Genomic DNA, 57671 nt, shown 5'->3' with positions numbered 1-57671 from the left:
CTGTGTAGGGCAGCCCACCCTTTGCACGAAGGCCATGGCCTGTTCATCGGTAAGACGCATCGGCGAAGCCAAGGTCAGGCGGCTGTCGGTGCGCCAGGTGTAACCGCCCGGCACCGGCATCAAGCCGCGCCGGGCCAGCAGTTCGGCGGCTTCACGGCTGACCGCCACCAGGCCTTTCATGCGCGCTTCGACGGCTCGATCCAGGGTGTCATAGACCGGCTTGCGCTTGTCCTGCAGGTTCAATTGCGCCTGCAAGGCCATGCCCAGGCGCTCGGCGGCGTTCTCACCGCTGGCGGTCGGCGGGATCACACCGTCGATCAGTCCCAGGTGCGTCACACGTTCCGGCAACGCGCCAGCCAGCACCAGGGAGACGATGGCGCCAAGGGAGTGGCCAAGCAATGCAAAACGTTTCCAGCCCAGTTGTTCGGCGACTTGCAGCACGTCGTAGACGTAATCCCACAAAGCGTAGCCGGCTCCCGCGGGACGGTGCGCCGAATGCCCATGCCCCGCCATGTCGAGTGCAACGATGCGCAAGCCCCGCAGTTTCGGCGCCAGTCGCGCAAAGCTGTTGGCGTTGTCCAGCCAGCCATGCAGGGCGATCACCGGCACACCGTCTTCGGGCCCGAACAGATGCGCCGCCAATTCGATATGCGGCAGGCTCAGGCGCACTTCTTCGACCGCCGTGCTCATGCGCAACTGCGCTCGCGGGCTTGCCAGCGGGAGAGCAGCTGCTTGATCAAGGTCGCGGTGTCCTGGGGGCGCTCAAGCGGGAACATGTGGCCGCCGGGCATGGTGAGCATTTCGCCCAGGGGCAGGCGCCCCACGCCACTGGCGTGGTGACGCATCACCACGCGGCTCTGGCGACCGCGCACCACCGCCAACGGGATGTTCAACAGGCGCACCTGGCCGGGACTGGTGTGAGGCACGCCACGGTAGATGCTGATCTCGGTGGCCGGGTCGAAGCGCAGGCGCAGGCGGTCGCCCACTGGGTGCAGGCCGTGCTGCAGGTAGGCGTCGAAGCAGTCCGGGTCAAAGCCTCGGAACAGGGTCTTGCCGGCGAAATAGCTGCGCGCGGCGTCCAGGTCGCTGAATTCTTCACGCCGGCCGAGTGTGCGCCCGGCCGGGGTCAGTCGATCGATAAAGCCCAAGCGCTTGGCCGCGCGGATTACCCAGCGGTCGGCGCGGGTCAGCACCGGAGAATCCAGCATGACCACACCCCGATACAACTGCGGGCACCGCATGGCCGCGTGCAGATGCAACACGCCACCCAGGGAATGGCCCACGCCCCACACCGGTTGCGGTTGCTGCTTCAGATGATGGATCAGTTCGTCCACCAGGTTCTGCCAGTTATCGTCCACCGGAAACCTGGGGTCGTGGCCGTGCTGCGGCAGGTGCGCCACCGCGTATTCCGGGGCCAGCGCAGCAAACAATTTGCCGTAGGTGGCCGAAGGGAAGCCATTGGCGTGGGCGAAAAACACAGGCTGCGACATACCGGATCCATCGACGAAAACAGAGGTTGATTGTCACCATGCGCGGCGGGTACGGCAATGACTGTAACTGCCAGGAAGGGTGACACTCACGCCATGTCTATCGCGGCATGGTCTCGATACGACTTTCTGTGGTGAGTGGCGAGGGAGCTTGCGTGGCGGCCTTCGGGCCGACCAGGCTTTTGGGGTTGAGCGGGTACATATCCGTTATATGGGTAACGGCGGCTATTGGTTCCGCCCTTACGGCGGCTCACTTTTGAAGAGCGCAAAAGTAAGCAAAACGCTCTTGCCCCACCACTCGGCACCTCGCTTAGGCTCGGTGTGCCCGAACGCAGACTTGAATCCGTGGGCCGCCGCCACGCGCCATCCATGGCGCGGGGCGGCTAACCCGGCGTCCTGCCGGGTTACCCACGGATTCAAACCTGCGTTCGGCCAGCGTGGTTGATGGGGCGCCTAAGATCAAAAGCCAGAGCCAGAGCCAGAGCAGTCTGGAGTCTTCCTGATGTATGGAGATCAAACTGTGGGAGCGGGCTTGCTCGCGAAGGCGGTAGATCAGTTACAGGTGCACTCGCTGACACACCGCATTCGCGAGCAAGCCCGCTCCCACAGTGTTGACCGAGTTCGACATGAAATACCGGTCGGCTCTAAGGCCGCCGCGCTTTTTTGATCTTGATCTGGGCGCCCGTCAACCACGCTGGCCGGAATTCGACAGTGATTTGGGGGTAAACCGGCAGGACGCCGGTTAGCCGCCCGCGCCATGGATGGCGCGTGGCGGCGGCCCCCAAAATCAATGCCGGATTACGGGCATGCCGAGCCTAGGCGAGGCACCGAGTGGTGGGGCGAAGCGTTTTGGTTACTTTTTGCGCTCTTCAAAAGTGACCGCCGTAAGGGCGGAACCCTAGCCGCCGTTACCGCAGCAACGGATATGTACTCGGTCAAGCCCCAAAAAACACTGGGCCAGAACGCCTGCCTACCGCCCCGGCGGATTCTCGCCCAGGGGCACCACCGCCATGGTCAGACGCGAGACGCAACTGGCCTTGCCATCATCGTTGGTCAAGCGAATATCCCACACCTGGGTGGTACGCCCGATATGCACCGCCTTGGCCACCGCCGTCACCCGCCCGCTGCGCACACCGCGCAGGTGATTGGCATTCACCTCCAGCCCCACGCAATAGAACTTGCTCGCATCAATGCACAAGTACGCGGCCATGGAACCGACGCTCTCGGCCAATACCACCGACGCGCCGCCGTGCAGCAGGCCGTAGGGCTGGTGGGTACGGTGATCAACCACCATGCTGGCGGTAAGGGAGTCGTCGTCGAAGCTCTCGAAGCGGATATCCAGCAGTTCACCGATGGTGTTTTTCTGGCTGGCATTGAGTTGTTCGATATTCGGTTGGGTGCGCCACAGGCTCATGGGAATTGTCCTTTATTGGTTTTATTACAGCCCTAATCCTGCCACAGATATAACACACGCAAAAAAACAATAAAGCCTATGGATTCTTCACGCTGACCAGGCTCATCAGCCCCGCCAGCGGGAAATCCCCCTCCAGCTCCGCCAGGCTGGCGGTGTACATCGGCTGCGGCTGACGCTGATGGCCATGCAGCAGGAAGCTGATCAGGCTGCCCACCAAGGGCTGGTGGCTGACCAGCAGCACGTTGTCATCGCTATCGAGCTTTTCCAGCACTTGCAATGGATTGCCCTCCGGCGTCAGCCACGGCTCCGTACGAATGTCCGCGTCGAAACCCAGGGCCTCGCGCACCAGGTGCGCGGTCTGCTGTGCCCGCACATAAGGGCTGGCGATGATCGCACCGAGGGGCTGGCCGATCAGGTGCGCAGCGCTGCGCAATACTTCGGCGCGGCCGTGCTCGGTAAGGTTGCGTTCGGCATCCGTTGACGCCTGCCCTTCGGCCTCGCCATGACGCAATATCCACACCTTCACAGCTTTGGCTCCTCATCACGCACCGGATGCGGCGCCGGCGGCACGCTGTGGGCGGCTTCGCCCTCGGGTGCGCGCGGGGTCGGCCAATCGGCGAACGGCCAGGGCTTTTGTTCGCTGTGGAAGCTGCCGAAACGGCCGATCTGGGCGAGGAACTGGCTGAGGCTGTCGCCAAAGTTCATCAGGCCCAGGTTCGGTGCGCCATAGACAAGGCGGTAAATCAGTTGCACCACCACCAGCGCGCCGAGCAGGAACTGTGCCACTTGCCACACCAGGGCAAACACCAGCATCCACAGGATACGCAGGGCAATGGATTCGTATTTGGGGGTTGCTTTCGGATCGTTCATGACCGCTTCCTCAGTTGAAACCACTGGTGGAAATAAAATCGACATCGGTTTTCGGCTCGGCGCGCATCAGCAGTTCGATGACCTGGTCCAAGGTGCGCCCTTCAAACAAGATCGCGTGCAGCCCGGCGACCAGCGGCATGTACACGCCGGCTTCCTGGGCCTTGGCCTTGAGCACCTTGAGGGTATTGACCCCTTCGGCCACTTCGCCCAGGCGCGTGACCGCGTCTTCCAGGCTCAAACCCTGGCCGAGGGCGAAACCCACCTGGTAGTTGCGGCTTTTCGGCGAGGAGCAGGTGACAATCAGGTCGCCCACGCCCGCCAGCCCCAGGAAGGTCATGGGGTTGGCGCCCTGGTTCACTGCAAAGCGGGTCATCTCGGCCAGGGCGCGGGTGATCAGCATGCTCTTGGTGTTTTCGCCCATGCCCAGCGCCACGGCCATGCCGGCAATGATCGCATAGACGTTTTTCAGCGCGCCGCCCAACTCCACGCCATAGCGGTCGCTGCTGGCGTAGACCCGGAAGGTGCGGCCATGCAGCACGGCCTGGACGCGTTCGCACAGGGCTTCGTCTTCACTGGCCACCACGGTGGCGGTCAGCGCGTGCTCGGCCACTTCCCGCGCCAGGTTCGGCCCGGACAGCACACCAATGCGTGCCTGGGGAGCGATCTCTTCGAGGATTTCGCTCATCAGCTTGAAGGTCTGCGCCTCGATACCCTTGGTCAGGCTGACCAGCAACTTGCCCGCCAGGCGATCGGCATGAGGGGCCAGCACCGAGCGCAAGGCGCTGGACGGCAGCGCGACGAAGCACAGGTCGCAGGCCGTGAGGGTTTCCAGCAGGTCCGTGACCGGCTCGACCGCTGGATGGATCTTGATGCCTTTGAGGTAACGCGGGTTTTCCCGGTGCACCCGGATGGCCTCGGCCTGTTCGGGATCACGCATCCACTGGCGCACAGCGTGACCGTTCTCGGCTAGCAGGTTAGCCACGGCGGTACCAAAACTTCCGCCTCCCAGGACCGCGATAGGGCGCTGTTCAGTCATATGCAATCCGTTAATCCATACCAGTGGCGATGGCGGCATTATACGGGCCGACCCGCCGGCGGCCAGCCCCCGTATCAATTCGTGCGTTTGTCGGAAAATGCCACATTTACGTGAAGTAATTGCAAGCCCGACGACTGGCAAAAGGCCCCACCTCAGTTAACATGGGCGGCTATCCGCAATTATCAAGGCCGAGCCGTGTATTTGGGCCCTCCTCCCCGTTCATCTCTGTGGCTGATGCTGTTGGGCATGCCGCTGTGCAGCAGCCCGGCGCTGGCCGATGACTTGTTCCTCGACAGCCAGCCCCTGCCCCAAGTGCTGACCGCCACGCGCCTCAAGCAATCGGCGGCCGCCGTGCCCGGCAGCATGACCGTGATCGACAGCGAGCTGATCAAGGCCAGCGGCGCGCGGGACATCAGTGAGTTGCTGCGCCTGGTGCCGGGCATGATGGTCGGCTACACCACCGGCAACCAGGCGGCGGTGAACTACCACGGCACCAGTGCCAGCGATGCGCGGCGCATGCAGGTATTGATCGATGGCCGCTCGGTGTACCGCGCGGGCCTGGCCACCGTGGACTGGAGCGACATTCCGGTGGCCATGGAAGATATCGAGCGCATCGAAGTGTTCCGTGGCCCCAACACCGTCAGTTACGGCGCCAATGCCCTGATGGCGGTGGTCAACATCCTCACGCGCTCGCCGGCCAACAGTCACGGCACACGACTCAAGGTGGTGCGCGGCGCACGCGGCATCAACGACTTCTATGCCAGCCAGGGCGCCGGCTGGGACAGCGGCGACTTGCGCCTGTCACTTTCCGGGCAGCAGGACGACGGTTTCGACAGCGATGCCACCGGTGCCGACCGCCGTGACGGCCGCCGCCTCAACCGCTTCAGCCTGGCGATCAGCCAGACGCTGAACACGCAACAGAGCATCGATGTGCAACTGGATGCCAAGGAAGGCACCAATCAACGTCCTTATACCTACAGCCCGGTCTTTGCCGGTATTACCGAAGGCGGCAACAATTCCGACGTCTCAGCCAAGGACTACGCCGGCTCCCTGCGCTGGAACTTTGACTTCAACCCTGACCACAGCCTGTATATCCAAGGCTCGGCGCAGCAGTGGGACCGCCGGCAAATATGGAAAGCCTGTGACGCCAAGGTCTCGTTCAGCCCCGAGCTGACCCAACTGTGGCAGATGAACCCCAACTACGCCGAATTACTGGCCCGGCACATGGACACTTACAGCCAAGGCAGCGCGCCACCGGGCAGCGCCGCCGAGCAAGCCTTGGCCAACCAGGTGCTCGACCAGTGGCGCAACGGCGCCAGCCAAAGCGTGTGCGGCGACATCGACCAGAGCACCCGTGAAAGCCGCTACGACCTGGAAGTCCAAGACACCCTCAGCCTGTCCGACAGCCTGCGCCTGGTCAGCGGCATGAACTACCGCTACGACCGCGCCGACTCCGACACCTACTTCAACGGCACGCTGGACGACACCACCTGGCGCCTGTTCGGCCAACTGGAGTGGCGCGCCAGCGAGCATTGGTTGCTGCAGGGTGGCGCCATGTATGAAGACACGTATCTGAGCGGCAACTCGCTGACGCCGCGGGTAGCGGTCAACTACCTGATCAACCCGCGCCACGGCCTGCGCGCGGTGTACTCCGAAGCGATCCGTTCGCCGGATATGTTCGAGAACAACGTCAACTGGAGCTATCGCGTCACCAACCTCAGCTCCCCTGCCTATGGACAGACTACCGGGCAATACTTCGTAAAGACCCGCGGCCCGGGAAACCTCAATAAAGAGATGATGAAATCGCGGGAACTGGGGTACAACGGCTTCTTCGCCGACATCGGGCTGAACATGGACGTGAAACTGTTCTATGACGAGATCACCGACATGATCAGCTCGCCGCTGCGCAATAACCAGTACATCGCCAGCAATGCCAACAGTGCACGGTTCACCGGCGCCGAGTCCCAGTTCGACTGGCGCGTGAGCAACGCAGACCGCCTGCGCCTGACCTATGCCTACGTCGACGCCAGCAGCAGCAACCCGCTGGACAAGGCGCAGACCGCACGTAACAGCGGCTCGGCCGGCTGGTTGCGTGAATGGGGCCAGGGCTGGTCCAGCGCATTGTTCTACTATGGCGATGACGCACTCAACGAGTATCGCTTCGAACGGGTCGACCTGCGGGTGGCCAAGCGCGTTGCCCTGGGCAACGCCAACGTGGAGCTGGCGGGCATGCTGCAACAACGCCTCGATAACCAACCCACCACCTTGGCCGACAACAATTACGACCATCGCCAGGTACTCTATTTCAGCGCAGAGTTAGAGTTCTGACATGGGCGACTTGTCACGGATGACTTGCTTTCCCCTCAATACGCTCTGGCGACGCGCGGTGCTGCTCGTCTGCCTGCTAGCGGCCGCGCCGGCCTGGAGCGCCGATATCCTGCTGACCGCCGCCGAAGACAGCACCGGGGTCCAGGACTTCACCCAGGCCCTGGCCCGGCAACGCCCCGAAGACACGGTCACCTTCACCGTCCTCAATGACTTGCCGGCACCCGGCCGACTGCCAGCCACTACACGCCTGATCCTGCTCGACCTGCCCAGCCTCGACTGGCGCTTGCAGGACGCCCAGGGCCCGCCGACCCTGGTGCTGCGCATCAGCCGCCTGCAAGCCCATCAGCGCCTGGGCGCAACGCAACACCCGCGCATCAGCCTGTTGTGGAGCGACCCACCGCTGGCGCGCCAATTGCGCTTGATCGCCAGCATCCTGCCCCAGGCACAGCGCATCGGCGTGCTGTACGGCGCCGACAGTGAATTCCTGCTGCCCGAACTGCGCCAGCACGCCGCGCCCCTGGGTCTGCAGATCATGCCCCAGCGTTGGGACAACATTAACGACAGCCGGCCGCTGCAGACCCTGTTCAGAAAAAGTGATGTGCTGCTCGGCCTCGACGACCCGCAGTTGTATAACCCGAAAACCGCGAAGAACCTGCTGCTGAGCAGCTACGCCCAGCAATTGCCGCTGGTGGGCCCGAATGCAGGGTTTGTGCGGGCCGGCAGCCTGGCCAGCAGCTACAGCGACCAGGCCGACTGGCTGGCCGTGCTCGACCGCCTGCTCGACCACCCGCCCGCCAACTGGCCGCGTTCGCTGTATCCGGAACACTTCAAAATCGTGGGCAACCCCCAAGTCGCGCGCTCACTGGGGCTCGAACAGGTGGACGAAACCAGCGTCGCCACGCGACTGGCCGAAGGAGAAAAACGCCCATGACTTTGCGTCGTCGTTGGGACATCAACACCCGCACCCAGCTCATCACCTTGGGCCCGGCGCTGTTGCTGACGTTGCTGTTGATCAGCTTCTTTACCTTCGTGCGTATCCAGGACCTGCGCCAGGAGCTGGATCACACCGGCCAGCTGATCGCCAACCAACTGGCGCCCGCGACCGAATACGGGGTGATATCCGGCAACAATGAGGTGCTTGAGAGCCTGTTGCGCGCCACGCTGGCGACACCCCATGTGCGCTTCCTGGAGATTCAGGACAGCAGCGAGAATATTCTGGTGTATGTCGAGCAGCCTTCGGAGAAACACGACCGCTCGCTGTCGGTGAAAGTGTTCCAGGCGCCGATCCGCCTGCAACACATCCAGTTGGGCAATGACTTTTTCCAGGACAACCTCAACGAATCCAAGGCGCCGCGGGCAGACTACCTGGGCCGGGTGATCGTGGGCATGTCCAACGATGCCTTCAGCCAGCGCCAGCAGGAGATCCTGTTCAAGGCCGGCATCCTGGCGCTGTTCGCCCTGTTGTTTACCTTCCTGCTCGCCCGGCGCCTGGCCGCCAGCCTGTCGCAGCCGATCAGCGCCATGGGCCATGCGGTGAAAGCCATCCAGCAAGGCGACTACAAGACGCCGCTGCCGATCGTGGATGACTCGGAACTGGGCGATCTGTCGCGGCACATCAACAACCTCGCCGCAGGCCTCAACCAGGCCAGCCGTGAACAGCAGCAGGCCATGGCCCAATTGATCCAGACCCGCGAAGAGGCCGAGCGCGCCAACAACGCCAAGTCGGATTTCCTGGCCATGATGAGCCACGAGCTGCGCACGCCCATGAACGGCGTGCTGGGCATGTTGCAGTTGCTGGAAACCACCGAAATGACCGAGGAGCAGGCCGAGTATGCGGCGCTGGCCTCCGAGTCCACCGAGCATTTGCTCAAGGTCATCAACGATATCCTCGACTTCTCGCGGATCGAACGCGCCGCCCTGGAGCTGGAGCATATTGCGTTCAACCTGGCGGACCTGATCAACAGCTGCGCCCAGGCCTTCCAGCACAGCGCCCAGCAGCGCGGGTTGGCGCTGACGCTGTCGATCCCGCAAGGAATGGACGCCCTGCGCGTGCAGGGTGACCCGACGCGTATCCGCCAGATCCTGGTGAACCTGATCGGCAACGCGTTGAAGTTCACCGAGCACGGCAGTGTCAACGTCGAACCGCAGTGGCAGACCCTCGACCATGAACTGCTGTGGTTCACCTGCACCGTGCGCGACAGCGGCATCGGGATATCCGCCGAGCGCCTGGAATTGATGTTCGATGCGTTCCAGCAGGCGGACAGTTCCATTTCAAGACGTTACGGCGGCACCGGCCTGGGCCTGCCCATCGCCCGCACTCTCGCCGAGCGCATGGGCGGCACCCTGCGTGCCCAGAGCGAAGAGGGCCGCGGCTCGGTGTTCACCCTGGAAATTCCCCTGGCCATTGACCAGCACAGCGTACCGAGCATCGCCAGCGACGCCGACGGCAAAGCCGGCGCGGGCAATGGCCGCCATGTATTGCTGGTGGAAGACAACCCGGTCAACCGCACCGTGGTCGAAGCCATGCTGCGCAGCCTGGGCTTTGAAGTGAGCCTGGCCACCGACGGTGCCGAGGCGATCCGCAGCGCCGAAAGCCTGATTTTCACGGCGATCCTGATGGATTGCCGGCTGCCGCTGATCGATGGCTACGAGGCCACCCGGCGGATTCGCCAGTTGCCGGGTTGCGCCGATCTGCCGATCATCGCCCTGACCGCCAATGCCTTGCAGGGCGACCGTGAAGCCTGCCTTGAAGCAGGAATGAACGATTACCTGGCCAAGCCGTTCAAACGCACGGATTTGCAGCAAATCCTGCAGCGTTGGGTGCAATAGCGCCGCGCCATCAGCCAACTCTGACTGGCGTGAAAGGCGAAAGTGCGGCAGTCTTAGGCACCCGAACGAGCCCATAAACGGGCCCGGTTTAACATTTCAGTGAACAAGTGTACATTGAGTACCTTGCCGCTGTGACTTTCACTACAACGCAATAGTCTATGTGTAGGCTGCCGACATGAGGCATGAACGCTTCATTCGGTTCGGGAAGATTTGCCCTACCCTGCCGCATGGGATTATTGAGGAGCTCGCATGACCAAACAAAACGCCTTTACTCGGGAAGAACTGCTGCGCTGCAGTCGCGGTGAGCTGTTCGGCCCAGGTAACGCGCAACTGCCCGCCCCGAACATGCTGATGGTGGATCGCATCACCCATATCAGCGAAGAAGGTGGCAAGTACGGCAAAGGTGAATTGGTCGCCGAGCTGGATATCACCCCGGACCTCTGGTTCTTCGCCTGCCATTTCGAAGGTGACCCGGTGATGCCAGGCTGCCTGGGCCTCGACGCCATGTGGCAACTGGTCGGCTTCTACCTGGGCTGGCAAGGCCTGCCGGGTCGCGGTCGCGCCCTGGGTTCGGGTGAAGTGAAGTTCTTTGGCCAGGTCCTGCCGACCGCCAAGAAAGTCACCTACAACATTCAAATCAAGCGCGTCCTCAAGGGCAAGCTGAACCTGGCCATCGCCGACGGTTCGGTGACTGTCGACGGTCGCGAGATCTATACTGCCGAAGGCCTTCGGGTTGGCGTATTCACTTCCACTGACAACTTTTAAGGGTTATCCGCATGCGCCGCGTCGTTATCACTGGTCTGGGTATCGTTTCTTGCCTGGGCAATGACAAAGAGACCGTCACCGCTAACCTGCGTGCAAGTCGCCCTGGCATCCGCTTCAACCCGGAATATGCCGAAATGGGTCTGCGTAGCCAGGTTTCCGGCTCCATCGACCTGCCCCTCGAAGAGCTGATCGATCGCAAGATCTATCGCTTCGTCGGCCACGCTGCCGCCTACGCCTACCTGGCGATGAAAGACGCGATCGCCGACTCCGGCCTGAGCGACGACCAGGTATCGAACGTACGCACCGGCCTGATCGCCGGCTCCGGCGGCGCATCGACCCTCAACCAGATGGAAGCGCTGGACATCCTGCGCGAAAAAGGCGTGAAGCGCGTCGGCCCGTACCGCGTTACGCGGACCATGGGCAGCACCGTTTCGGCCTGCCTGGCGACACCGTTCGCGATCAAGGGTGTGAACTACTCGATCTCGTCCGCGTGCGCCACCAGCGCCCACTGCATCGGGACTGCCGTTGAGCAGATCCAGCTGGGCAAGCAGGACATCGTGTTCGCCGGCGGCGGTGAAGAAGAGCATTGGAGCCAATCGTTCCTGTTCGACGCCATGGGCGCGCTGTCTACCCAATACAACGAAACCCCGGAAAAGGCTTCCCGTGCCTACGACGCCAAGCGTGACGGTTTCGTCATCGCCGGCGGTGGCGGCATGGTGGTGGTCGAGGAGCTGGAGCACGCTCTGGCCCGTGGCGCCAAGATCTACGCGGAAATCGTCGGCTACGGCGCGACGTCCGACGGCTACGACATGGTTGCCCCAAGCGGTGAAGGCGCCATCCGTTGCATGCAGATGGCCATGTCCACCGTGGATACCCCGATCGACTACCTGAACACCCACGGCACTTCGACTCCGGTCGGTGACGCCAAGGAAATGGAAGGCGTACGCGCGGTATTCGGCGACAAGGCCCCGGCCATCAGCTCCACCAAGAGCCTGTCCGGTCACTCCCTGGGCGCCGCCGGCGTTCACGAAGCGATCTACTGCCTGCTGATGATGGAAGGTAACTTCATGGCCGGCTCGGCCAACATCGACGAGATTGATCCGGTCGTGGCCGATATGCCGATCCTGACCAAAACCGTTGAAAACGCCAAGATCGACACCGTGATGAGCAACAGCTTCGGCTTCGGTGGCACCAACGCCACGCTCGTGCTGAAACGCTGGCAGGGCAAGTAAGGCCTGTAGCTTGATCCCATAAAAAGCCCCGACTGGTTCGGGGCTTTTTTGTGGGTGATTGACCCAGACCGAGTCGTCTTCATCGCAGGCAAGCCAGCTCCCACAGGGGAATGCATTTCAAATGTGGGAGCTGGCTTGCCTGCGATGAAAGCGACTCGGCTTCCAGCTCCATACCTAAATCGTGGCCTTCAGCGCTTGGGCAGGACAGCCAGAAAGTTATCCCGCGCCACTTTGCGCGCAACGTCCTCAGGCAAGGCATCGAGGAATGGGTCAAAGCGGCGCATTTCCTTGCCCAGCTTGTTGAAACGCCCTACTACATCCGAGCCCAACATGAACCGGTCGGGAAAGCGCTCCACCAGCTTGACCCACTCAGGCCGGGGCTGACCTGTGTCATCGAGCAGATACGGCGTGAGCATGCTCCAGGACAGGTCGATGTACAGGTTCGGATAAGCCTGCAGCATGCGGTTCAAGGTCGGCAGCAAAAAGTCCATCTGCACCTGGTGGCGATGAATCTCCTTGCTGGTGCCGGCATGGGCCCAGATGAAGCGCGTGTGCGGATGGTTGCGCAGTGGCTCCTCCACTTCAGCCAGGTACAGCGGGTTACGCTCGCGCTTGGAGGTGATGTTGGAATGCAGCATCACCGGCAAATCGTTCTCCGCCGCCAGGTGATAGATACGGGTCATGGCCTCGTTATTGGCGCGCGGGGTGTCGCCCGCCGTGAGAGCCGTGAGGTCATCATGGCGGGTGAAGACTTCACCAATGCCCTGCCACAGGCCCGGGTTGAGGTCGAGCATGCGCTGGATATGCGCATCCGAGTTCTTGTCGTTGGGGTTGAAGCCCGACAGAAACGGATGAAAGTGCGAGCGCTGCTCAGGAGTCAGATTGCTGACCGCCGCCGCGACGATCACGTCGGTGGCGCTGTACCAGTAGGCATCGGCGTCGTCACCGGCGTAGTAGCGAGGGCGCTTGGGTTCGTCTTCGTGCCATTTCTTCGCGACGGGAATGCCGGAAATCATCGCATGTTCGATGCGGTTGTCGGCCATCGCCTTGAGCAGCTTGTCCATGCCGGCCGTTTCCTGGAAGAAATCGACGTAGTGCAGGTGAGCATCACTGTAGGCATAGTCGCGAGCGTGCACGGCAAGGCTGCTGGCGGCGAGCAACAGGGCAAAGGTCAGGCGAGTCCAGGGCACGGTAAAACCTCGATAAGAGCTGATACGGGTAGACCTTGCGCGGCATGCCAGGGTTCATCCACGCGGAACATCGGAAGGCGCCTTCAGCCAATAGCGGCAACCTCCTGCCGAGCGGGTTATGCTCGGCCTCATCCAACCTGCTCAGACTGGGATGCACCATGCCCCCCTTCACCGTGATCCGTCCTCGCCCCGAAGATGTCGAAGGCCAACCTATCCTGCGCCCGCTGCCCTCGCGGGCGTGCCGCAGCGTGGGGCCTTTTGTGTTCTTCGACCATATGCTGCCCACCCGCTATGCAGCGGGCGATGGCATGAACATCCGCCAGCATCCGCATATCGGGCTGAGCACCCTCACCTATCTGTTCGACGGCGCCTTGCAGCACAAGGACAGCCTGGGCTCGGACCAGGTGGTGCAGGCCGGTGACGTCAGTTGGATGACCGCCGGCAGCGCGATCGCCCACGTCGAACGGACGCCCGAAGCCCTCAAGGCCAGTGGTTTCTGCCTGCATGGCCTGCAGGTATGGCTGGCGTCACCCAGGCACCACGAGACAGGGCCGGGGCATTACAGCCATCACCCGGCCGCGAGCCTGCCGGTGAGTGACAATCTGGGCGTACGGATTCGCATGATCGCGGGCAGTGGGTTCTGCCTCAGATCGCCGGTGCCGGTGCTGTCGCTCACGTTGTATGCCGAAGTGCAGATGCAGACGGCCACCACATTGCTGATCCCGGATGAGCATGAGGAACGCGCGGTGTATGTGCTGGAAGGTGAGGCGCAATTGGAGGGCCAGGCGTTGGAAGTCCACAGCCTGGTGGTGTTGCCGGCCGGGCAGGAGCTGACGCTGTTCGCCGAGAGTGATTGCCATCTGGTGATGGTCGGCGGCGCGCCGCTGGATGGGCCGCGGCGGATCAATTGGAATTTTGTGGCGAGTGATCCTGCGGTGATCGAGCAGGCCCGGCAGCGTTGGGCGGCGGGGGATTGGCCGACGGTGCCGGGCGAGTCTGAAAGAATTGAGCTGCCGGTGAGATAGCTTTCGCGAGCAAGCCCGCTCCCACAGTTCGGACCGCATTTTCCCTGTAGGAATGAGGTACAAATGTGGGAGCGGGCTTGCTCGCGAAGAGGCCGGAACAGGCGCTGAAGAATCAGCCCTTGAACACTTCATCCAACAAGTTATGCATCGACCGGAAGGCCCGTTCAGCCGTCTTGGCGTCATACATCATCTTGCCCGGCACATTCGCCTGCGGATCGGTAAACGAATGCACCGCGCCGCCATAGCTCAGCAATTGCCAATCCACACCGGCTGCGTTCATTTCATCTTCGAACGCCGGCAGCTGTTCCTTGGGCACCAACGGGTCGGACGCGCCATGCAGCACCAGCACTGAACCCTTGATGTTTTTGGCATCCGCCGGGTTCGGCGTGTCCAGGGTGCCATGGAACGAAATAGCAGCCTTGACTGGCGCACCGGTACGCGCCAGTTCCAGGGAGCAGCATCCCCCGAAGCAGAAACCAAAGGTTGCCAGCTTCGACGTATCGACAGCCGCTTCGGCCTGGCCTTGCAGTTGTTCGAAGGCCGCCTGCATACGCTTGTTCAGCAACGCGCGGTCGTTTTTCAACGGCATCATCGCGGCACCGGCTTCATCGCCGTTCGACGGACGCACGCTTTGCCCGTACAAATCAGCAATCAGCACCACGTAGCCTTTGCCAGCCACGCTCTTGGCGATGTCTTCAGCACCCGCACTCACCCCCATCCAGTTCGGCGCCATCAACAGGCCTGGCAACGGGCCTTTATGGCTGGCATCGAACGCCAGACGGCTTTCATAGGACTGGCCATCAATCTGATAGACCACGGAACGCACAGTGACTTGGCTCATCATTTACTCCAGTTGAGATGGGTTAACGATGCTTTCTATAGGAGCGAGCTTGCTCGCGAAAAAACATCAACGATGACGCGGGTATCCTGGATAAACGCGGTGATCTTGAGTTTTTCGCGAGCAAGCTCGCTCCTACAGGGAAGCGGTACAGCTTTAACGAAAAAACCCGCCGAAGCGGGTTTTTTCTACAACGGTGTTAAACCGACAGTTCAACCAACAGCTTGTTCAGTCGGCGCACGTAAGCGGCCGGGTCCTTGAGGCTGTCGCCGGCAGCAAGTGCCGCCTGGTCGAAGAGGATGTGGGACAAGTCGCCAAAGCGCTCTTCGCTCTGCTCGCCATCGAGTTTCTCGATCAACGGGTGAGCCGGGTTGAATTCGAAGATCGGCTTGGAATCCGGCACCTTCTGACCGCTGGCTTCGAGGATCTGGCGCATCTGCATGCCCAGGTCCTGTTCGCCGATGGCCAGGATCGCCGGGGAATCGGTCAGGCGGTGGGAAACCCGCACTTCGCTGACCGCATCACCCAGGGACGCCTTGATTCGCTCAACCAGGCCTTCTTTGGACTTGGCGACTTCTTCGGCTTCTTTCTTCTCTTCCTCGGAGTCCAGGTTACCCAGGTCGAGGTCACCACGAGCCACGTCGACAAAGGACTTGCCATCGAACTCGGTGAGGTAGCTCATCAGCCACTCATCGATACGGTCGGTCAACAGCAGCACTTCGATGCCTTTCTTGCGGAAGACTTCCAGGTGCGGGCTGTTCTTGACCTGGGCATAGGTTTCGCCGGTCAGGTAGTAGATCTTGTCCTGGCCTTCCTTGGCGCGGGCCAGGTATTCGGCCAGCGACACAACCTGCTCGCCGTCGTCGCCTTGGGTCGAGGCAAAACGCAGCAGGCCGGCGATTTTTTCCTTGTTGGCAAAATCTTCCGCCGGGCCTTCCTTCATGACCTGGCCGAAGTTTTTCCAGAAGCTCTTGTATTGCTCAGGCTCGTTCTTCGCCAACTTTTCCAGCATGTCGAGCACGCGCTTGGTCAGCGCCGACTTCATGGAGTCGATGATCGGGTCTTTCTGCAGGATCTCCCGCGACACGTTCAGCGACAGGTCGTTGGAGTCGACCACGCCCTTGATAAAGCGCAGGTACAACGGCAGGAAGGATTCCGCCTGGTCCATCACGAACACACGCTGCACGTAAAGCTTGAGGCCTTTGGGCGCTTCACGCTGGTACAGGTCGAACGGCGCACGGGCCGGTACGTAGAGCAGCGAGCTGTATTCCAGCTTGCCTTCCACCTTGTTGTGGCTCCAGCTCAGCGGGTTCTCGTAATCGTGACCGATGTGCTTGTAGAACTCCTGGTATTCCTCGTCCTTGATCTCGGTACGCGGACGGGTCCACAGGGCGCTGGCGCGGTTGACCACTTCCCATTCCTGGGCAGGGGCCTCTTCGCCTTCGGCGGCCGCTTGTTCTTTGGGCAGCTCGATCGGCAAGGCGATGTGGTCGGAGTACTTCTTGATGATGTTGCGCAGACGCCAGCCATCGGCGAATTCGTCTTCAGCATCTTTGAGGTGCAGCACGATGCGGGTACCGCGTTCAGCCTTGTCGACCGTAGCGATTTCGAACTCGCCCTCGCCCTTGGAGGCCCAGTGCACGCCCTCACTGGCGTCGAGGCCGGCACGACGGGTGAACACTTCGACCTGGTCGGCAACGATAAAGGCCGAATAGAAGCCCACGCCGAACTGACCGATAAGGTGCGAATCCTTCTTCTGATCGCCGGTGAGGTTCTTCATGAAATCAGCGGTGCCGGATTTGGCGATCGTACCCAAATGGGTAATCGCGTCTTCGCGGCTCATGCCGATGCCGTTGTCTTCGATCGTGACGGTCTTGGCGTCTTTATCGAAGCTCACACGGATTTTCAGTTCGGCGCCACCTTCCAGCCACTCAGGCTTGGACAGAGCTTCAAAACGTAATTTGTCGACAGCGTCAGAGGCGTTCGAGATCAATTCGCGAAGGAAAATTTCCTTGTTGGAATACAGCGAATGGATCATGAGGTGCAGCAGTTGCTTCACCTCGGTCTGGAAGCCCAGGGTTTCCTTTTGAGTTTCCACACTCATGGTCATCAAACTCCAATTGGATGGCAGTGGCCGCGCCCTTGAGGGTTGGCGGCGGGTTGTCATCAAAGTTGGGGGCTAAGACCAGGATTTCAAGGGCGGCTCGCTTCCTCGATTTTGAAATGCGCGCGAGCGGTGGCGATGGGCTCGATCGCCGTGCTTTGCCAGGCGGTAATCGCCACGTTTGCCACCCGTCGGCCCTGGCGCCATACCTGGCATTTGGCGTAAGTATCGCGAAACTGGCCTGCGCGCAGGTAATCCAGGGAGAAATCGATGATTTTCGGAATCCCCGGCGCACCGGTAAACACCAGCAAGTGCAACGCCGCTGACAGCTCCATGAAGCCTGCGATAACCCCGCCGTGCAGCGCCGGCAATATGGGGTTACCAATATTGTCCTTGCTGGCCGGCAGCCGAAACAGCAATTCGTCGCCAAGCCTTGTGCATTCGATGCCGATCAGCTTGGCGTAAGGGATCAGGCTGAGCAGCGCCTCGTAATCGCCGCGCTCATGGGCCTGTTCCAATTGCGTCTTGAAGCGGTGTGTCATACCTGCTCTCCCTTGAGCGTGCTGCCCAGCCCTTGTGTGCCCTTGAGGTGCTTGCCCATGCGCATGAACGTGCCCACCACCTGGGCAATGGGTTGTTGCGGATCAGCCTGGTAGGCGAAACCGCGGGTGAAAATCACATCGGCGGTCACCCGGTAGCACTGGGCAAAACCATACACGGGCTGGTGTGGCGCGGCGGGATGCATATAGTCGATGCGCAGGTCGAGGGTCGGGCACACCTCGAACTCCGGCAAGACACACAACGTCGCCATGCCGCAGGCGGTGTCCATCAGCGAGGTCAGCGCGCCGCCGTGAATCACGCCGGAGCCGGGATCGCCCACCAGATGCGGTGCATAGGGCATGACCAGCGTCATGCCCGCTTCAGTCGCCTCGTAAGCGCTGATACCCAGGACCTGACAATGGCGCAAGGCCGATACAAAGCGCGTCGCACGCTCTAACAGAGGATTTTCGGTCATTCGATCCAGACTCTTATTGTGTGTTGATTCGAGGAGTAGAGACGCGCAGCTGAAAGTTCCTTGGCGCGGCTGGTTTATATATCTGAACGCCAGAAGGAACTAATACTGAACGGCCATGCTCGAAAGGCCAGTAGATATCTTCAATAAGGAGAAACACCCATGCGCAAGACTTTAGCTATTTCCATGATGTTGGCCGCTGCCCTCGGTCTCGCTGCCTGCGATAAGAAATCCGAAGACAAAGCCCAAGACGCTGCCTCGCATTCCGAGCAAGCTCAGAAAGATATGGCGAAGGCTCAGGATAAAGTGAACGACGCTGCGAAAGAAAACGCCGATGCTGCCAAAGCTCAGGCTGAATCGAACGAAGCCGCCGCAAAAGAAGCAGCACCTGCTACCCCTGCCACCGGTTCTTGAGACCGCGGCTTGAAATAGCTTAGCTGCAAAAAGAAAGCCCGCTTACATAGCGGGCTTTACTTTGTCTGGGTTTTTTATTTGTAAGGTTAATCAGGCCGCGTCTTTAACAGCTTCGGCCGGCGGTGTATCCGTCTGGGTATACACCATCACTTGCAGAACGTCGGAATGAAACTCCCGGCGATACAGCACCAACACCACCCCACTGCTCATCAACATGAACAACCAGGGGCTGACAAACCACGCCAGCATGGTCATGCCGAAGTAATAAGCGCGCAGGCCAAAGTTGAACTGGTTGGCGGCCATGGAAATCACCCGCGCCGCGCGCAGGGCAAACGCGTTGCGCTCCTGCTCCGACACGTGCCGCTCACCGACCATCGGTGCCGAGCCGACCAGCACCGCTGCGAAGTTGTACTGACGCATGCACCAGCTGAACGTGAAGAACGCATAGACGAATACCAGCGCCAGGCACAGCAGCTTGATTTCCGACATGCCCTGGGAGGCCTGCTGCACCATGGGGATGTCCGCCAACAGCGACACCGCGCGCTCCGAAGCGCCGAGCACGGTGAGAATGCCGGCCAGGATGATCAGGGTACTGGACGCGAAGAATGACGCATTGCGCTCCAGATTGCCGATCACGCTGGCATCGGCGATGCGGTTGTCGCGCAGCAGCATGCGGCGCATCCAGTCCTGACGGTACAGATGCAACACGCTGGCCAGGCAGGCCGTATCGCGGGCTTTCCAAATGGCGTAGCGGGTGTAGCCGCCCCAGCACAGGACGAACCAGAGCGCGGCGAGCAGGTGGATCTGATTGGCTTCGATGAACGACATGCGGGTCCTCATGCAGGTGAATAGGTGCAAACGCGGTACAAAAGGTGGGAGCTGGCTTGCCTGCGAAGACGGTGGGTCAGCACCTGATGAGCTGACTGATCCACCGCTATCGCAGGCAAGCCAGCTCCCACATTGACCGTGTTCCAACTTTAGAGCTTGTAAGCCATACACGCATAAAAAATGCCCCGTATCGATTGATACGAGGCATTTCCGTGTCGCCCTAAAGCGATGTCACGCGATCGCTTCGCTACGCTTGCCCAGCATGCGATCAACCACCACCGCCACGACCAGGGTCATCACCGACGGCACCAACCACGCCAGCCCTTGCTCGCTCAACGGCAAATTCGCCAACTGCGATGGCATCCAGCCCGCCAACCCCGCGCCCTTGAGCGCGTCGATGCAACCAAAGATGAACGCCACCAACATCACCGGCCCCACAATGCGGCCCTGCTCATGCCAGAAGTCTTTGCAGAAGCTCAGCGCCACCAGCACGATGCAGGGCGGGTAGATCGCGGTCAGTACCGGGATCGAGAACGCAATCAATTTGGTCAGGCCCAGGTTCGACACGAACAGCGAGAACAACGCCAGGATCACCACCAGGGTCTTGTAGGACAGCGGCAGGACTCGGCTGAAATACTCGGCGCAGGCGCAGGTCAGGCCCACGGCGGTGACCAGGCAGGCCAGGGAGATCAGCACGGCCAGGAAGCCGCTGCCCAGGGAGCCGAAGGTATGTTGCACATAGGCGTGCAATACCGCGGCGCCATTGGCGGCACCGGCGGCGACTTCATGGCTGCCCGAGCCCAGGCGGAACAGGCTGATGTACACCAGGGCCAGGCCCACGCCGGCGATCAGGCCGGCAATGATGGCGTAGCGGGTGATCAGCTTCGGCGACTCGACACCACGGGAACGAATGGCGTTGACGATCACGATGCCGAACACCAGGGCGCCCAGGGTATCCATGGTCAGGTAGCCATTGATGAAGCCCTGGGAAAACGGCGCAGCCACGTATTGCGGGGTGGCGACCCCCACGTCGCCGACCGGCAAGGCAAACGCGGCGATGCCGAGGATGGCCAGGGCGATGATCTTCAGCGGCGCAAGGAAGCGACCAACCGTGTCCAGCAGTCGACCCGGGTACAGGGAAACAAAAAACACCACCAGGAAGTACACCGAGCTGTAGAGAAACAGCGCCAGCGGGCTCTCGCCAGTCAGCGGCGCCAGGCCCACTTCAAAAGATACGGTTGCGGTACGCGGGGTGGCGAACAGCGGCCCTACCGCCAGGTACGCCGCCGCTGCCAGCAGGCCACCGGCGATCTTGCCGATCGGGCTGCTCAACGCGTCCATGCCGCCGCCGACCTTGGCCAGGGCAATCACAGTGACCACCGGCAAACCCACCGCAGTGATCAGGAAGCCCAGCGCCGCCATCCAGACGTGCGGCCCGGACTGCAAACCAACGATAGGCGGAAAGATGATGTTGCCAGCGCCCACGAACAGGGCAAACGTCATGAAGCCAAGCGCCAGGATATCCTGGCTTTTCAACACTTTCATTTGAGGAAATACCACACTACTGAATCGGAATTTAGAGGGGGATTCCCTGTGGATGAGGGAAATACTGCCGGCCCTTATGGGAGCCGACGGGTCCAGCGCGCGGCTTCCTTTTGGGAGGCGGACGCATAAAGAGGCGGCTAGGTTACCGAATCAGGCTGACAAACGCACTGTTGCGGGGCGGACTGTCCGATAAGCGACACTTTCATGTCGCGTTTTCATACTTAATTTGGCACTACTGACCTCCGTGGGAGCTGGCTTGCCTGCGAATGCATCGGCACGGTTTTCCTGATACACCGAGGCGTCTGCATCGCAGGCAAGCCAGCTCCCACAGGAGACCGAGTTCAGTTCAAAAAATGTAAGTATCCAGAACGCACAAAGGCCACCCGAAGGTGGCCTTTGTGTGGATGAAGCGTCAGCTAAGCGCGAGGCTTACTTGACAGCCCAGCCAGTCAGCTCGGACAAAGCCTTGCCGATGTCTGCCAGCGAACGCACGGTTTTAACGCCTGCGTCTTCCAGGGCAGCAAACTTCTCGTCTGCAGTACCCTTGCCACCGGAGATGATTGCGCCCGCATGGCCCATGCGCTTGCCCGCAGGGGCAGTCACACCAGCGATGTAGGAAACAACCGGCTTGGTCACGTGTGCCTTGATGTAGGCAGCCGCTTCTTCTTCAGCCGAACCGCCGATCTCACCGATCATCACGATCGCTTCGGTCTTCGGGTCTTCCTGGAACAGCTTCAGGATGTCGATGAAGTTGGAGCCCGGGATCGGGTCACCGCCGATGCCGACGCAAGTCGACTGACCGAAACCGGCGTCAGTGGTCTGCTTCACAGCTTCGTAGGTCAGGGTGCCGGAACGGGAAACGATACCGACTTTGCCTGGCAAGTGAATGTGACCTGGCATGATGCCGATCTTGCATTCGCCTGGGGTGATCACGCCTGGGCAGTTAGGGCCGATCAGGACTACGCCCAGCTCGTCGCACTTCACTTTAGCGTCCAGCATGTCCAGGGTAGGAATGCCTTCGGTGATGCAGACGATCAGCTTGATGCCGCCGAATGCCGCTTCCAGGATGGAGTCCTTGCAGAAAGGTGCAGGAACGTAGATCACGCTGGCGGTGGCGCCAGTTTTTTCTACAGCATCTTTCACGGTGTTGAACACGGGCAGGCCCAGGTGCTCGGTGCCGCCTTTACCAGGCGTAACGCCACCCACCATTTTGGTGCCGTATTCGATGGCTTGCTGGGTGTGGAAACTACCTTGCGAACCGGTAATACCCTGGCAGATAACTTTGGTGTCTTTATTGATCAGGACGCTCATTATTTGCCCTCCGCAGCTTTGACAACTTGTTGAGCAGCGTCGGTCAGGCTGGTAGCCGCGATGATGTTCAAACCGCTTTCTGCCAGTACTTTAGCGCCCAGTTCAGCGTTGTTGCCTTCAAGGCGAACAACAACCGGGATTTTAACGCCGACTTCTTTCACTGCACCGATGATGCCTTCGGCAATCATGTCGCAACGAACGATGCCGCCGAAGATGTTGACCAGTACTGCCGCTACGTTGGAGTCGGACAGGATGATCTTGAACGCTTCGGTAACGCGTTCCTTGGTAGCACCGCCGCCCACGTCGAGGAAGTTGGCTGGCTTGCCGCCATGCAGGTTGACGATGTCCATGGTACCCATGGCCAGGCCGGCACCGTTGACCATGCAACCGATGTTGCCTTCCAGGGCCACGTAGTTCAGTTCGAACTTGGCGGCGTGCGCTTCGCGCGGATCGTCTTGCGACGGATCGTGGAAAGTCTTCAGCTTAGGCTGACGGTACATGGCGTTGGCGTCGATGTTGATCTTGGCGTCCAGGCAGTGCAGATCGCCGTCAGCCTTGATCACCAGCGGGTTCACTTCCAGCAGGGCCAGATCGTGATCCTGGAACAGTTTGGCCAGACCGACGAAGATCTTGGCAAACTGGGCAACTTGCTTGCCTTCCAGGCCCAGCTGGAAAGCCAGCTCGCGACCCTGGAATGGCTGAGCGCCAACCAATGGATCGATAGTGGCCTTCAGAATTTTTTCTGGGGTTTCTTCGGCGATCTTTTCAATGTCCACGCCACCTTCGGTGGAAGCCATGAACACGATGCGACGGCTCGAACGGTCAACGACAGCGCCCAGGTACAGCTCTTTAGCGATATCAGTGCACGATTCAACCAGGATCTTGGTGACTGGCTGGCCATTGGCATCAGTCTGGTAAGTCACCAGACGCTTGCCCAGCCACTGCTGTGCGAAGGCCTTGGCGTCTTCTTTGCTGCGAACCAGCTTGACGCCGCCCGCTTTACCGCGACCACCGGCGTGGACCTGGGCTTTGACGACCCACTCGGTGCCGCCGATCTTGTCGCAGGCTTCTGCTGCTGCTTCCGGGGTGTCTACTGCGTAGCCCTTGGAAACTGGCAGGCCGTATTCAGCGAACAGCTGCTTACCCTGATACTCGTGAAGATTCATGCTTTTTACCGTCTTCGTTAGGTACTGCGCATTCGGCGCTGCGCTCATTATGAGTGCCGCGCCACCTGTGACTGCTGCTTGCGCAACTTGCGGGGCTTATGGCCCGTAAAGCTGCGCAAGGCTGCGTCCAGCGGATATTCCGCGGTGAGTCTTGCGCGCAAGGCTCACGACGGGCAACTCCGCCGTGGTTTCTTATTATCTCGCTTAGCGCTTCTTGCGGTTGGCGATGTGGATGGCGCCGCCATTCACGGCCAACGCTGCTTCGTGCAACGCTTCGGACAGGGTCGGATGGGAGAAGACCATCATGCCCAAGTCCTCGGCACTGGTGCCGAATTCCATACCGATCGCGCCTTGCTGTACCAGTTCCGCAGCGCTTGGACCAATCACGTGGACGCCCAATACGCGGTCAGTCTTGGCATCAGCGATGACTTTGACAAAACCACCGGTGTCGTTGGCTGCCATGGCACGGCCAGAAGCGGCAAACGGGAAGGTGCCGACGTTAACTTCAACGCCTTCAGCTTTCAACTGCTGTTCGTTCTTGCCGACCCATGCAATTTCCGGGTGGGTATAGATGACCGATGGGATCAGGTCGTAGTTCATCTGGGTTTTGTGGCCCTTGATGCGCTCGACAACCATGATGCCTTCTTCGGACGCCTTGTGCGCCAGCATCATGCCGCGAACCACGTCGCCGATGGCGTACACGCCCGGTACGGTGGTAGCGCATTGATCATCAACGTGGATGAAACCACGCTCGTCGATGTTCACGCCACTGTCAGCGGCCAGCAGGTCGGTGGTCACCGGACGGCGACCCACGGCTACGATCAGCTTGTCGAACGTGATGGTCTGCTCGCCGTCTTTGTCGGTGTAGGTCACGACCACTTCTTCGCCGTTGACCTTGGAACCGGTAACGCGGGCACCCAGCTTGATGTCCAGACCTTGTTTGGTCAGGGTCTTGTAGGCTTCCTTGGACACTGCGGTGTCGGCAGCCAGCAGGAACGTGTCCAGGGCTTCCAGCACGGTGACTTCGGAACCCAGGCGGGACCATACCGAACCCAGTTCCAGGCCGATCACGCCGGCGCCGATCACGCCCAGACGCTTAGGCACTGCCTGGAATTCCAGGGCGCCGGTCGAATCGACGATCACGTTCTGATCAACCGGAGCAGGCGGAATGTCGATTGGGCGCGAGCCTGGGGCCAGGATCACGTTTTCGGCTTCGATGACTTCTACCGAACCGTCCGGCTTGGTGATTTCAACTTTCTTGCCGGCCAGCAGCTTGCCGTGGCCTTGCAGGGAAGTGACGCCGTTGGCCTTGAACAAGGTCGCAACGCCGGAGGTCAGGCCTTTGACAATATTAGCCTTACGGCCAACCATCGCAGGTACGTCCATGGTCACGCCGGCATGGTTGATGCCGTGAATCGCGAAACCGTCCTGGGCTTCGTGGAATTTCCAGGAGCTGTCCAGCAGCGCCTTGGAAGGAATGCAGCCAACGTTCAGGCAAGTACCGCCCAGCGCCAGTTTGCCTTCCTTGTCGGTGTATTTTTCGATGCAAGCAGTCGAGAGGCCCAGTTGTGCGGCCTTGATAGCGGCAACGTAGCCGCCAGGGCCTGCACCAATCACTACAACGTCAAATTTCTGTGTCATGAAAATAGATCCTCTATTCAGCGACAAGCTTCAAGCGTCAAGCTGCGAGCCAAGCTGATTTTCCTTACAGCTTGCAGCTCGCAGCATGAAGCTGCTTTATCAGATGTCCAGCAGCAGACGAGCCGGGTCTTCCAGCAGATTCTTGATGGTCACCAGGAAAGTCACGGCTTCTTTACCGTCGATCAGGCGGTGATCGTAAGACAGCGCCAGGTACATCATCGGGCGGATCACGACTTGGCCGTTAATGGCCATCGGACGCTGGATGATGTTGTGCATGCCCAGGATTGCGGCTTGTGGCGGGTTGACGATCGGGGTCGACATCATCGACCCGAAGGTACCACCGTTGGTGATGGTGAAGGTACCACCGGTCATCTCATCGATGGTCAGTTTGCCGTCACGGGCTTTCTTGCCGAAGCCGGCGATGCCGCCTTCGATTTCAGCCAGGCTCATCAGTTCGGCATTACGCAGTACCGGAACCACCAGGCCACGGTCGCTGGACACGGCAACGCCGATATCAGCGTAGCCATGGTAAACGATGTCGGTGCCATCGATGGAAGCGTTGACGGCCGGGTAGCGCTTCAGCGCTTCGGTAGCCGCCTTCACGAAGAAGGACATGAAGCCCAGGCGCACGCCGTTGTGGGACTTCTCGAACAGGTCCTTGTACTTCGAGCGCAGGGCCATGACTTCGGTCATGTCGACTTCGTTGAAGGTGGTCAGCATCGCCATGTTCGACTGTGCTTCAACCAGACGCTTGGCCACGGTGGCACGTACGCGGGTCATCGGCACGCGCTTCTCGGTGCGGTCGCCGGCAGCGAACACAGGCGCCGCGGCAGCCGGTGCAGCGGCCTTGACAGGCGCGGCGGCCGGGGCGTTTTTCTTGGCTTCAACAGCGGCAACCACGTCTTCCTTGGTCACGCGACCATCTTTGCCGGTGCCTTTGATGGACGCCAGGTTGATGCCGTTCTCGTCAGCCAGTTGGCGAGCAGCCGGTGCAGCGATCGGGTCTTCGCCACCCGCGGCCGGAGCGGCGGCTGGAGCCGAAGCGGCAGCCGGTGCGGCGGCGGCAGGCGCAGCGGCAGCAGCGCTGCCCTCTTCGATCGAGCCCAGGACCTGGTTCGACAGAACGGTCGCGCCCTCTTCGGCAACGATTGCGCCCAGCACGCCGTCAGCTTCGGCCAATACTTCCAGCACGACCTTGTCGGTCTCGATGTCGACGATCAGGTCGTCACGCTTGACGGCCTCGCCTGGTTTCTTGTGCCAGGTGGCAACGGTGCCATCGGCAACCGATTCCGGGAATGACGGGGCTTTGATTTCGATAGCCATTATCTGTGGGTCCTTAAAATTCGGTTTCAGTCAGCGCGAAGGCGTTAAACAGTGAAGGCATCTTGCAGCAGTTTTTCCTGCTGTTCGGCGTGCATCGACGCATAACCACAGGCAGGTGCAGCAGAAGCATCACGACCGGCGTACTCCAGGCCCAGGGCCTTGTTATGGTTGCCGATGCTGCGACGCAAATGATGCTGGCTGCTGTACCAGGCGCCCTGGTTCATCGGTTCTTCCTGGCACCACACCACATTGGTGAGATTGGTGTAAGGCGCGATGGCCTCCATCAGGTCGTCTTCCGGGAACGGGTAAAGCTGCTCGATGCGCACGATGGCGATGTCTTCGCGGCCTTCGGCACGGCGTTTTTCCAGCAAGTCGTAGTAGACCTTGCCGCTGCACAGGACCAGGCGAGTCACCTTGGCCGCTTCCAGCGTGTCGATTTCCGGAATAACGGTCTGGAACGAACCATCCGCCAGATCTTCCAGGGTCGAGACCGCCAGTTTATGCCGCAGCAGCGACTTCGGTGTCAGCACGACCAGCGGCTTGCGCAGCGGGCGGATCACCTGGCGACGCAGCAAGTGGTAGATCTGCGCCGGGGTCGTCGGCACGCACACCTGGATGTTGTGCTCGGCGCACAGCTGCAGGTAACGCTCCAGACGGGCCGAGGAGTGCTCGGGGCCCTGACCTTCATAACCGTGTGGCAGCAGCATGGTCAGACCGCACAGGCGGCCCCACTTGTGCTCGCCGCTGGTGATGAACTGGTCGATCACCACTTGGGCGCCGTTGGCGAAGTCGCCGAACTGGGCTTCCCAGATCACCAGCGCCTGAGGCGTGGTGGTCGAGTAGCCATATTCGAACGCCAGTACAGCTTCTTCGGACAGGAACGAATCGTACAGGTCGAAACGCGGCTGGCCTGCGTACAGGTTCTGCAACGGGATGTAGGTGCCGGCGTCTTTCTGGTTGTGCAGCACGGCATGGCGGTGCGAGAACGTACCGCGGCCGATGTCCTGGCCGGTCATGCGGATCGGGTGACCTTCGAACGCCAGGGTCGCGTACGCCATGGTTTCGGCGTAACCCCAGTTGATCGGCAGGCCGCCGGCTTGCATCTTCTGACGATCTTCGTAGATCTTCGAGACCTGGCGCTGAACCACGAAGCCTTCCGGAATTTCCAGCAGCTTGGCGGACAGCTCCTGCAAGGTCTTCAGGTCGAAGGTCGTATCGTGACGCGCAGTCCAGGCGTGGCCCAGGTACGGACGCCAGTCGACGAACAGCTCTTTGTTCGGCTCTTTAACCAGGCTTTTCACGACGTGCAGACCATTGTCCAGCGCGTTGCGGTATTCATCGATCTTCGCCTGAACACGCGCCTCATCAACGATACCGGCCTTGGTCAGGCTTTCGGCATACAGCTCACGGGTGGTGCGCTGCTTGGCGATCTGCTGGTACATCAACGGCTGGGTGCCGCTTGGTTCGTCGGCTTCGTTGTGACCGCGGCGGCGGTAGCAGACCAGGTCGATGACCACGTCACGCTTGAACTGCATGCGGTAGTCGATAGCCAGTTGGGTCACGAACAGCACGGCTTCCGGATCATCGCCATTTACATGGAGGATCGGCGCCTGGATCATCTTGGCAACGTCAGTGGCGTACTCGGTGGAACGCGCGTCCAGCGGGTTGCTGATGGTGAAGCCAACCTGGTTGTTGATGACGATGTGAACGGTACCGCCGGTCTTGAAGCCGCGGGTCTGCGACATCTGGAAGGTTTCCAGGACCACGCCTTGACCAGCGAATGCCGCGTCACCGTGGATGGAAATCGGCAGGACCTTTTCACCGGTGGTGTCATTGCGACGATCCTGGCGAGCACGGACCGAACCCTCGACCACTGGAGAAACGATTTCCAGGTGGGATGGGTTGAAGGCCATGGCCAAGTGAACTTCACCGCCGGTGGTCATCACGTTGGACGAGAAACCCTGGTGGTATTTAACGTCACCGGAGCCCAGCTCGACCTTCTTCTTGCCTTCGAACTCGTCGAACAGATCACGCGGGTTCTTGCCGAAGGTGTTGACCAGCACGTTCAGGCGACCCCGGTGGGCCATGCCGATCACGACTTCCTTGGTGCCGTAGGAACCGGAACGCTGGATCATTTCGTCGAGCATCGGGATCAGGCTTTCGCCGCCTTCCAGGCCAAAACGCTTGGTGCCCGGGTATTTGGTACCCAGGTATTTTTCCAGGCCTTCGGCCGCGGTGACGCGCTCGAGCAGGTGGCTGCGGACGTCGGCGGACAGCACCGGACGACCACGCACGCCTTCCAGGCGATGCTGGAACCACTGGCGCTGCTCGGAATCGGTGATGTGTGTGAACTCAGCGCCGATGGTGCGGCAATATGTCTGCTGCAACGCTTCGTGAATTTCGCGTAGGCTCGCTTCCTCTTTGCCGATGAACAGGTCGCCGGCACGGAAGGTCGTATCAAGATCGGCATTGGTCAAGCCGTAATGATTGATCGACAGGTCAGCCGGTGCAGGACGCTGCCAGAGCCCCAGCGGGTCAAGCTGGGCCGCCTGGTGGCCACGCATCCGGTAGGCCTGGATCAGTCGCAGTACTTCAACTTGCTTCTTCTCGTGCTCACTGCTCACGCTGCCGGCGGAAACCGGTTGGGCGCGGCGCTGGTTCTTTGCCAGCAGCACAAACTGATCGCGAATCGTTGCGTGCGATACATCGGTGGCAGCGTTGCCGTCTGAAGACAACGTCTGAAATTTGGTGCGCCATTCTTCTGGCACAGCGTTAGGGTCGTGCAGGTAGAGCTCATAAAGCTCTTCCACATAGGCAGCGTTACCACCTGAAAGATAGCCGCTGTTCCACATGCGCTGCATCACGCTTTCTTGCATGCTTGGTCACCCTCGATTTGGGGACACCACCGGCGAAAACACCGAGTTTGCTTGCAAAAGGCCAAGTGCAGCGACCAAAACAAGCCACTTAGGATCACGCTGATAGTTCGGGTACCAACCCGAATGCCCCTGCTTGTCTCATTTCTTCAAAATAAGAGCCGCGGCTTTGTAAGTCGCTGCTCAAGTTAAAACTACGGCGCCGGTTGAAGCCTGCGCCGCAGCATTTACGGGCACAACGGTCCTGCCTTTACTACAACGCCGGTTACACGCCGCTCTGCAGCAGCATGTTACGGATGTGACCAATGGCCTTAGTCGGGTTCAGGCCTTTGGGACATACGTTGACGCAGTTCATGATCCCGCGGCAGCGGAAGACGCTGAACGGGTCATCCAGCGAAGCCAGACGCTCGGATGTCTTGGTGTCACGGCTGTCTGCCAGGAAGCGGTACGCTTGCAGCAGGGCAGCCGGGCCCAGGAACTTGTCCGGGTTCCACCAGAAGGACGGGCAGGACGTCGAGCAGCAAGCGCACAGGATGCACTCGTACAGGCCGTCGAGCTTCTCGCGCTCTTCCGGGGATTGCAGACGCTCGATAGCCGGAGCCGGCGTGTCGTTCTGCAGGAACGGCTTAACCTTCTCGTATTGCTTGTAGAAGATGCTCATATCGACGACCAGGTCACGGATAACCGGCAAACCTGGCAGAGGACGAACGATCAGCTTGTTACCCTTGACCACGGCGGACAGCGGCGTGATGCACGCCAGGCCGTTTTTGCCGTTGATGTTCATGCCGTCGGAACCGCACACACCTTCACGGCAAGAGCGACGATAGGAGAAACCTTCGTCCTGCTCTTTGATCAGTGCCAATACATCCAGCACCATCAGGTCTTTACCACCGGTATCGACCTGGAACTCCTGCATGAACGGCGCAGCGTCCTGATCAGGGTTGTAGCGATAAACACTGACTTTCAACATGGCAGCCACCCTTAGTAAGTCCGAATCTTCGGTTCAAACGTCGGCACCGTCTTCGGCGAGAAGTTCACGGCACGCTTGGTCACGCGCTTGTCACCCGGGAAGTACAGGGTGTGGCACAACCAGTTCTCGTCGTCGCGGTCTTCGAAGTCTTCGCGGGCGTGTGCACCACGGGATTCCTTGCGAACCTCGGCGGCGATCGCCGTTGCTTCAGCCACTTCCAGCAGGTTTTGCAGCTCAAGGGCTTCGATACGAGCGGTGTTGAACGCCTGGCTCTTATCGTTGATCTTGACGTTGGCGATGCGCGTGCGCAGATCGGCCAGCTGGGCGATACCCTTTTGCATGTATTCGCCGGTACGGAACACACCGAAGTAGTTCTGCATGCAGCTTTGCAGCTCGCGACGCAGGGTTGCCACGTCTTCGCCATCCGTGCGCTCGTTCAGAGCATTCAGACGCGCCAGGGCGGTTTCGATGTTCGCGTCGGTGGCGTCATCGTATTCGATGCCGTCGGTCAGCGCTTTTTCCAGGTGCAGGCCGGCGGCGCGGCCGAATACCACCAGGTCGAGCAGCGAGTTGCCGCCCAGGCGGTTGGCGCCATGTACGGATACGCAGGCCACTTCGCCTACGGCGAACAGACCATGGATGATTTCGTCCACGCCTTCGGCGTTCTGGGTGATCGCCTGGCCATGAATGTTGGTCGGCACGCCGCCCATCATATAGTGGCAAGTCGGAACAACCGGCACCGGAGCAACCACCGGGTCAACGTGTGCGAAGGTCTTGGACAGTTCACAGATGCCAGGCAGACGGCTGTGCAGCACCTCTTCACCGAGGTGATCGAGTTTCAGCAGTACGTGGTCGCCATTCGGGCCGCAACCGTTGCCGGCGATGATTTCCTTAACCATCGAGCGAGCAACAACGTCACGACCAGCAAGGTCTTTCGCGTTCGGAGCATAACGCTCCATGAAACGCTCGCCGTGCTTGTTGATCAGGTAACCACCTTCACCACGGCAACCTTCTGTAACCAGTACACCGGCGCCGGCAATGCCGGTCGGGTGGAACTGCCACATTTCGATGTCTTGCACCGGCACGCCGGCACGCAGCGCCATGCCAACGCCGTCGCCGGTGTTGATCAGGGCGTTGGTGGTCGACGCGTAGATACGGCCTGCACCGCCCGTCGCCAGCACGGTAGCCTTGGCGCGGATATAGGTGGTTTCACCGGTTTCGATGCAGATGGCAATCACACCGACGAACTCGCCCTTGCCGTTCTTCACCAGATCGACAGCGTAGTACTCGTTCAGGAACGTGGTGCCGGCTTTCAGGTTGCCCTGGTAAAGCGTGTGCAGCAGTGCGTGGCCGGTACGGTCGGATGCGGCGCAGGTACGGGCAGCCTGACCGCCTTTACCGTAATCCTTCGACTGACCGCCGAATGGACGCTGGTAGATACGGCCTTGCTCGGTACGGGAGAACGGCAGACCCATGTGGTCCAGCTCGAACACCGCGGCCGGGCCTTCCTGACACATGTATTCGATAGCGTCCTGGTCACCGATATAGTCGGAACCCTTGACGGTATCGTACATGTGCCAGCGCCAGTCATCGTTCGGGTCGGCAGAGGCGATGGCGCAGGTGATGCCACCCTGGGCCGATACGGTATGGGAACGGGTCGGGAATACCTTGGTGATCACGGCAGTCTTGTGACCGCCCTGGGCCAGCTGCAGCGCAGCGCGCATGCCGGCCCCGCCGCCACCAATGATGATGGCGTCGAATGAAATAGTTGGAATGTTAGCCATGAATCAGATACCCCAAAGAATCTGCACACCCCAGACGAAGTAAGCGAACATCGCGATGCCGCATACTGCCTGGAAGAGGAAACGGACTGCGGTCGCGGACTTGCCCAGCGCCATTGGCGTCAGGTAGTCGGTCGCGATGGTCCACATGCCGACCCAGGCGTGAGCGCCCAGGGCTACAAGGGCCAGCAGGCTGAAGATTCGCATCGCATTGTGGGCGAACAGGCCGTGCCATTGCTCAAAGCCGATGCCCGGGTTTGCGACGAGGTATCCGATCAGGAAAATGAAATAAGCCGCGAGAACGACCGCAGACACACGCTGTGCCATCCAGTCATAGAGGCCCGAACGCGACAGATTCGTAACGCTGGTTACCATATCCAAACTCCTGCCAGAACGATCAGCACCACGGAAATGGCGATGATGATTTTAGAGCCCAGCTTGCCGCCTTCCAGCGTCTCACCGATGCCCATGTCCATGATCAAGTGGCGCACGCCGGCTACCAGGTGATACAGCAGAGCGGACAGGAGGCCCCATGCTACGAACTTGGCCAGCGGGCTGGTCAAGTATGCCTTCACCTCGGCAAAACCTTCCTCGGAACCCAGGGATTTGCTCAATGCATAAAGCATGATGCCCAGGCCCAGGAACAGGATGATGCCGGAAACACGGTGCAGGAACGACGTAACGCCGGTGATGGGGAGTTTGATGGTCCTTAGGTCTAGGTTTACAGGTCGTTGGCTATTCACGGCTTTTTTCACACTTAAGAGCCCCTAACAATCAGGGCAAAGTTGTCGGGGAGTGCACTGGTCAGGTAAGCACCACCCAGGGAGTGCGACCCCCAATGAAAGCAAGCCCAAAAGCCCTTGGCGGTCGGTGGCCGAGTATAGACAGTTAGGTTACTAATGACAACGCGCGCTCCTCACCCTAATAGCGGATTGCGCTGGGGGGATAAAAGGCGTAAACGGCGTTCAATTTCGACGAAATAGTAGGGTTAAAGCCTTCTGGGGCAAGACTTTAGGCAAATTGACATCTGAATTTATCTCACTATAGTGGTGCGGGCCCTGCGTGGGGGGCTGTCTGATGATTTGAAGCATAAATAGGAGGCCACATGGCTGACAAAAAAGCGCAGTTGATCATCGAGGGCGCAGCCCCCGTCGAGCTGCCCATTTTAACCGGCACCGTTGGTCCCGATGTTATCGACGTACGGGGCCTGACGGCCACGGGCCGTTTCACTTTCGACCCAGGCTTCATGTCGACCGCCTCTTGCGAGTCGAAGATCACCTATATCGACGGCGACAATGGCATTCTGCTTCACCGCGGGTACCCGATCGAGCAACTCGCCGAACAGTCGGACTACTTGGAAACCTGCTACCTGCTGCTAAATGGCGAATTGCCAACAGCCGAGCAGAAGGCCCAGTTCGTCAGCACCGTGAAGAACCACACCATGGTTCACGAGCAGTTGAAGACTTTCTTCAACGGTTTCCGTCGCGACGCTCACCCGATGGCCGTCATGTGCGGCGTGGTCGGCGCCCTGTCGGCCTTCTATCACGACTCCCTCGACATCAATAACCCGCAGCATCGCGAAATTTCCGCGATCCGCCTGGTTGCCAAGATGCCGACCCTGGCGGCAATGGTTTACAAGTACTCCATGGGCCAACCCATGATGTACCCGCGCAACGACCTGACGTACGCGGAAAACTTCCTGCACATGATGTTCAACACGCCGTGCGAGATCAAACCGATCAGCCCGGTGCTCGCCAAGGCCATGGACCGGATCTTTATCCTCCACGCCGACCACGAGCAGAACGCCTCCACCTCTACCGTGCGCCTGGCGGGCTCTTCGGGTGCCAACCCGTTCGCCTGTATCGCCGCCGGCATCGCCGCGCTGTGGGGCCCTGCCCACGGCGGTGCGAACGAAGCCGTATTGACCATGCTCGATGAAATCGGCGATGTCTCCAACATCGACACGTTCATCGCCAAGGCCAAGGACAAGAACGATCCGTTCAAGTTGATGGGCTTCGGCCACCGGGTCTACAAGAACCGCGACCCGCGCGCCACCGTCATGAAGCAGACCTGCGACGAAGTGTTGAAGGAACTGGGCATCAAGAACGATCCGCAACTCGAACTGGCCATGCGCCTGGAAGAGATCGCCCTGACCGACCCGTACTTCATCGAACGCTCGCTGTACCCGAACGTCGACTTCTACTCGGGGATCATCCTCAAGGCGATCGGCATTCCAACCAGCATGTTCACCGTGATCTTCGCCCTGGCGCGGACCGTGGGCTGGATCTCCCACTGGAAAGAAATGCTCTCCAGCCCGTACAAGATTGGCCGCCCGCGCCAGCTGTACACCGGCTACGAGTCGCGTGACATTACCAAGCTGGAAGATCGCAAGTAAGCACTTGGCTTAGTTGTACTGAGAACGGCCTCCCTTAGTGGAGGCCGTTTTTGTTTGTGCCGCCTGGTCTACCGCTATCGCAGGCAAGCCAGCTCCCACACTGGCCGCACTCCGGCCCACTGTGGGAGCCGGGCTTGCCCGCGATGAGGCCGGCACAGGCAACCTTAAACCCCAGGCAAAAAAATACCCCGGCCTTTCGACCGGGGCATTTCTATCCAGCTACAACCTTAGTGGTCAACCGCCCCACTCGCCCCCAGGCCAGTCTGCGAACGCACAAACTGCGGGAAGAACAGCGCACGCTCTTTCTCTGCCGCCGCCGACTTGTCGGTGATGGAGAAGAACCAGATGCCGACGAACGCAATGATCATCGAGAACAGCGCCGGGTACTCATACGGGAAGATGGCTTTTTCATGATGCAGGATCGAGACCCAGATGGTCGGACCCAGCACCATCAGGCCGACGGCACTGACCAGGCCCAGCCAGCCGCCGATCATGGCGCCACGGGTGGTGAGGTTCTTCCAGTACATGGAGAGCAACAGCACCGGAAAGTTACAGCTGGCGGCAATCGAGAACGCCAGGCCGACCATGAACGCGATGTTCTGGCTTTCGAACAGGATGCCCAGGCCGATCGCCAGCGCCGCCAAGGCGATGGTGGTGATCTTCGAGACGCGAATCTCATCCTTGTCGTTGGCTTTGCCTTTCTTGATCACGCTGGCATACAGGTCATGGGACACCGCCGAGGCACCCGCCAGGGTCAAACCGGCAACCACTGCCAGAATGGTGGCAAATGCCACGGCCGAGATGAAGCCCAGGAAGATACTGCCACCCACCGCGTTGGCCAGGTGCACCGCCGCCATGTTGTTGCCGCCCAGCAAGGCGCCTGCAGCATCCTTGAACGCCGGGTTGGTGCTGACCAGCAGGATCGCGCCGAAGCCGATGATAAAGGTCAGGATATAGAAGTAACCGATGAAGCCTGTGGCATACAGCACGCTCTTACGCGCTTCCTTGGCATCGCTCACCGTGAAGAAGCGCATCAGGATATGCGGCAGGCCGGCGGTACCGAACATCAACGCCAGGCCCAGGGAGAATGCCGAAATCGGATCTTTCACCAGGCCGCCGGGGCTCATGATCGCTTCACCTTTAGGGTGAACCTTGATCGCCTCGGCGAACAGCATGTTGAAGTCGAAGTTGACGTGTTTCATCACCATCAGCGCCATGAACGAGGCACCGGACAGCAACAGCACGGCCTTGATTATCTGCACCCAGGTGGTCGCGAGCATGCCGCCGAACAGCACATACAGGCACATCAGGATGCCCACCAGGATGACCGCGACATGGTAGTCCAGGCCAAACAGCAGTTGGATCAGCTTGCCCGCGCCCACCATCTGCGCGATCAGGTAGAACGCTACCACCACCAGCGAACCGCACGCCGACAGGCTGCGGATCTGGGTTTGCCCCAAGCGGTAGGATGCCACGTCGGCAAAGGTGTACTTACCCAGGTTACGCAGGCGTTCGGCGATCAGGAACAAAATGATCGGCCAGCCCACCAGGAAGCCGATCGAGTAGATCAGGCCGTCGTAGCCGGAGGTGTAGACCAGTGCGGAAATCCCCAGGAAGGAAGCCGCCGACATATAGTCACCGGCAATCGCCAAGCCATTCTGGAAACCGGTGATCTTGCCGCCTGCCGCATAGTAATCGGCCGCCGACTTGTTACGCTTGGACGCCCAGTAGGTGATGCACAGGGTGGCCCCCACAAACGCAACGAACATTACGATGGCCGAGACGTTCAGGGGTTGCTTTTGCACGGCACCGGTCAATGCGTCCGCGGCCCAGACGGCCGGGGCAAACAGCGAAGCGCCGAATACTGCCAGTAGACGCCGGATCATTGCGCAGCCTCCTTGAGAATCGCATTGTTCAGGTCGTCAAACTCGCCATTGGCCCGGCGCACATAGATGCCGGTCAGGATGAAGGCGGACACAATCAGCCCGACGCCCAGGGGAATGCCCCAGGTAATCGACGAACCGGGGCTGATCTTGGCCCCCAGTACTTGTGGCCCATAGGCGATCAACAGGATGAAAGCGGAGTAAAGCCCTAGCATGATCGCCGAGAGAATCCAGGCGAACCTTTCCCTTTTTCTCACCAGCTCCTTGAAACGCGGGCTGTTTTGAATCGAGAGGTAAATGCTGTCGTTCATTGTTTTTATCCTCGCAGCACAGCTTTTTATTATTTTGGAACATGGCCACTGTATGCGGCTGTGGGGCAGGTTCCAGACGACCTTAGTAGTAGATCGAGTGTAGCGAGGGTTGGCGGGTGTGCAGAAACAATTAAGGGTGCAGAAATTAATGTGGGAGGGGGCTTGCTCCCGAAGGCGTCGTGTCAGTCAAACAGGTGTGACTGACACGGCGCTTTCGGGAGCAAGCCCCCTCCCACAGGGGTTGTATCAGCGCTGGTTACTTGGCGATCCACTCGGCGACGCGTTCCGGGTGCTTGGCCACCCAATCCTTGGCTGCGGCATCCGGCTTGGCGCCTTCCTGGATGGCGAGCATGACTTCGCCGATTTCATCCTTGGAGGCCCACTGGAATTTCTTCAGGAAGGCTGCGACTTCCGGCGCTTTCTTCTCCAGGCCCTTGCTGCCGATGCTGTTGACGGTTTCAGCAGCACCATAAATCCCTTTTGGATCGTCCAGGAAACGCAGTTTCCACTTGGCGAACATCCAGTGCGGCACCCAACCGGTGACGGCGATGGAGTCCTGCTTGTCTTCGGCACGGGTCAACTCGGCGATCATCGCAGCGCCCGAGCTGGCTTGCAGTTTGTAATCGAGACCGTACTGCTTGATGGCTTCGTCGGTCTTGAGCATCACGCCTGAACCGGCGTCGATACCGACGATCTTGTTCTTGAAGGTGGTGTCGGTCTTGAGGTCTTCGATGGACTTGGCCTTGACGTACTCCGGCACGATCAGGCCGATTTTCGCATCCTTGAAGTTGGGGCCGTAGTCGACCACCTTGTCCTTGTTCTTGGCCCAGTATTCACCGTGGGTGACCGGCAGCCAGGCGGAGAGCATGGCATCGAGCTTGCCGGTGGCGACGCCCTGCCACATGATCCCGGTGGCGACCGCTTGCAGTTTCACGTCATAACCGAGCTTCTGCTTGATCACTTCAGCCGCCACGTGGGTGGTGGCAACGCTGTCCGACCAGCCATCGACATAGCCGATGCTCAGGGTTTTGCTGTCGGCGCTGGCCAGTGTGGAGCTCATCGCAACTACCAGAGTGGCAGCTGCGCCCAAGAGTCGTCGCATCTTCATAGTACTTCCCCGAAAGTGCTGCGCCCGGCGGATGCCGGGCGGCGTCAACCTGTTGTTATGTGGTGCACCGCGCCCCCTTCACGCGCATCGATCCGGCTGCTAGGTATCAGTGGAGTGCTGACAGTTTGATCATCAACCTGCCGGGGTCTTCGACCTGCTCTGTCAGCGACCTTATCCAAGCAGGAAACGACATCACCTGGCCAGTAGGACGTTTTGCACCACTTGACGTCAAAATCCCGCCCGAACTTTGCATGTCAAAATCATGCAGCCCCACTGGCGCGGAGCAAATCCGGGTAAGATGCGCGCCTTTGCTCCCCCAGATAAGCCGACCATGCCCGCGACTGCCCGCTTCCCTGCCCTGCCCTATTTCTTCGCCTTGATCCTCGGCCTGCTGGCCCTGGTCGGCTACTGGTATGGCCTCGGCCGGCCCGTGGTGCTGCCCGATGTCGCCAGCGCCACGCACAAGATGCAGTGCGCCTCGTACACGCCCTTCGACAAAGACCAATCGCCGTTCGACCAGCCGTTCACGCTGCGCCCGAAACGCATGGACGCTGACCTTGCCCTGCTTGCCACGCGCTTCGAGTGCATTCGCACCTATTCCATGACCGGCCTGGAAGCCTTGCCGGACATGGCGCGCCGGCATGGGCTGAAGGTAATGGCCGGCGCCTGGGTCAGCAGTGACCCGGTGGCGACCCAAAAGGAGATCGAACAACTGATCGCCGCGGCCAACGCCAGCCCGGACGTCGTGACTTCAGTGATCGTCGGCAACGAAGCGCTGCTGCGCAAGGAAGTCACTGCCGCGCAATTGGTGAAGCTGATCCAGACCGTCAAGAGCCGGATCAAGCAGCCGGTGACCTACGCCGACGTGTGGGAATTCTGGCTGCAACACCCGGAAATTGCCCCGGCGGTGGATTTCCTGACCATTCACCTGTTGCCGTACTGGGAAGATGATCCGTCCGGAATCGATCAGGCCCTCAAGCACGTGGGCGATGTGCGCCAGACCTTTGGCCACAAGTTTGCCCCCAAGGACATCCTGATCGGGGAAACCGGCTGGCCCAGTGAAGGCCGCCAGCGCGAAACGGCTGTGCCGAGCCGGGTCAACGAAGCCAGGTTCATGCGCGGTTTCGTGGCCATGGCCGAGGCCAATGGCTGGCGCTATAACCTGATCGAAGCCTTCGACCAGCCCTGGAAGCGCGCGAGTGAAGGCGCCGTGGGCGGTTATTGGGGCCTGTTCGATGCCGATCGCCAGGACAAGGGCATTCTTGCCGGGCCTGTAACCAATGTGCCGTACTGGCCCGTGTGGCTGGGGGGCGGCGGCTTTATCCTGCTGGTTACCCTGGCGCTGGGCGGTCGCGTACGCAGCACGCGCGCCGCGATCGCATTGCCCCTGTTGGGCGCGGTGGCCGCGTGTTCCACCGGCACATGGGCCGAACTCAACCGCGTGACCGCACGCTTTGGTGATGAATGGGTATGGGCGGGTCTGCTGGTGGCCTTGAACCTGCTGGTGCTGGCCCATGCGGCATTGGCCTTGAGCGCGCGCGAGGGCTGGCGTGAGCGAGCGTTCAATTGGTTTGAGCAGCGTGCTGGCTGGCTGGTGGCGATTGCAGGGTTTGCAGGAGCGGTGATGATGCTGGCGTTGGTGTTTGACCCGCGCTATCGCAGCTTCCCGAGTGCGGCGCTGGTGCTGCCGGCCCTGGTGTACCTGGTGCGTCCGGTCACCGGGCCGCGTCGAGAGATCGCGTTGCTGACCTTTATCATCGGTGCCGGCATTGCGCCGCAGTTGTACCGTGAGGGCCTGTTGAATCAGCAGGCTTGGGGTTGGGCGGTGGTCAGCCTGCTCATGGTTGCAGCCTTGTGGCGGTGCTTGCGGGTGCGCAAGACTTAAGACCGCTATCGCATGTAGTGAGCGGGCTTGTCGAATCGTCGCACCGCCCGCGCTGGGTGGCGAAGCCGCCCCAATAAGGACGCTGCAGTGTTTCAGATAGAACACGGTCGCCTGGTTTGGGGCGGCTGCGCCACCCAGCGCGGGGCAAGCCCGCTCACTACAAGTACCGTGTACCTTCGATGAACCCCTGTCAGGCGCCGCGAGACTTCCTGACCAACCGCAACCCCGCAATCACCACCGCAAACACCGCAAAGGTGGTGTTGTACAACGCCAGCGCCGGCAACCCGAATACCAGCCCCAGCACCGCCAGCCCCCGCCCGGCGCGACCCGGCACAAAAAACGCCAGCACCGCCGTGACCAGCGCCGCCCAGCCCAGCACGTTGAAGTGAATGATCAAACCCAGGTTCGAACGCAGCTGGCATTCCCAGCGGCTGGCCTCATCGGCGCAGATCCCCACCCACTGTCCGTCTTCCATGAAGCCGTAGCGCGCGCCATAACTGGCAGCCAGCCACAGCGGCAGGGCAATAAGCAGCAGAATCAACGGCAAGTGACGAGACATTGGGGCACTCCGAAAGGCAAAAATGGCGCTCAGCTTAATGCCCCGGTGGCCGTTAACAAGGTGCATACACACAATTAGTGTTCATCCGGACGTGTCAACGTGTATCGTCTGGCTGTTATTACCCCGATTCCGACGTTATTTTCCGACTTTTCGTGCCGAGAGCTGGCACTTCGGTGGCAACGCGGTGGTCATAGCCTGCGAATTCATCAAGCACGTTTCCTCTTAGGGATTAAGTCATGCTCCGTTCCTTGCGCTGTGCTGCCTTACTGGGCAGCCTTTTTCTGAGTGCGTCAGCACTGGCCGTCGATATCGACCAAGCCAGCTATGGCTACCCTTTGACCAACCCGTTTGAAGCGACCATCGCCACCACCCCGCCTGACCTTCGGCCGAAATTGCCGAGCGATGACGAGATCAACCAATCCGACTACACCCTGAACATGCGCCCCGAGCGCGAATTCAGCCTGCCGGATAACTTCTGGGCGGTGAAGAAACTCACCTACCGCATCGCCAAGCAGGATCGCGCCGCGCCGCTGATCTTCCTGATCGCGGGCACCGGTGCGCGCTTTGACAGCAGCATCAACGAATACCTTAAAAAACTCTATTACCAGGCCGGCTACCACGTGGTGCAACTGTCCTCGCCCACCAGCTTTGACTTCATCGCCTCGGCTTCGCGTTTCGCCACCCCCGGCATCAGCCAGGAAGACGCCGAAGACATGTACCGCGTGATGCAAGCCGTACGCGCGCAGAACGCTTCGTTGCCAGTGACCGACTTCTACCTGACCGGCTACAGCCTGGGCGCCCTGGATGCGGCCTTTGTCAGCAAGCTCGACGAGACCCGTCGCAGTTTCAACTTCAAGAAAGTGCTGCTGCTGAACCCGCCGGTCAACCTCTACACGTCCATCACCAACCTCGACAAGCTGGTGCAGACCGAGGTCAAGGGCATCAACAACACCACCACCTTTTATGAACTGGTGTTGAACAAGCTGACCCGTTACTTCCAGCAAAAGGGCTATATCGACCTTAATGACGCCCTGCTCTACGATTTCCAGCAGTCCAAGCAGCACCTGACCAACGAACAGATGGCCATGCTGATCGGCACCTCGTTCCGCTTCTCGGCGGCCGACATCGCCTTTACCTCGGACCTGATCAACCGCCGTGGCCTGATCATTCCGCCAAAGTACCCGATCACCGAAAGCACCAGCCTCACGCCGTTCCTCAAGCGTGCGCTGCAATGCGATTTCGACTGCTACCTCACCGAACAGGTTATCCCGATGTGGCGCGCACGCTCCGATGGCGGCAGCCTGCTGCAACTGGTTGACCAGGTCAGCCTGTACGCCCTCAAGGATTACCTGCACGACAGCCCGAAAATCGCAGTCATGCACAACGCCGACGACGTGATCCTGGGCCCGGGCGACCTCGGTTTCCTGCGTAAAACCTTCGGCGATCGCTTGACCGTCTACCCGCTGGGCGGCCACTGCGGCAACCTCAATTACCGCGTCAACGCCGACGCCATGCTGGAGTTCTTCCGTGGCTAAATATCTTCTGTTGCTCGCCGCCTTGATGTGCGCGGGCGTGGCCAATGCCGACAACAGCAAGGCTCACGAACCCACCGTGGTGGGCTCCGACGGCTTCAAGGAACCGCTGACCAAGCTCAAGTTCAACCCGGGCCTGGACCAGCGTGAATTCGAGCGCTCGACCCTCACCGCGCTCAACGTGTACGACCCGCTGGAAGCGTGGAACCGGCGCGTGTACCACTTCAACTACCGCTTCGACCAATGGGTGTTCCTGCCGGTGGTCGACGGTTACCGCTATGTCACGCCCAGCTTCCTGCGTACCGGCGTGAGCAACTTCTTCAACAACCTGGGCGACGTGCCCAACCTGTTGAACAGCTTGTTGCAACTCAAGGGCCACCGCTCCCTGGAAACCACCGGCCGCCTGCTGGTCAACACCACCATCGGCATCGCCGGCCTGTGGGACCCGGCCACCTCCATGGGCCTGCCGCGCCAGAGCGAAGACTTCGGCCAGACCCTGGGCTTCTATGGCGTGCCTGGCGGCGCCTACCTGGTACTGCCGATCTTCGGCCCGTCGAACCTACGCGACACCGGCGGTTTGCTGGTGGATTACACCGCTGAAAACCAGATCAACTTCCTCAACGTCGCCGAAGTCAGCTCCAACCACCCGGAAATCTGGGCGCTGCGCGCGGTCGACCGGCGCTACCAGACCAGCTTCCGGTATGGGCAGATGAATTCGCCATTCGAGTATGAGAAGGTGCGCTACATCTATACCGAATCGCGCAAGTTGCAGATTTCCGAGTAAACAACGCGCACAAAAAAGGCCATTCGCGTGAATGGCCTTTTTTATGCCTGGGATTCAAGCCCTGAGTGCTTTCCACGCCTTGCCGACCACGCTGACCAGCGCCAATACCAGGGCCCCCGCAATCACCCCCGCCACGCCATTGAGCAGGGGCGGCACCAGCCACGCCGCCGCACCCGCGCCCTGGCTGACCGATTCGATCCAGTGATGCACCACCGGTACGCCATGGGTGAGAATCCCGCCGCCCACCAGGAACATCGCCGCCGTACCGATCACCGACAGGCTCTTCATCATGTACGGGGCCGCGCGCAGGATGGCGCCGCCGACACTGCGCGCTACCTGGCCAGGCTTCTGAGTGAGCCACAGGCCCAGGTCATCCAGCTTGACGATACCCGCGACCAACCCGTAGACGCCCACGGTCATGACAATCGCGATGCCCGAGAGCACGATCACCTGTTGCGTCAGTGGCGCGTCGGCCACGATGCCCAGGGTGATGGCGATGATTTCAGCCGAGAGGATAAAGTCGGTACGGATAGCGCCCTTGATCTTGTCTTTTTCGAACGCCACCAGATCGGTGGCCGGGTCGGCCACGGCTTGCACCAATTGCGTGTGTTCAGCCTGATCTTCGGTCTTGCTGTGCAGAAACTTGTGGGCCAGCTTCTCGAAGCCCTCGAAACATAGGTAGGCCCCGCCAAGCATCAACAGTGGCGTCACTGCCCAGGGGGCGAAGGCGCTGATCAACAAGGCCGTCGGCACCAGGATCAGCTTATTGACGAATGAGCCCTTGGCCACCGCCCACACCACGGGAATTTCCCGTTCGGCACGTACGCCGCTGACCTGCTGGGCATTGAGCGCCAGGTCGTCGCCCAGCACGCCGGAGGTTTTTTTCGCGGCCATTTTGGTCATCAGGGCGACGTCATCGAGTACGGCGGCGATATCGTCGATCAACACCAACAAACTGCTTCCTGCCATGAATCGGGCTTCCGTATAGAGGGGGATGGGGCGAGCATAGCGCGGCGCAACGCTTTGCGGGCACATTGTTGAGGCCCGCGGATGGCCGGTGCTACCATGCGCAACCGCCTGTACTGGCAAGGAAACCCCTGGTTTATGAGCACCATTCGCGAGCGCAACAAACAAAAAATCCTGCGGGCGGCCAGCGAGGAGTTTGCCGACAAGGGCTTCGCCGCGACCAAAACCAGCGACATCGCCGCCAAGGCCGGGCTGCCCAAGCCCAACGTCTACTATTACTTCAAATCCAAGGACAACCTCTACCGCGAGGTGCTCGAAAGCATCATCGAGCCGATCCTGGCCGCCTCCACGCCGTTCAACCCGGACGGCGAGCCCAAGGACGTGTTGAGCAACTACATCCGCTCGAAAATCCGCATCTCCCGCGACCTGCCCTTCGCCTCCAAGGTATTCGCCAGCGAAATCATGCACGGCGCCCCGCACCTCAGCGCTGAGCAGGTCGAGCAGTTGAACGCCCAGGCCAGGCACAACATCGATTGCATCCAGCACTGGGTGGATAGCGGCCTGATCGCGCCGATCGACCCCCGCCACTTGATGTTTAGCATTTGGGCGGCGACGCAGACGTACGCGGATTTCGACTGGCAGATCTCGGCGGTGACCGGCAAGGCCAAGCTGGATGAGGCGGATTATGAAGCGGCGGCGTTGACGATTATTCGGTTGGTGTTGAAGGGGTGTGAGCCGGACTGAGAGAACGGGGTGAAGCTATCGCAGGCAAGCCAGCTCCCACACTGCCCTGCGCCGTACACAACATGTATGAATTGCCCAAATCCCCTGTGGGAGCGGGCTTGCCCGCGATAGCGCCCGGCCAGACACATCCAGCCAAAAGCCTGCCGATCATTCTTAGCCCCTCAAAACTAGCCTCTCAGAACACCATCTGAAGAGAGGCCATGGAATGCCTGATCTCCCCGCGTCAAAACGTCTGCGTATCGGTCGCTACAACGAACCCAACCGTATCTATCTGCTGACCAGCAATACCCTTGATCGCATACCTGTATTCAGCGACTTCAACCTGGGCCGTCTGGTCGTCCAGCAGTTCAGGATTGCCCAGAATCAAGGACTGGCTACTTCCCTGGCTTGGGTGGTGATGCCTGATCATTTCCACTGGTTGATCTCGCTGGATAAAGGCTCACTTGCCGATTTGATGCGTCAGGTAAAGTCCAAAAGTACCCGAATCGTGAATGCGGTTGCCGGGCGTCAAGGCCGCCTTTGGCAGCCGGGTTTTCACGACCATGCCGTGCGCCGGGAGGAAAACCTTGAAGCAATAGCCCGATACATCGTGACCAACCCACTTCGAGCCGGTCTGGTGAAGAAGTTTGGCGACTACCCGCTTTGGGATGCCATTTGGCTTTGACTTGATACCGAGTCGTCTGCATCGCGGGCAAGCCCGCTCCCACAGGGATCGCTAGGGGTCACATATTTTGTGTCGACACCAATCAACGTGGGAGCTGGCTTGCCTGCGATAGCTTTTTAACAGTCACCAAAGACTCAAGCCAACACCCCCGCATCCGCCATCAACCCCACCCCCTCGATCGCCGTAATCGCGCACTGCTCATCAATGTCCGAGGTATCCCCACTGATGCCGATCGCGCCCAGCACCACGCCCTGTTGATCCCGAATCAACACACCACCCGGTGCCGGCACCACGCTGCCCTGCCCCAGGCTGTTCAACGCCGCGATAAACGCCGGGCGTTGTTGCGCATCCAGCGCCAGCAGGCGTGAGCCTTTGCCCAGGGCAATCGCGCCCCAGGCCTTGCCGACTGCTATCTGCGGGCGCAGCAGGCTGGCGCCGTCTTCGCGTTGCAGGGTGATCAGGTGGCCGCCGCTGTCGAGCACCGCGATCGTCAGCGGTGCGGTGCACAGGGTGCGCCCTGCACTGAGGGCATGGCTGGTCAACTGGGTGGCGATTTTCAAGGTTAAAGCGCTCATGGTGCCGTCCTTCTTTTGTTATTGGGAAAGCGGTGGAGGCCTGAATGATCAGAAACCGGATCAAACAAATAGAGCACAATAGTAATATATTTTGTATACAATATTTTCGCACAAAGTTTTCAGATGTCGAGAAAACGCTCATAAAGACCCTCACGACGAACGTCAGAGTCAAAAAACAAAATGCATTGACCTGCGCCGCCCACCGTGAATACACTCTGGCAAGAACACCACTTGTATACAATTACAAAACGCAAGAGGCACCAAAACCATGAGCAAAATGAGAGCAATCGAAGCCGCCGTCCTGGTGATGCGTCGTGAAGGCGTGGACACCGCCTTCGGTATCCCGGGCGCCGCGATCAACCCGCTGTACTCGGCCTTGCAAAAAGTGGGTGGCATCGATCACGTCCTCGCTCGCCACGTTGAAGGCGCCTCCCACATGGCCGAGGGCTACACCCGCACCAAAGCCGGCAATATCGGCGTGTGCATCGGTACCTCGGGCCCGGCGGGTACCGACATGGTCACCGGCCTGTACAGCGCCTCGGCCGATTCCATTCCGATCCTGTGCATCACCGGGCAAGCACCCCGCGCCCGTATGCACAAGGAAGACTTCCAGGCCGTGGACATCACCAGCATCGTCAAGCCGGTGACCAAGTGGGCAACCACCGTCCTCGAACCTGGCCAAGTACCGTATGCGTTCCAGAAAGCCTTCTTTGAAATGCGCTCCGGCCGCCCGGGCCCGGTGCTGATCGATCTGCCGTTCGACGTGCAGATGGCCGAGATCGAATTCGACATCGACGCCTACCAGCCGCTGCCCCTGGCCAAGCCCTTGGCCACGCGCATCCAGGTGGAAAAAGCCCTGGCGATGCTGGACCAGGCCGAGCGCCCGTTGCTGGTCAGCGGCGGCGGCGTGATCAACGCCGACGCCAGCGAACTGCTGGTTGAATTCGCTGAATTGACCGGTATCCCGGTAATCCCGACCCTGATGGGCTGGGGCACCATCCCCGACGATCACCCGCAGATGGTCGGTATGGTCGGCCTGCAAACCTCGCACCGCTATGGCAACGCGACGATGCTCAAGTCGGACGTGGTGCTCGGCATCGGCAACCGCTGGGCCAACCGCCACACCGGTTCGGTCGAGGTCTACACCGAGGGCCGCAGGTTCATTCACGTCGACATCGAGCCAACGCAGATCGGTCGCGTATTCACACCGGACCTTGGCATCGTTTCTGACGCCGGCGCCGCGCTGACGATGTTCATTGAAGTGGCCCGCGAGTGGAAAGCCGCAGGCAAGCTCAAGGACCGCAGTGCCTGGCTCAACGACTGCCAGCAGCGCAAGGCCACCCTGCACCGCAAGACGCATTTCGACAACGTGCCGGTCAAGCCGCAACGGGTGTACGAAGAGATGAACCAGGTGTTCGGCAAGGACACGTGCTACGTCAGCACTATCGGCCTGTCGCAGATCGCCGGCGCGCAATTCCTGCATGTGTACAAGCCGCGCCACTGGATCAACTGCGGCCAGGCCGGCCCGCTGGGCTGGACCATCCCGGCGGCCCTCGGCGTGGTCAAGGCCGACCCGAGCCGCAAAGTAGTAGCGCTGTCTGGCGACTATGATTTCCAGTTCATGATCGAAGAACTGGCGGTGGGCGCACAGTTCAAGCTGCCCTACATCCACGTGGTGGTGAACAATTCTTACCTGGGCCTGATCCGCCAGGCCCAGCGCGGGTTTGAAATGGACTACTGCGTGCAGCTGTCCTTCGACAACCTCAATGCCCCGGAACTCAACGGTTACGGTGTCGACCACGTGGCCGTCGCCGAAGGCCTGGGTTGCAAGGCACTGCGCGTATTCGAGCCGGGCGAGATCCAGCCGGCACTGCGCCGCGCCGAGGAAATGATCAAGGAATTCAAGGTTCCCGTGATCGTTGAGATTATTCTGGAGCGCGTGACCAATATTTCCATGGGCACCGAGATCAACGCCGTCAACGAATTCGAAGACCTGGCACTGGTCGGCAACGATGCGCCGACTGCCATTGCCCTGCTCGATTAAGGAGAACCCTATGCCGCGTTTCGCCGCCAACCTGTCCATGCTGTTTACCGAACAGGACTTTCTGGCTCGCTTCAAAGCCGCCGCCGACGCTGGCTTCGAAGGCGTCGAGTACCTGTTTCCGTATGAGTTCAGCTCTGCCGAGATCAAGGCGCAACTCGATGCCCACGGCCTGACCCAGGTGCTGTTCAACCTGCCGGCCGGTGACTGGGCCAAGGGCGAACGCGGCCTGGCGTGCCACCCGGACCGGGTCGAGGAGTTCCGCGCCGGGGTCAAGCTGGCCATCGCCTACGCCCAGGTGCTGGGCAACACCCAGATCAACTGCCTGGCGGGCATCCGGCCACAAGGCGTTGATGACCAAATCCTGGAAAAAACCTTTGTCGCCAACCTCAGATATGCCGCCGACAAGCTGCAAGCGGTGGGCATCAAGCTGGTGATGGAAGCGATCAACACCCGCGACATTCCGGGTTTTTACCTCAACAACACGGCACAAGCCCTGGCGATTCGCGAGCAGGTGGGCAGTGCCAACCTGTTCCTGCAATACGACATCTATCACATGCAAATCATGGAAGGCGACCTGGCCCGCACCATGGCCGCGCACCTGGGCGAGATCAACCATATCCAGCTGGCGGACAACCCTGGGCGCAACGAGCCGGGCACCGGTGAGATCAACTATCGGTTTCTGTTTGAGCACCTGGATCGCATTGGGTACACGGGTTGGGTCGGCTGTGAGTACAAGCCGTTGACCACTACCGAAGCGGGGCTTGGCTGGCTCAAGACCCATGTGGGAGCGGGCTTGCTCGCGAATGCAGTCTGACATTCAGCATTGATGTTGACTGATACACCGCTTTCGCGAGCAAGCCCGCTCCCACATTGGATCTCCTGTGTTTGCGGGACCGTATCTGGCTGCACATCGAATAAAAAGAGGATTTCTTCATGGCTAAAATCGGATTCATCGGCACCGGCATCATGGGTCAACCCATGGCCGCCAACCTGCAGAAAGCAGGTCACCAACTGTTCCTGTCCGAGCACCACGGCAAGGCCCCGCAAGCGCTGATCGACGCAGGCGCGGTGGCCCTGGCCAACCCGCAGCAAGTGACGCAGGAAGCTGAGTTCATCATCGTGATGGTGCCCGACACGCCACAGGTCGAAGACGTGCTGTTGCGCGCCGACGGCGTGGCCGCTGGCCTGTCGGCAGGCAAGGTAGTGATCGACATGAGTTCGATCTCGCCCACCGCCACCAAGGCGTTTGCCGCACAGATCAACGAAACCGGCGCGCAATACCTGGACGCGCCGGTGTCCGGTGGCGAAGTCGGCGCCAAGGCCGGCACCCTGAGCATCATGGTGGGTGGCGAAGCGCAGACCTTTGAACGCGCCTTGCCGCTGTTCCAGACCATGGGCAAGAACATCACCTTGGTCGGCGGCAATGGCGACGGCCAGACCGCCAAGGTGGCCAACCAGATCATCGTTGCGTTGAACATCCAGGCGGTGGCCGAAGCGCTGCTGTTCGCCGCCAAGAATGGCGCAGACCCGGCCAAGGTGCGTGAAGCGCTGATGGGCGGGTTTGCATCGTCGAAAATCCTCGAAGTGCACGGCGAGCGCATGATCAAGGGCACCTTTGATCCGGGCTTTCGCATCAACCTGCACCAGAAGGATCTCAACCTGGCCCTGGCCGGCGCCAAGGAGCTGGGGATCAACTTGCCGAACACCGCCGGTACGCAGCAGGTGTTCAGCACGTGCGCGGCGTTGGGCGGTGGGAATTGGGACCATTCGGCGTTGATCAAGGGCTTGGAGCATATGGCGAGCTTTTCGATTCGCGATAAATAACCCCATTTGAGATGCAGACCCGTGTCCAATGATCGTTCCCACGCTCTGCGTGGGAATGCAGCCCAGGGCGCTCTGCGTCCCAAAGCGTGACGCAGAGCGTCACAAGAGGCATTCCCACGCAGAGCGTGGGAACGATCGTCCGCTCAAATTTGCTGCACCCCTAACAACAAGAATCCCCCGGGAGCCCGCTTATGTCGGTCGATCCGCAACACCTGCTTCGCGAGCTGTTCGCCACAGCCATCGATGCCGCCCATCCCCGGCAAGTGCTGGAACCCTACCTGCCCGCCGACCGCAGCGGCCGCGTGATTGTGATCGGTGCCGGCAAGGCCGCCGCCGCCATGGCCGTTGTCGTCGAAAATTGTTGGGAGGGCGAAGTCACAGGCCTGGTCGTCACCCGTTACGGGCACGGCGCGCCGTGCAAAAGAATCGAAGTGGTCGAAGCCGCCCACCCGGTGCCGGATGCCGCCGGCCTGGCCGTGGCCCAGCGCGTGCTGGGATTGATCAGCAACCTCAGCGAAAACGACCGTGTGATTTTCCTGCTGTCCGGCGGCGGCTCCGCCTTGTTGGCCCTGCCCGCCGAAGGCATCACCCTGGACGACAAGCAAACCGTCAATAAGGCCCTGCTCAAATCCGGCGCGACCATTGGCGAGATGAATTGCGTGCGCAAGCACCTCTCAGCCATCAAGGGCGGCCGACTGGCCAAGGCGGCATGGCCAGCGACGGTCTACACCTACGCGATTTCCGATGTGCCGGGCGACCAGGCCACGGTGATTGCCTCCGGCCCCACCGTCGGCGACCCCAGCACCTCGCAGCAGGCCCTGGCGATTCTCAAGCGCTACCACATCGAAGCACCCGCCTCCGTGCGCAGTTGGTTACAGGACCCGGCGTCGGAAACCGTCAAGCCCGGCGACCCGGTGCTCGCCCGCAGCCATTTCCAGCTGATCGCCCGCCCGCAGCAATCCCTGGAAGCGGTGGCGGTAAAAATACGCCAGGCCGGTTTCAGCCCGTTGATCCTCGGCGACCTGGAGGGCGAAGCACGGGACGTGGCCAAGGTGCACGCCGGGATTGCCCGGCAGATCGTGCAACATGGTCAGCCGCTGGCGGCGCCGTGCGTGATCCTCTCCGGCGGTGAAACTACCGTCACCGTACGCGGCAATGGCCGTGGCGGGCGCAACGCGGAATTCCTGCTAAGCCTCACCGACAGCCTCAAGGGCCTGCCCGGCGTGTACGCCCTGGCCGGCGATACCGACGGCATCGACGGTTCGGAAGATAACGCCGGCGCGATCATGACCCCCAGCAGCTACGCCCGCGCCGAAGCCCTCGGCCTGTCGGCCAGCGATGAGTTGGATAACAACAACGGCTACGGCTATTTCGCCGCCCTCGACGGTTTGATCATCACCGAGCCGACGCGCACCAACGTCAACGACTTTCGCGCCATCCTGATTCTTGAGACTGCCAACCATGACGCCTGACAAGAAAGTCAAAATCCTCGCCACCCTGGGCCCCGCCACCGACGGTATCGATGACATCCGCGAGCTGGTGGAAGCCGGGGTCAACCTCTTTCGCCTCAATTTCAGCCACGGTGACCACGCCGATCACGCCCAGCGTTACCAGTGGATTCGTCAAGTAGAACGCCAGTTGAATTACCCGCTTGGCATCCTCATGGACCTGCAAGGGCCGAAGCTGCGGGTGGGATGTTTTGCCGAGGGCAAAGTGCAACTGGTGCGCGGCCAGGCCCTGCGCCTGGACCTGGATGAAACACCGGGGGATCAACGCCGGGTCAACCTGCCCCATCCGGAAATCCTCAAGGCCCTGGAACCGGGCATGGACCTGTTGCTGGACGACGGCAAGCTGCGCCTGCGGGTCCTCACCAAACATGCGGACGCCATCGACACCACGGTGCTGAACGGCGGCGAATTGTCTGACCGCAAAGGCGTGAACGTCCCACAAGCGCTGTTGGAACTCAGCCCGTTGACCGCCAAGGATCGGCGCGACTTGAGCTTCGGCCTGGAGCTGGGGGTGGACTGGGTGGCGCTGTCGTTCGTGCAGCGCCCGGAAGACATCCGTGAAGCCCGCGAGTTGATCGGCGACAAGGCCTTCCTGATGGCCAAGATAGAGAAGCCGTCGGCCGTGCAATGCCTGCGGGAAATCGCCGAACTGAGCGACGCAATCATGGTGGCCCGAGGCGACCTGGGCGTGGAAGTGCCCGCCGAAAGCGTGCCGCAGATCCAGAAAGACATCATCCGCACCTGCCGCCAGTTGGGCAAACCGGTGGTGGTGGCCACGCAAATGCTGGAATCCATGCGCTTCTCGCCGGCGCCGACCCGTGCCGAAGTCACGGATGTCGCCAATGCGGTGGCCGAAGGCGCGGATGCGCTGATGCTGTCGGCGGAAACCGCGTCCGGCGAATACCCGCTCGAAGCCGTGCAGATGATGAGCAAGATTATCCGTCAGGTCGAAAGCGGTCCGGACTACCAGACGCAGTTGGATGTCAGCCGGCCCAAGGCGGATGCCACGGTGTCGGACGCCATCAGTTGCGCGATCCGCCGCATCAGCAGCTTCTTGCCGGTGGCGGTGCTGGTGAACTACAGCGAGTCCGGCAGCTCCAGCCTGCGCGCGGCGCGGGAACGGCCGGCGGCAGCGATCCTCAACCTCACGCCGAACCTTGCCACGGCGCGGCGGTTGAGCGTGGCGTGGGGCGTGCATTCGGTGGTCAACGACCGGCTGCGCCAGGTGGATGAGGTGTGCTCCACGGCGCTGGAGATAGCGCAGGCCCAAGGCATGGCGCAGCGCGGGGATACGTTGGTGATTACCGCCGGGGTGCCGTTCGGGCAGCCTGGGTCGACCAATTCGCTGCGTATCGAGACCCTATTGTAGGAGCGAGCTTGCTCGCGAAGAACGTCAACGATGACGCGGGTAGCCTGAATGCACGCGGCGCCCTTGGGGTTTTCGCGAGCAAGCTCGCTCCTACAGGGAGCTGCCATGCACAACCAGACCTGCCCCGACTGGGCCGAAGCCCTGCTCAACGGCTTCAGCCAGATCTTCCTGCAGCGCCAGCCGCTGTGTGGCGTGCTGTGCCTGCTGGCCATCCTGATCGGCGCCCCGGCTGCCTTCGGCGGGGCGTTGCTGGGCGGTGTGGCGGGCCTGCTCACGGCCCAGCGGCGCGGGTATCCCAAGGTGGAACGCCAGGCCGGCCTTTATAGCTACAACGGTGCGCTGCTGGGCTTGTTGATCAGCCAGCACTTTGCCTGGTCGGCCTTGTTGCCGCCGCTGATCCTGGCGTGCGGTGGCCTGAGTGCGATCCTGACGCGGCAATGGTTGAAACGCGCCAGCCAGCCCGATGACTTGCCGGCCTATACCGCGCCTTTTGTCGGCCTGGGCTGGTTGCTGCTGGGCACGGCGCCGCCGGGCACGTTGGCCTTGAGCGAACCCGACAGCGTGGCCCTCTTCACCGCGCCTTTTAGCGGGCTTGCCCAGATCATGCTGCTGGACCAGCCCCTGGCGGGTGGCCTGATTGCGCTGGGCCTGTGGCTGGCCGACCGGCGCGCCGCCGTGTGGGCGCTGATCGGCGCCAACGTTGGCATGCTGGCGGCGCTGTGTCTGCACGAACCGGCCAGCGCCCTTCTCGGCCTGCACAGTTACAACCCGGCATTGGCGGCGCTGGCCCTGAGCCAGGTACGTCGCCAACCCTGGTGGCCACTGCTCGGCATCCTGCTGGCGATCCTCCTCACACCGGGCTTTGCCGCCCTGCATCTGCCCACGTTGACCGCGCCGTTCATCCTCGCTTGCTGGTTGGTGCGCGCAGGCGCGCGCGTGTTGCGCAAACCCCGCATGGACAGTCCCTTCGAATCCCCCTAGGCTTGCCCGATATCAGTTTCAGGCGGGATTTATGGACAGCAACAACGACTGGCGCCAGCGGCTCTACGTCATGGTTTTCCAAAGCGACACCGCCGCCGGGCGGCGTTTTGACGGCATCCTGTTGCTGATCATCCTCGCCAGCCTGGTGGTCGTGATGCTCGACAGCATCGACCAGATCCACCAGCACTACGCCGACGTGCTGGCGTATATCGAATGGGGTTTCACGCTGATCTTCCTGATCGAGTACGGGTTGCGCCTGTACTGCTCGCCGAAACCGCTGCGGTATGCCTTCAGCTTCTACGGGCTGGTGGACCTGCTGGCCATCGTGCCCGGCATCCTCGCCCTGTACTACAGCGATGCCCAGTACCTGTTGATCATCCGCATCATCCGCATGCTGCGCATCTTCCGGGTGCTAAAGCTCAGCCCGTACCTCAAGCAAGCCAATTACCTGATGGCGGCGCTGCGTGGCAGCAAACAGAAGATCGTGGTGTTCCTGGTGAGCGTGTGCACACTGGTCACTGTGTTCGGCACCTTGATGTACGTGATCGAAGGCCCGGAACACGGCTTTACCAGCATCCCCAAGGGCATCTACTGGGCCATTGTGACCCTGACCACCGTGGGCTTTGGCGATATCGTGCCGAAGACGCCGCTGGGCCAGGTGATTTCCTCACTGGTGATGATCACCGGTTACTCGATCATCGCCGTGCCCACCGGTATTTTTACCGCCGAACTGGCGAGTGCCATGCGTGGCGAACAGCTGCAAACCGACTGCCCGGTGTGCAAGAAAAACAGCCATGAACCCAACGCAGCCTTTTGCTCACGCTGTGGCAATGCGCTGTTCAAGAAAGTGGAATAAGCACAGTACGCTTTATTCTTTAAGCGTGCAGACCGCGCCCGCTATAGTCGCTGGCATATTGCCCTCAATTGACAACCGTCTCGAACAACAAGGAATGAGCAATGAAAAAACTCGTTAGCGCCTCCCTCCTGGCCGCCGGCCTTGCCCTGGCCGGCGCCGTCCAGGCAGCCCCCGTTACACTGCTCAACGTCTCCTACGACGTGATGCGCGATTTCTACAAGGACTACAACGCCGCGTTCCAGAAACACTGGGAAGCCGAGCACCCGGACGACAAGCTGACCCTGCAGATGTCCTTCGGGGGCTCCAGCAAGCAAGCGCGCTCGGTCATCGATGGCCTGCCGGCGGACGTGATCACCATGAACATGGCCACCGACATCAACGCCCTGGCGGACAACGGCAAACTAGTGCCGGACAACTGGGTCACCCGCCTGCCGAACAACAGCGCGCCGTTCACCTCGGCCACGGTGTTTATCGTGCGCAAAGGCAACCCCAAAGCCCTGAAGGACTGGCCGGATCTGTTGAAAGACGGCGTACAGGTGATCGTGCCCAACCCGAAAACCTCGGGCAACGGCCGCTACACCTACCTGTCGGCCTGGGGCTACGTGTTGAAGAACGGCGGCGACGAAGACAAGGCCAAGGCGTTCGTCGGCAAGCTGTTCAAACAGGCGCCGGTGCTGGATACCGGCGGCCGTGCCGCCACCACCACGTTCATGACCAACCAGATCGGCGACGTGCTGGTAACCTTTGAAAACGAAGCGGAAATGATCGCTCGTGAATTCGGCCGTGACCAGTTCGAAGTGATCTACCCAAGCGTCTCCGCCGAAGCCGAGCCGCCGGTGTCGGTGGTCGACAAAGTCGTCGACAAAAAGGGCACCCGAATCGCTGCCGAGGATTACTTGAAGTACCTGTGGTCGCCACAAGGTCAGGAAATCGCGGCCAACAACTACCTGCGTCCGCGCGATCCGAAGGTGCTGGCCAAGTACACCGACCGCTTCCCGAAAGTCGATTTCCTCTCGGTGGAGAAGACCTTTGGCGACTGGCGCACCGTGCAGAAGACCCACTTCAATGATGGTGGGGTTTTCGACCAGATCTATTCCGGTCAGTAACTGAAGAAACGCGGTCAGTGTGGGAGCTGGCTTGCCTGCGATAGCATCACCTCGGTCTGGCTGATAGACCAAGGTGACAGCATCGCAGGCAAGCCAGCTCCCACATTGGTTTTGTATCTTTGCAGTTACATCGGCGGTGTTATGCCCGTTAACAGTTCAGTCATCAATCCCCGGCATGAGTGTTATCACCGCGAGCGGCCTACTCGGCGTTGGGCCTTGTCTTTATTCTCGCTCGCCATCTCCCTCGCCTTTTATGAGAACACCATGAACGCTACCCCACACGCTGCAAGCACCATGACCCGCGGGATGGTGATGCTGTTTGCGTTTTGTTGCGGCGCTATCGTCGCCAACATCTACTACGCGCAACCGATCATCGAAATGATCGCGCCGGACATCGGCCTCACGCCCGCCATGGCCAGCCTGATCGTATCGCTGACGCAAATCGGCTACGCCCTGGGCCTGTTTTTCCTGGTGCCCCTGGGTGACCTGCTGGAAAACCGCAAGCTGATGATCGCCACCACAGTGCTGGCCATTGCCAGCCTGTTGGGCGCGGCGGTGACCGAACAACCGAACCTGTTCCTGCTGGTGTCGTTGCTGATCGGGTTCAGTTCGGTGTCGGTACAGATCCTGATCCCCTTGGCCGCGCACCTGGCGCCGGCCGAGTCCCGTGGCCGTGTGGTCGGCAGCATCATGGGCGGCCTGTTGCTGGGCATCCTGCTGGCCCGGCCAGTGTCCAGCGTCGTGGCGGATCACTTCGGCTGGCGTGCGATGTTCATGGCGGCGGCGGCGTTGATGGCGTTTATCAGCGTGGTGTTGCTGATCACCATCCCCAAGCGTCAACCCGACCACAGCGCCAGCTATGGCCAACTGCTGCGTTCCCTGGGCGCGCTGCTGCGTGAACAACCGGTGCTGCGCCAACGGGCGTTCTACCAAGGCTGCATGTTCGCCAGCTTCAGCCTGTTCTGGACCGCCGTCCCGCTGGAACTGGTGCGCAACCACGGCTTGAGCCAGACCCAGATCGCACTCTTCGCCCTGGTGGGCGCCATTGGTGCCATCGCCGCGCCGATTGCCGGCCGCCTGGCTGATGCCGGCCACACCCAACGCGCGTCCCTGCTCGCCATGGTCCTGGCGGTGTTGAGCTTCCTGCCGGCTTTCGTCCACCCGCTGTACAGCTTGATCGGCCTGGCCGTGACCGGCGTAGTCCTGGACTTCTGCGTGCAGATGAACATGGTCCTCGGCCAACGCGCCGTTTACGCCCTTGACGCCAAAAGCCGCAGCCGCCTGAACGCGCTGTACATGACCAGCATCTTCATCGGCGGCGCCTTCGGCTCGGCAATCGCCAGCAGCGTGTACGAACACGGCGGCTGGCTGGGTGTGGTGCTGGTGGGCAGCGCGTTCCCGCTGGTGGCGCTGGTGCGGTTCCTGAGTGCGTCGCGTCAGGCCAAGGCGGCTACCGCTTGAGTGCGGGGTTCAATGCTGGTTTTTTCCTGCAGAGGCCTGGCCAGACACTGATGTCAGCAGGTTCAGTACCCGCGAGAAAAACCCCAGTAAGGTGGTGGTAACCATTTGGATCAAGCCGGTGCTGCCTTGCCGTGAATTATCCTGCAACGGGGCAGGGGCTGGGGCGGGAGCAGGTTCGGGAGCAGGTGCGGGTGGGGCCGGCGTGGGCGCGGGCTGGACCTCAGGCGGCGTCGGCCCATCCCAGCGCACGTCGGCGGGGTTGATCTGCCTTTTGCTCTCGACCCGCAGGTCCGCATTACCCGTGCCCTTGAGGTCAATGGTCAGGCTTGAATGCCCCGTATTGGCATCGTGCTTGAGTACCGCCTCCCCGGCTCGGCCGGTGAAGCGATCGGTAAACACCAGGGCGCTTACGCCCGCGGCCTTCAAGGCTCCCGACACGTCGATCCGATCGGTACCGCTGGCGAAGTCCTCGATCATGTCAGGCCTGTCCGGCGTTGAATCACTGGCGTTGTCATACACAAAAGTGTCCGCGCCACCGCCGCCTCTCAGGGTGTCGGCCCCACCCCCACCCTTGAGCCGATTGGCGGCGTCATTCCCCAGGAGCCTGTCGCGACCGGCGCCGCCAGTCGCGTTTTCAATCACGCAGCCCTTGGCAATGGACACATTGCCCTTCAACCCGCCAATGTCGGAAAACGCTTCGGCGCTCAGGTTGATGGTCTGGTCCTGGGTAAAACCGGAGAAATCCAGGGTGTCGACACCGCCGCCGTCCCACACGCAGAAGATCGGTTTATCCGTCGCGCTCTCGAGGCTCAACGCCTCCCGCTCGGTGTTGGAATTGAAGCCATAGGTGGTGTCGGTGTTACGGGTTTGCTGGTTGGCGCCGTACAGGCGTTGCGCCGCGGCGATATCGTCCATCATCGGCGCCGACGGGTTCTGCCCCTTGAAGTCGTGAGTCCCCCGATTACTTTCCGACCAGTAACTCATCACTGTGCGCGCCTTTGTGTCCTCGGCATACAGTGCCCCCCTCTGGTAACTGGAACCGTCGCCGTTGTAGTTGCCTGGATGATGAAGGCCAATGGCGTGGCCGACCTCATGAATGGCCGTGGAAGAAAAGTGGCTACCCAATGCCGGTGA

51 protein-coding genes (2 of these 51 cut by a window edge) are annotated in these 57671 nt (G+C 60.8%); 22 read left to right on the top strand and 29 right to left on the bottom strand.

Translation table 11 applies throughout. The features are described from left to right. The 6 genes from ACLH0H_RS21615 to ACLH0H_RS21590 form a co-directional block, all read right to left on the bottom strand. Positions 1-690, bottom strand: the 5' portion of a protein-coding gene (locus ACLH0H_RS21615; RefSeq protein ID WP_411379553.1) for an alpha/beta hydrolase. 165 nt of this gene lie to the left of the window's left edge; only the first 690 of its 855 coding nucleotides appear in the window; its start codon is at positions 688-690; its stop codon lies off the left edge, out of view. Beyond that, positions 687-1490 (bottom strand): alpha/beta fold hydrolase, encoded by an 804-nt coding sequence (locus ACLH0H_RS21610; RefSeq protein ID WP_411379552.1) that lies wholly within the window; start codon positions 1488-1490, stop codon positions 687-689. The genes ACLH0H_RS21615 and ACLH0H_RS21610 overlap by 4 nt, the downstream gene beginning before the upstream one ends. Before the next feature lie 967 nt (positions 1491-2457). Beyond that, on the bottom strand, positions 2458-2901 hold the full coding sequence (locus ACLH0H_RS21605; protein ID WP_411379551.1) for a hotdog fold thioesterase: 444 nt from the start codon (positions 2899-2901) through the stop codon (positions 2458-2460). Between the two features lie 76 nt (positions 2902-2977). Continuing rightward, the gene (gene sixA, locus ACLH0H_RS21600) at positions 2978-3427 is read right to left on the bottom strand and encodes a phosphohistidine phosphatase SixA (protein ID WP_411379550.1); all 450 of its coding nucleotides are present in this window, start codon (positions 3425-3427) and stop codon (positions 2978-2980) included. Beyond that, positions 3424-3771, bottom strand: coding sequence for a DUF4389 domain-containing protein (locus ACLH0H_RS21595; RefSeq protein WP_186692899.1), 348 nt, complete (start codon positions 3769-3771; stop codon positions 3424-3426). Before ACLH0H_RS21595 ends, sixA begins: the two co-directional genes overlap by 4 nt. 10 nt (positions 3772-3781) lie before the next feature. Then, on the bottom strand, positions 3782-4807 hold the full coding sequence (locus ACLH0H_RS21590; protein ID WP_076950496.1) for an NAD(P)H-dependent glycerol-3-phosphate dehydrogenase: 1026 nt from the start codon (positions 4805-4807) through the stop codon (positions 3782-3784). 195 nt (positions 4808-5002) lie between these two features. Between ACLH0H_RS21590 and ACLH0H_RS21585 the strand changes: the two genes are divergently transcribed. The 5 genes from ACLH0H_RS21585 to fabB all read left to right on the top strand — a co-directional run bounded on the left by ACLH0H_RS21585 (position 5003) and on the right by fabB (position 11961). Then, a complete protein-coding gene (locus tag ACLH0H_RS21585) occupies positions 5003-7135 on the top strand; it encodes a TonB-dependent receptor plug domain-containing protein (RefSeq protein ID WP_411379549.1) in 2133 nt (710 codons plus the stop codon). A 1-nt stretch (position 7136) separates the two neighbouring features. After that, positions 7137-8066: an ABC transporter substrate-binding protein gene (locus ACLH0H_RS21580; RefSeq protein ID WP_411379548.1), complete on the top strand. Its 930-nt coding sequence runs from the start codon at positions 7137-7139 to the stop codon at positions 8064-8066. Beyond that, positions 8063-9964 (top strand): ATP-binding protein, encoded by a 1902-nt coding sequence (locus tag ACLH0H_RS21575; protein WP_411379547.1) that lies wholly within the window; start codon positions 8063-8065, stop codon positions 9962-9964. Before ACLH0H_RS21580 ends, ACLH0H_RS21575 begins: the two co-directional genes overlap by 4 nt. A 249-nt stretch (positions 9965-10213) precedes the next feature. Beyond that, on the top strand, positions 10214-10729 hold the full coding sequence (gene fabA, locus ACLH0H_RS21570; RefSeq protein WP_076950493.1) for a 3-hydroxyacyl-[acyl-carrier-protein] dehydratase FabA: 516 nt from the start codon (positions 10214-10216) through the stop codon (positions 10727-10729). 11 nt (positions 10730-10740) lie between these two features. Beyond that, entirely contained in the window at positions 10741-11961 is a 1221-nt protein-coding gene (fabB, locus tag ACLH0H_RS21565; protein ID WP_076950492.1) for a beta-ketoacyl-ACP synthase I, read from the top strand. Between the two features lie 188 nt (positions 11962-12149). On the opposite strand, the gene ACLH0H_RS21560 is transcribed toward fabB, so the two are convergent. After that, complete coding sequence (locus ACLH0H_RS21560; protein WP_411379546.1) at positions 12150-13151, bottom strand: amidohydrolase family protein; 1002 nt, start codon at positions 13149-13151, stop codon at positions 12150-12152. A 158-nt stretch (positions 13152-13309) separates the two neighbouring features. Between ACLH0H_RS21560 and ACLH0H_RS21555 the strand changes: the two genes are divergently transcribed. Beyond that, the gene (locus ACLH0H_RS21555; RefSeq protein WP_411379545.1) at positions 13310-14176 is read left to right on the top strand and encodes a pirin family protein; all 867 of its coding nucleotides are present in this window, start codon (positions 13310-13312) and stop codon (positions 14174-14176) included. Positions 14177-14288: 112 nt separating this feature from the next. Here the strand turns inward: ACLH0H_RS21555 and ACLH0H_RS21550 are convergent, their stop codons facing one another. The 4 genes from ACLH0H_RS21550 to ACLH0H_RS21535 all read right to left on the bottom strand — a co-directional run bounded on the left by ACLH0H_RS21550 (position 14289) and on the right by ACLH0H_RS21535 (position 18133). Next, entirely contained in the window at positions 14289-15017 is a 729-nt protein-coding gene (locus ACLH0H_RS21550; RefSeq protein WP_411379544.1) for a dienelactone hydrolase family protein, read from the bottom strand. A gap of 196 nt (positions 15018-15213) precedes the next feature. Then, entirely contained in the window at positions 15214-17118 is a 1905-nt protein-coding gene (gene htpG / locus ACLH0H_RS21545; RefSeq protein ID WP_411379543.1) for a molecular chaperone HtpG, read from the bottom strand. Positions 17119-17207: 89 nt separating this feature from the next. Further along, positions 17208-17660, bottom strand: coding sequence for a PaaI family thioesterase (locus ACLH0H_RS21540; protein WP_411379542.1), 453 nt, complete (start codon positions 17658-17660; stop codon positions 17208-17210). After that, positions 17657-18133, bottom strand: a complete 477-nt coding sequence (locus tag ACLH0H_RS21535; protein ID WP_411379541.1) for a PaaI family thioesterase — start codon at positions 18131-18133, stop codon at positions 17657-17659. Before ACLH0H_RS21535 ends, ACLH0H_RS21540 begins: the two co-directional genes overlap by 4 nt. Before the next feature lie 159 nt (positions 18134-18292). Between ACLH0H_RS21535 and ACLH0H_RS21530 the strand changes: the two genes are divergently transcribed. Further along, the gene (locus ACLH0H_RS21530; protein ID WP_076950486.1) at positions 18293-18544 is read left to right on the top strand and encodes a hypothetical protein; all 252 of its coding nucleotides are present in this window, start codon (positions 18293-18295) and stop codon (positions 18542-18544) included. A gap of 90 nt (positions 18545-18634) precedes the next feature. Here ACLH0H_RS21530 and ACLH0H_RS21525 read toward each other — a convergent pair whose 3' ends face one another. From ACLH0H_RS21525 to sdhC, 11 genes are all read right to left on the bottom strand, one after another. Then, positions 18635-19372, bottom strand: coding sequence for a DUF599 domain-containing protein (locus ACLH0H_RS21525; RefSeq protein WP_186692882.1), 738 nt, complete (start codon positions 19370-19372; stop codon positions 18635-18637). A gap of 231 nt (positions 19373-19603) precedes the next feature. After that, positions 19604-20917 carry a branched-chain amino acid transport system II carrier protein gene (gene brnQ / locus ACLH0H_RS21520; RefSeq protein ID WP_411379540.1) on the bottom strand — a complete coding sequence of 438 codons (1314 nt, stop codon included), beginning with the start codon at positions 20915-20917 and terminating at the stop codon, positions 19604-19606. 429 nt (positions 20918-21346) lie between these two features. Next, positions 21347-22228: a succinate--CoA ligase subunit alpha gene (gene sucD / locus ACLH0H_RS21515; RefSeq protein ID WP_057722677.1), complete on the bottom strand. Its 882-nt coding sequence runs from the start codon at positions 22226-22228 to the stop codon at positions 21347-21349. Next, on the bottom strand, positions 22228-23394 hold the full coding sequence (sucC, locus tag ACLH0H_RS21510; protein WP_003210567.1) for an ADP-forming succinate--CoA ligase subunit beta: 1167 nt from the start codon (positions 23392-23394) through the stop codon (positions 22228-22230). Before sucC ends, sucD begins: the two co-directional genes overlap by 1 nt. A gap of 204 nt (positions 23395-23598) precedes the next feature. Next, entirely contained in the window at positions 23599-25035 is a 1437-nt protein-coding gene (lpdA, locus tag ACLH0H_RS21505) for a dihydrolipoyl dehydrogenase (RefSeq protein WP_186692878.1), read from the bottom strand. A 99-nt stretch (positions 25036-25134) separates the two neighbouring features. Next, entirely contained in the window at positions 25135-26358 is a 1224-nt protein-coding gene (gene odhB, locus ACLH0H_RS21500; protein WP_411379539.1) for a 2-oxoglutarate dehydrogenase complex dihydrolipoyllysine-residue succinyltransferase, read from the bottom strand. Between the two features lie 44 nt (positions 26359-26402). After that, complete coding sequence (locus tag ACLH0H_RS21495; protein WP_411379538.1) at positions 26403-29234, bottom strand: 2-oxoglutarate dehydrogenase E1 component; 2832 nt, start codon at positions 29232-29234, stop codon at positions 26403-26405. Between the two features lie 262 nt (positions 29235-29496). Further along, positions 29497-30201 (bottom strand): succinate dehydrogenase iron-sulfur subunit, encoded by a 705-nt coding sequence (locus tag ACLH0H_RS21490; RefSeq protein WP_003172807.1) that lies wholly within the window; start codon positions 30199-30201, stop codon positions 29497-29499. An 11-nt stretch (positions 30202-30212) separates the two neighbouring features. Continuing rightward, the gene (gene sdhA, locus ACLH0H_RS21485; RefSeq protein ID WP_076950480.1) at positions 30213-31985 is read right to left on the bottom strand and encodes a succinate dehydrogenase flavoprotein subunit; all 1773 of its coding nucleotides are present in this window, start codon (positions 31983-31985) and stop codon (positions 30213-30215) included. Positions 31986-31988: 3 nt separating this feature from the next. Then, positions 31989-32357: a succinate dehydrogenase, hydrophobic membrane anchor protein gene (gene sdhD / locus ACLH0H_RS21480; protein WP_065884231.1), complete on the bottom strand. Its 369-nt coding sequence runs from the start codon at positions 32355-32357 to the stop codon at positions 31989-31991. After that, positions 32351-32737, bottom strand: a complete 387-nt coding sequence (sdhC, locus tag ACLH0H_RS21475) for a succinate dehydrogenase, cytochrome b556 subunit (protein ID WP_217894922.1) — start codon at positions 32735-32737, stop codon at positions 32351-32353. The genes sdhD and sdhC overlap by 7 nt, the downstream gene beginning before the upstream one ends. A 350-nt stretch (positions 32738-33087) precedes the next feature. On the opposite strand from sdhC, the gene gltA reads away from it, so the two are divergent. Then, a complete protein-coding gene (gene gltA, locus ACLH0H_RS21470) occupies positions 33088-34377 on the top strand; it encodes a citrate synthase (RefSeq protein ID WP_003233249.1) in 1290 nt (429 codons plus the stop codon). Positions 34378-34604: 227 nt separating this feature from the next. Here gltA and ACLH0H_RS21465 read toward each other — a convergent pair whose 3' ends face one another. The 3 genes from ACLH0H_RS21465 to ACLH0H_RS21455 form a co-directional block, all read right to left on the bottom strand. Next, on the bottom strand, positions 34605-36263 hold the full coding sequence (locus ACLH0H_RS21465; protein WP_411379537.1) for a cation acetate symporter: 1659 nt from the start codon (positions 36261-36263) through the stop codon (positions 34605-34607). Beyond that, positions 36260-36571, bottom strand: coding sequence for a DUF485 domain-containing protein (locus tag ACLH0H_RS21460; RefSeq protein WP_003190001.1), 312 nt, complete (start codon positions 36569-36571; stop codon positions 36260-36262). The genes ACLH0H_RS21465 and ACLH0H_RS21460 overlap by 4 nt, the downstream gene beginning before the upstream one ends. Before the next feature lie 256 nt (positions 36572-36827). Then, positions 36828-37679: a glycine betaine ABC transporter substrate-binding protein gene (locus ACLH0H_RS21455; protein ID WP_076950477.1), complete on the bottom strand. Its 852-nt coding sequence runs from the start codon at positions 37677-37679 to the stop codon at positions 36828-36830. A gap of 331 nt (positions 37680-38010) precedes the next feature. Between ACLH0H_RS21455 and ACLH0H_RS21450 the strand changes: the two genes are divergently transcribed. Beyond that, the gene (locus ACLH0H_RS21450) at positions 38011-39564 is read left to right on the top strand and encodes a glycosyl hydrolase family 17 protein (protein ID WP_411379536.1); all 1554 of its coding nucleotides are present in this window, start codon (positions 38011-38013) and stop codon (positions 39562-39564) included. Between the two features lie 190 nt (positions 39565-39754). Here ACLH0H_RS21450 and ACLH0H_RS21445 read toward each other — a convergent pair whose 3' ends face one another. Then, positions 39755-40123: a hypothetical protein gene (locus ACLH0H_RS21445; protein WP_411379535.1), complete on the bottom strand. Its 369-nt coding sequence runs from the start codon at positions 40121-40123 to the stop codon at positions 39755-39757. 236 nt (positions 40124-40359) lie between these two features. Between ACLH0H_RS21445 and ACLH0H_RS21440 the strand changes: the two genes are divergently transcribed. Together ACLH0H_RS21440 and ACLH0H_RS21435 are read left to right on the top strand one after the other, a co-directional pair. Further along, positions 40360-41658 carry a serine/threonine protein kinase gene (locus tag ACLH0H_RS21440; protein ID WP_076950474.1) on the top strand — a complete coding sequence of 433 codons (1299 nt, stop codon included), beginning with the start codon at positions 40360-40362 and terminating at the stop codon, positions 41656-41658. Beyond that, positions 41651-42439, top strand: coding sequence for a VacJ family lipoprotein (locus ACLH0H_RS21435; RefSeq protein WP_076950473.1), 789 nt, complete (start codon positions 41651-41653; stop codon positions 42437-42439). Before ACLH0H_RS21440 ends, ACLH0H_RS21435 begins: the two co-directional genes overlap by 8 nt. Positions 42440-42493: 54 nt before the next feature. On the opposite strand, the gene ACLH0H_RS21430 is transcribed toward ACLH0H_RS21435, so the two are convergent. Continuing rightward, positions 42494-43408, bottom strand: coding sequence for a DUF808 domain-containing protein (locus ACLH0H_RS21430; RefSeq protein WP_411379534.1), 915 nt, complete (start codon positions 43406-43408; stop codon positions 42494-42496). Between the two features lie 135 nt (positions 43409-43543). Between ACLH0H_RS21430 and ACLH0H_RS21425 the strand changes: the two genes are divergently transcribed. Both ACLH0H_RS21425 and ACLH0H_RS21420 read left to right on the top strand, forming a co-directional pair. Continuing rightward, the gene (locus ACLH0H_RS21425; RefSeq protein WP_411379533.1) at positions 43544-44149 is read left to right on the top strand and encodes a TetR/AcrR family transcriptional regulator; all 606 of its coding nucleotides are present in this window, start codon (positions 43544-43546) and stop codon (positions 44147-44149) included. 205 nt (positions 44150-44354) lie between these two features. Continuing rightward, positions 44355-44813: an REP-associated tyrosine transposase gene (locus tag ACLH0H_RS21420; RefSeq protein WP_411379532.1), complete on the top strand. Its 459-nt coding sequence runs from the start codon at positions 44355-44357 to the stop codon at positions 44811-44813. Positions 44814-44947: 134 nt separating this feature from the next. On the opposite strand, the gene ACLH0H_RS21415 is transcribed toward ACLH0H_RS21420, so the two are convergent. Further along, on the bottom strand, positions 44948-45388 hold the full coding sequence (locus ACLH0H_RS21415) for a GlcG/HbpS family heme-binding protein (RefSeq protein ID WP_076950470.1): 441 nt from the start codon (positions 45386-45388) through the stop codon (positions 44948-44950). Between the two features lie 268 nt (positions 45389-45656). Between ACLH0H_RS21415 and gcl the strand changes: the two genes are divergently transcribed. The 9 genes from gcl to ACLH0H_RS21370 all read left to right on the top strand — a co-directional run bounded on the left by gcl (position 45657) and on the right by ACLH0H_RS21370 (position 56537). Next, complete coding sequence (gene gcl / locus ACLH0H_RS21410) at positions 45657-47432, top strand: glyoxylate carboligase (protein ID WP_307385973.1); 1776 nt, start codon at positions 45657-45659, stop codon at positions 47430-47432. A 10-nt stretch (positions 47433-47442) separates the two neighbouring features. Further along, a complete protein-coding gene (gene hyi, locus ACLH0H_RS21405) occupies positions 47443-48246 on the top strand; it encodes a hydroxypyruvate isomerase (protein ID WP_411379531.1) in 804 nt (267 codons plus the stop codon). A 119-nt stretch (positions 48247-48365) separates the two neighbouring features. Further along, positions 48366-49256: a 2-hydroxy-3-oxopropionate reductase gene (locus ACLH0H_RS21400; protein ID WP_411379530.1), complete on the top strand. Its 891-nt coding sequence runs from the start codon at positions 48366-48368 to the stop codon at positions 49254-49256. A gap of 191 nt (positions 49257-49447) precedes the next feature. Then, entirely contained in the window at positions 49448-50728 is a 1281-nt protein-coding gene (locus tag ACLH0H_RS21395) for a glycerate kinase (RefSeq protein WP_411379529.1), read from the top strand. Next, positions 50718-52133: a pyruvate kinase gene (pyk, locus tag ACLH0H_RS21390; RefSeq protein WP_411379528.1), complete on the top strand. Its 1416-nt coding sequence runs from the start codon at positions 50718-50720 to the stop codon at positions 52131-52133. The genes ACLH0H_RS21395 and pyk overlap by 11 nt, the downstream gene beginning before the upstream one ends. Before the next feature lie 105 nt (positions 52134-52238). Then, a complete protein-coding gene (locus ACLH0H_RS21385) occupies positions 52239-53114 on the top strand; it encodes an urea transporter (protein WP_411379527.1) in 876 nt (291 codons plus the stop codon). 31 nt (positions 53115-53145) lie between these two features. Further along, the gene (locus ACLH0H_RS21380) at positions 53146-53970 is read left to right on the top strand and encodes an ion transporter (protein WP_411379526.1); all 825 of its coding nucleotides are present in this window, start codon (positions 53146-53148) and stop codon (positions 53968-53970) included. A 101-nt stretch (positions 53971-54071) separates the two neighbouring features. Beyond that, on the top strand, positions 54072-55076 hold the full coding sequence (locus ACLH0H_RS21375) for a sulfate ABC transporter substrate-binding protein (protein ID WP_076950462.1): 1005 nt from the start codon (positions 54072-54074) through the stop codon (positions 55074-55076). 264 nt (positions 55077-55340) lie between these two features. After that, positions 55341-56537, top strand: coding sequence for an MFS transporter (locus tag ACLH0H_RS21370; RefSeq protein WP_411379525.1), 1197 nt, complete (start codon positions 55341-55343; stop codon positions 56535-56537). A 9-nt stretch (positions 56538-56546) separates the two neighbouring features. On the opposite strand, the gene ACLH0H_RS21365 is transcribed toward ACLH0H_RS21370, so the two are convergent. Continuing rightward, positions 56547-57671, bottom strand: partial view of a M10 family metallopeptidase C-terminal domain-containing protein gene (locus ACLH0H_RS21365; RefSeq protein ID WP_411379524.1) — the 3' portion only. It continues 408 nt past the right edge of the window; the window shows 1125 of its 1533 coding nt (coding positions 409-1533); its start codon lies off the right edge, out of view; the stop codon is at positions 56547-56549.

This window comes from Pseudomonas sp. MPB26 (assembly GCF_046605355.1).
Classification (GTDB): domain Bacteria; phylum Pseudomonadota; class Gammaproteobacteria; order Pseudomonadales; family Pseudomonadaceae; genus Aquipseudomonas; species Aquipseudomonas cedrina.
This window is presented reverse-complemented; position numbering and strand designations above follow the sequence as displayed.

What these genes read in the sequence shown, in the direction of transcription:
- ACLH0H_RS21525 (WP_186692882.1), bottom strand. Translation starts at nt 19,372, where the DNA reads ATGTCGTTCATCGAAGCCAATCAGATCCACCTGCTCGCCGCGCTCTGG.
- ACLH0H_RS21420 (WP_411379532.1), top strand. Translation starts at nt 44,355, where the DNA reads ATGCCTGATCTCCCCGCGTCAAAACGTCTGCGTATCGGTCGCTACAAC.
- ACLH0H_RS21465 (WP_411379537.1), bottom strand. Translation starts at nt 36,263, where the DNA reads ATGATCCGGCGTCTACTGGCAGTATTCGGCGCTTCGCTGTTTGCCCCG.
- htpG (WP_411379543.1), bottom strand. Translation starts at nt 17,118, where the DNA reads ATGAGTGTGGAAACTCAAAAGGAAACCCTGGGCTTCCAGACCGAGGTG.
- ACLH0H_RS21385 (WP_411379527.1), top strand. Translation starts at nt 52,239, where the DNA reads ATGCACAACCAGACCTGCCCCGACTGGGCCGAAGCCCTGCTCAACGGC.
- ACLH0H_RS21490 (WP_003172807.1), bottom strand. Translation starts at nt 30,201, where the DNA reads ATGTTGAAAGTCAGTGTTTATCGCTACAACCCTGATCAGGACGCTGCG.
- gltA (WP_003233249.1), top strand. Translation starts at nt 33,088, where the DNA reads ATGGCTGACAAAAAAGCGCAGTTGATCATCGAGGGCGCAGCCCCCGTC.
- ACLH0H_RS21575 (WP_411379547.1), top strand. Translation starts at nt 8,063, where the DNA reads ATGACTTTGCGTCGTCGTTGGGACATCAACACCCGCACCCAGCTCATC.
- ACLH0H_RS21455 (WP_076950477.1), bottom strand. Translation starts at nt 37,679, where the DNA reads ATGAAGATGCGACGACTCTTGGGCGCAGCTGCCACTCTGGTAGTTGCG.
- ACLH0H_RS21380 (WP_411379526.1), top strand. Translation starts at nt 53,146, where the DNA reads ATGGACAGCAACAACGACTGGCGCCAGCGGCTCTACGTCATGGTTTTC.
- ACLH0H_RS21550 (WP_411379544.1), bottom strand. Translation starts at nt 15,017, where the DNA reads ATGAGCCAAGTCACTGTGCGTTCCGTGGTCTATCAGATTGATGGCCAG.
- lpdA (WP_186692878.1), bottom strand. Translation starts at nt 25,035, where the DNA reads ATGACACAGAAATTTGACGTTGTAGTGATTGGTGCAGGCCCTGGCGGC.
- ACLH0H_RS21400 (WP_411379530.1), top strand. Translation starts at nt 48,366, where the DNA reads ATGGCTAAAATCGGATTCATCGGCACCGGCATCATGGGTCAACCCATG.
- hyi (WP_411379531.1), top strand. Translation starts at nt 47,443, where the DNA reads ATGCCGCGTTTCGCCGCCAACCTGTCCATGCTGTTTACCGAACAGGAC.
- sucC (WP_003210567.1), bottom strand. Translation starts at nt 23,394, where the DNA reads ATGAATCTTCACGAGTATCAGGGTAAGCAGCTGTTCGCTGAATACGGC.
- ACLH0H_RS21425 (WP_411379533.1), top strand. Translation starts at nt 43,544, where the DNA reads ATGAGCACCATTCGCGAGCGCAACAAACAAAAAATCCTGCGGGCGGCC.
- ACLH0H_RS21430 (WP_411379534.1), bottom strand. Translation starts at nt 43,408, where the DNA reads ATGGCAGGAAGCAGTTTGTTGGTGTTGATCGACGATATCGCCGCCGTA.
- ACLH0H_RS21605 (WP_411379551.1), bottom strand. Translation starts at nt 2,901, where the DNA reads ATGAGCCTGTGGCGCACCCAACCGAATATCGAACAACTCAATGCCAGC.
- ACLH0H_RS21555 (WP_411379545.1), top strand. Translation starts at nt 13,310, where the DNA reads ATGCCCCCCTTCACCGTGATCCGTCCTCGCCCCGAAGATGTCGAAGGC.
- ACLH0H_RS21530 (WP_076950486.1), top strand. Translation starts at nt 18,293, where the DNA reads ATGCGCAAGACTTTAGCTATTTCCATGATGTTGGCCGCTGCCCTCGGT.
- ACLH0H_RS21445 (WP_411379535.1), bottom strand. Translation starts at nt 40,123, where the DNA reads ATGTCTCGTCACTTGCCGTTGATTCTGCTGCTTATTGCCCTGCCGCTG.
- ACLH0H_RS21450 (WP_411379536.1), top strand. Translation starts at nt 38,011, where the DNA reads ATGCCCGCGACTGCCCGCTTCCCTGCCCTGCCCTATTTCTTCGCCTTG.
- ACLH0H_RS21580 (WP_411379548.1), top strand. Translation starts at nt 7,137, where the DNA reads ATGGGCGACTTGTCACGGATGACTTGCTTTCCCCTCAATACGCTCTGG.
- fabB (WP_076950492.1), top strand. Translation starts at nt 10,741, where the DNA reads ATGCGCCGCGTCGTTATCACTGGTCTGGGTATCGTTTCTTGCCTGGGC.
- ACLH0H_RS21460 (WP_003190001.1), bottom strand. Translation starts at nt 36,571, where the DNA reads ATGAACGACAGCATTTACCTCTCGATTCAAAACAGCCCGCGTTTCAAG.
- odhB (WP_411379539.1), bottom strand. Translation starts at nt 26,358, where the DNA reads ATGGCTATCGAAATCAAAGCCCCGTCATTCCCGGAATCGGTTGCCGAT.
- ACLH0H_RS21375 (WP_076950462.1), top strand. Translation starts at nt 54,072, where the DNA reads ATGAAAAAACTCGTTAGCGCCTCCCTCCTGGCCGCCGGCCTTGCCCTG.
- ACLH0H_RS21540 (WP_411379542.1), bottom strand. Translation starts at nt 17,660, where the DNA reads ATGACACACCGCTTCAAGACGCAATTGGAACAGGCCCATGAGCGCGGC.
- ACLH0H_RS21415 (WP_076950470.1), bottom strand. Translation starts at nt 45,388, where the DNA reads ATGAGCGCTTTAACCTTGAAAATCGCCACCCAGTTGACCAGCCATGCC.
- ACLH0H_RS21535 (WP_411379541.1), bottom strand. Translation starts at nt 18,133, where the DNA reads ATGACCGAAAATCCTCTGTTAGAGCGTGCGACGCGCTTTGTATCGGCC.
- sucD (WP_057722677.1), bottom strand. Translation starts at nt 22,228, where the DNA reads ATGAGCGTCCTGATCAATAAAGACACCAAAGTTATCTGCCAGGGTATT.
- gcl (WP_307385973.1), top strand. Translation starts at nt 45,657, where the DNA reads ATGAGCAAAATGAGAGCAATCGAAGCCGCCGTCCTGGTGATGCGTCGT.
- ACLH0H_RS21595 (WP_186692899.1), bottom strand. Translation starts at nt 3,771, where the DNA reads ATGAACGATCCGAAAGCAACCCCCAAATACGAATCCATTGCCCTGCGT.
- sdhA (WP_076950480.1), bottom strand. Translation starts at nt 31,985, where the DNA reads ATGGCTAACATTCCAACTATTTCATTCGACGCCATCATCATTGGTGGC.
- ACLH0H_RS21610 (WP_411379552.1), bottom strand. Translation starts at nt 1,490, where the DNA reads ATGTCGCAGCCTGTGTTTTTCGCCCACGCCAATGGCTTCCCTTCGGCC.
- sdhD (WP_065884231.1), bottom strand. Translation starts at nt 32,357, where the DNA reads ATGGTAACCAGCGTTACGAATCTGTCGCGTTCGGGCCTCTATGACTGG.
- ACLH0H_RS21495 (WP_411379538.1), bottom strand. Translation starts at nt 29,234, where the DNA reads ATGCAAGAAAGCGTGATGCAGCGCATGTGGAACAGCGGCTATCTTTCA.
- ACLH0H_RS21590 (WP_076950496.1), bottom strand. Translation starts at nt 4,807, where the DNA reads ATGACTGAACAGCGCCCTATCGCGGTCCTGGGAGGCGGAAGTTTTGGT.
- brnQ (WP_411379540.1), bottom strand. Translation starts at nt 20,917, where the DNA reads ATGAAAGTGTTGAAAAGCCAGGATATCCTGGCGCTTGGCTTCATGACG.
- ACLH0H_RS21370 (WP_411379525.1), top strand. Translation starts at nt 55,341, where the DNA reads ATGAACGCTACCCCACACGCTGCAAGCACCATGACCCGCGGGATGGTG.
- ACLH0H_RS21395 (WP_411379529.1), top strand. Translation starts at nt 49,448, where the DNA reads ATGTCGGTCGATCCGCAACACCTGCTTCGCGAGCTGTTCGCCACAGCC.
- ACLH0H_RS21440 (WP_076950474.1), top strand. Translation starts at nt 40,360, where the DNA reads ATGCTCCGTTCCTTGCGCTGTGCTGCCTTACTGGGCAGCCTTTTTCTG.
- pyk (WP_411379528.1), top strand. Translation starts at nt 50,718, where the DNA reads ATGACGCCTGACAAGAAAGTCAAAATCCTCGCCACCCTGGGCCCCGCC.
- fabA (WP_076950493.1), top strand. Translation starts at nt 10,214, where the DNA reads ATGACCAAACAAAACGCCTTTACTCGGGAAGAACTGCTGCGCTGCAGT.